50 protein-coding genes and 4 pseudogenes (1 of these 54 only partly in view) are annotated in these 56,340 nt (G+C 71.6%); 33 read left to right on the forward strand and 21 right to left on the reverse strand.

The window, feature by feature from the left end:
* The 4 genes and pseudogenes from ABZ656_RS19315 to ABZ656_RS19330 all read left to right on the forward strand — a co-directional run.
* A pseudogene (locus ABZ656_RS19315) lies at positions 1-1,157 on the forward strand (benzoate transporter); the annotation flags it as partial.
* A 358-nt stretch (positions 1,158-1,515) separates the two neighbouring features.
* A complete protein-coding gene (locus ABZ656_RS19320; RefSeq protein ID WP_360269416.1) occupies positions 1,516-2,223 on the forward strand; it encodes an RES domain-containing protein in 708 nt (235 codons plus the stop codon).
* Positions 2,224-2,622: 399 nt separating this feature from the next.
* Complete coding sequence (locus ABZ656_RS19325; RefSeq protein WP_101399331.1) at positions 2,623-3,042, forward strand: XRE family transcriptional regulator; 420 nt, start codon at positions 2,623-2,625, stop codon at positions 3,040-3,042.
* 55 nt (positions 3,043-3,097) lie between these two features.
* The gene (locus ABZ656_RS19330) at positions 3,098-3,493 is read left to right on the forward strand and encodes a helix-turn-helix transcriptional regulator (RefSeq protein ID WP_101399329.1); all 396 of its coding nucleotides are present in this window, start codon (positions 3,098-3,100) and stop codon (positions 3,491-3,493) included.
* A 28-nt stretch (positions 3,494-3,521) separates the two neighbouring features.
* On the opposite strand, the pseudogene ABZ656_RS19335 reads toward ABZ656_RS19330, so the two are convergent.
* Positions 3,522-3,941, reverse strand: a pseudogene (locus ABZ656_RS19335) (molybdopterin-dependent oxidoreductase); the annotation flags it as partial.
* A gap of 172 nt (positions 3,942-4,113) precedes the next feature.
* On the opposite strand from ABZ656_RS19335, the gene modA reads away from it, so the two are divergent.
* From modA to ABZ656_RS19350, 3 genes are read left to right on the forward strand one after another with little or no spacing between them, the layout of a single operon-like run.
* The gene (gene modA, locus ABZ656_RS19340; protein WP_360269419.1) at positions 4,114-4,953 is read left to right on the forward strand and encodes a molybdate ABC transporter substrate-binding protein; all 840 of its coding nucleotides are present in this window, start codon (positions 4,114-4,116) and stop codon (positions 4,951-4,953) included.
* On the forward strand, positions 4,950-5,816 hold the full coding sequence (modB, locus tag ABZ656_RS19345) for a molybdate ABC transporter permease subunit (protein WP_101399321.1): 867 nt from the start codon (positions 4,950-4,952) through the stop codon (positions 5,814-5,816). The genes modA and modB overlap by 4 nt, the downstream gene beginning before the upstream one ends.
* The gene (locus tag ABZ656_RS19350; protein WP_360269421.1) at positions 5,813-6,898 is read left to right on the forward strand and encodes an ABC transporter ATP-binding protein; all 1,086 of its coding nucleotides are present in this window, start codon (positions 5,813-5,815) and stop codon (positions 6,896-6,898) included. Before modB ends, ABZ656_RS19350 begins: the two co-directional genes overlap by 4 nt.
* 59 nt (positions 6,899-6,957) lie before the next feature.
* Here the strand turns inward: ABZ656_RS19350 and ABZ656_RS19355 are convergent, their stop codons facing one another.
* Entirely contained in the window at positions 6,958-7,968 is a 1,011-nt protein-coding gene (locus tag ABZ656_RS19355) for an FkbM family methyltransferase (protein ID WP_101403603.1), read from the reverse strand.
* A 69-nt stretch (positions 7,969-8,037) separates the two neighbouring features.
* Here ABZ656_RS19355 and ABZ656_RS19360 point away from each other — a divergent pair, with 69 nt between their 5' ends.
* The 3 genes from ABZ656_RS19360 to ABZ656_RS19370 all read left to right on the forward strand — a co-directional run bounded on the left by ABZ656_RS19360 (position 8,038) and on the right by ABZ656_RS19370 (position 10,123).
* On the forward strand, positions 8,038-8,499 hold the full coding sequence (locus tag ABZ656_RS19360; RefSeq protein WP_282190316.1) for a cupin domain-containing protein: 462 nt from the start codon (positions 8,038-8,040) through the stop codon (positions 8,497-8,499).
* A gap of 200 nt (positions 8,500-8,699) precedes the next feature.
* Positions 8,700-9,122, forward strand: a complete 423-nt coding sequence (locus tag ABZ656_RS19365) for an ATP-binding protein (protein ID WP_248296837.1) — start codon at positions 8,700-8,702, stop codon at positions 9,120-9,122.
* A 134-nt stretch (positions 9,123-9,256) separates the two neighbouring features.
* Positions 9,257-10,123, forward strand: a complete 867-nt coding sequence (locus tag ABZ656_RS19370; protein WP_360269424.1) for a hypothetical protein — start codon at positions 9,257-9,259, stop codon at positions 10,121-10,123.
* A 36-nt stretch (positions 10,124-10,159) separates the two neighbouring features.
* On the opposite strand, the gene ABZ656_RS19375 is transcribed toward ABZ656_RS19370, so the two are convergent.
* Both ABZ656_RS19375 and ABZ656_RS19380 read right to left on the reverse strand, forming a co-directional pair.
* Positions 10,160-10,438 carry an SCO5918 family protein gene (locus ABZ656_RS19375; protein WP_101399318.1) on the reverse strand — a complete coding sequence of 93 codons (279 nt, stop codon included), beginning with the start codon at positions 10,436-10,438 and terminating at the stop codon, positions 10,160-10,162.
* Between the two features lie 247 nt (positions 10,439-10,685).
* Positions 10,686-10,889, reverse strand: coding sequence for a cold-shock protein (locus tag ABZ656_RS19380; protein ID WP_010986199.1), 204 nt, complete (start codon positions 10,887-10,889; stop codon positions 10,686-10,688).
* Positions 10,890-11,322: 433 nt separating this feature from the next.
* Between ABZ656_RS19380 and ABZ656_RS19385 the strand changes: the two genes are divergently transcribed.
* Positions 11,323-12,285 (forward strand): hypothetical protein, encoded by a 963-nt coding sequence (locus ABZ656_RS19385; RefSeq protein WP_360269427.1) that lies wholly within the window; start codon positions 11,323-11,325, stop codon positions 12,283-12,285.
* A 39-nt stretch (positions 12,286-12,324) separates the two neighbouring features.
* On the opposite strand, the gene ABZ656_RS19390 is transcribed toward ABZ656_RS19385, so the two are convergent.
* Positions 12,325-13,104, reverse strand: coding sequence for a L,D-transpeptidase (locus tag ABZ656_RS19390; protein WP_360269429.1), 780 nt, complete (start codon positions 13,102-13,104; stop codon positions 12,325-12,327).
* A gap of 136 nt (positions 13,105-13,240) precedes the next feature.
* A pseudogene (locus ABZ656_RS19395) lies at positions 13,241-13,705 on the reverse strand (SigE family RNA polymerase sigma factor); the annotation flags it as partial.
* A gap of 134 nt (positions 13,706-13,839) precedes the next feature.
* On the opposite strand from ABZ656_RS19395, the gene ABZ656_RS19400 reads away from it, so the two are divergent.
* The 7 genes from ABZ656_RS19400 to ABZ656_RS19430 all read left to right on the forward strand — a co-directional run bounded on the left by ABZ656_RS19400 (position 13,840) and on the right by ABZ656_RS19430 (position 20,941).
* The gene (locus tag ABZ656_RS19400) at positions 13,840-14,778 is read left to right on the forward strand and encodes a L,D-transpeptidase (protein ID WP_101399317.1); all 939 of its coding nucleotides are present in this window, start codon (positions 13,840-13,842) and stop codon (positions 14,776-14,778) included.
* A gap of 88 nt (positions 14,779-14,866) precedes the next feature.
* A complete protein-coding gene (locus ABZ656_RS19405; protein WP_101399316.1) occupies positions 14,867-15,517 on the forward strand; it encodes a SigE family RNA polymerase sigma factor in 651 nt (216 codons plus the stop codon).
* Positions 15,514-16,215: a hypothetical protein gene (locus ABZ656_RS19410; protein WP_101399315.1), complete on the forward strand. Its 702-nt coding sequence runs from the start codon at positions 15,514-15,516 to the stop codon at positions 16,213-16,215. Before ABZ656_RS19405 ends, ABZ656_RS19410 begins: the two co-directional genes overlap by 4 nt.
* Before the next feature lie 20 nt (positions 16,216-16,235).
* Complete coding sequence (locus ABZ656_RS19415; protein ID WP_360269432.1) at positions 16,236-18,140, forward strand: transglycosylase domain-containing protein; 1,905 nt, start codon at positions 16,236-16,238, stop codon at positions 18,138-18,140.
* Positions 18,137-18,358: a hypothetical protein gene (locus ABZ656_RS19420; RefSeq protein WP_101399314.1), complete on the forward strand. Its 222-nt coding sequence runs from the start codon at positions 18,137-18,139 to the stop codon at positions 18,356-18,358. Before ABZ656_RS19415 ends, ABZ656_RS19420 begins: the two co-directional genes overlap by 4 nt.
* Positions 18,359-18,449: 91 nt before the next feature.
* The gene (locus ABZ656_RS19425) at positions 18,450-20,288 is read left to right on the forward strand and encodes an alkyl sulfatase dimerization domain-containing protein (protein ID WP_360269434.1); all 1,839 of its coding nucleotides are present in this window, start codon (positions 18,450-18,452) and stop codon (positions 20,286-20,288) included.
* A 128-nt stretch (positions 20,289-20,416) separates the two neighbouring features.
* Positions 20,417-20,941: a GNAT family N-acetyltransferase gene (locus ABZ656_RS19430; RefSeq protein WP_101403599.1), complete on the forward strand. Its 525-nt coding sequence runs from the start codon at positions 20,417-20,419 to the stop codon at positions 20,939-20,941.
* 365 nt (positions 20,942-21,306) lie between these two features.
* On the opposite strand, the gene ABZ656_RS19435 is transcribed toward ABZ656_RS19430, so the two are convergent.
* On the reverse strand, positions 21,307-22,650 hold the full coding sequence (locus ABZ656_RS19435; RefSeq protein WP_360269436.1) for a helix-turn-helix domain-containing protein: 1,344 nt from the start codon (positions 22,648-22,650) through the stop codon (positions 21,307-21,309).
* A 152-nt stretch (positions 22,651-22,802) separates the two neighbouring features.
* On the opposite strand from ABZ656_RS19435, the gene ABZ656_RS19440 reads away from it, so the two are divergent.
* Together ABZ656_RS19440 and ABZ656_RS19445 are read left to right on the forward strand one after the other, a co-directional pair.
* The gene (locus ABZ656_RS19440; protein ID WP_180361967.1) at positions 22,803-22,964 is read left to right on the forward strand and encodes a hypothetical protein; all 162 of its coding nucleotides are present in this window, start codon (positions 22,803-22,805) and stop codon (positions 22,962-22,964) included.
* A gap of 55 nt (positions 22,965-23,019) precedes the next feature.
* Positions 23,020-24,273: an amidohydrolase gene (locus tag ABZ656_RS19445; RefSeq protein WP_101403598.1), complete on the forward strand. Its 1,254-nt coding sequence runs from the start codon at positions 23,020-23,022 to the stop codon at positions 24,271-24,273.
* Here ABZ656_RS19445 and ABZ656_RS19450 read toward each other — a convergent pair.
* The 4 genes and pseudogenes from ABZ656_RS19450 to ABZ656_RS19465 form a co-directional block, all read right to left on the reverse strand.
* Complete coding sequence (locus tag ABZ656_RS19450; RefSeq protein WP_360269439.1) at positions 24,251-25,732, reverse strand: extracellular solute-binding protein; 1,482 nt, start codon at positions 25,730-25,732, stop codon at positions 24,251-24,253. The genes ABZ656_RS19445 and ABZ656_RS19450 overlap by 23 nt on opposite strands.
* The gene (locus ABZ656_RS19455) at positions 25,732-28,407 is read right to left on the reverse strand and encodes a caspase family protein (protein ID WP_101399307.1); all 2,676 of its coding nucleotides are present in this window, start codon (positions 28,405-28,407) and stop codon (positions 25,732-25,734) included. The genes ABZ656_RS19450 and ABZ656_RS19455 overlap by 1 nt, the downstream gene beginning before the upstream one ends.
* Before the next feature lie 4 nt (positions 28,408-28,411).
* Positions 28,412-28,777 (reverse strand): hypothetical protein, encoded by a 366-nt coding sequence (locus ABZ656_RS19460; RefSeq protein WP_211179035.1) that lies wholly within the window; start codon positions 28,775-28,777, stop codon positions 28,412-28,414.
* Between the two features lie 75 nt (positions 28,778-28,852).
* Positions 28,853-29,644, reverse strand: a pseudogene (locus ABZ656_RS19465) (transposase); the annotation flags it as partial.
* Between the two features lie 17 nt (positions 29,645-29,661).
* Between ABZ656_RS19465 and ABZ656_RS19470 the strand changes: the two are divergent.
* A complete protein-coding gene (locus tag ABZ656_RS19470) occupies positions 29,662-29,970 on the forward strand; it encodes a sensor histidine kinase (protein WP_360269441.1) in 309 nt (102 codons plus the stop codon).
* A 9-nt stretch (positions 29,971-29,979) separates the two neighbouring features.
* On the opposite strand, the gene ABZ656_RS19475 is transcribed toward ABZ656_RS19470, so the two are convergent.
* From ABZ656_RS19475 to ABZ656_RS19485, 3 genes are all read right to left on the reverse strand, one after another.
* A complete protein-coding gene (locus ABZ656_RS19475; protein ID WP_360269443.1) occupies positions 29,980-31,047 on the reverse strand; it encodes a hypothetical protein in 1,068 nt (355 codons plus the stop codon).
* An 87-nt stretch (positions 31,048-31,134) separates the two neighbouring features.
* Complete coding sequence (locus ABZ656_RS19480) at positions 31,135-32,289, reverse strand: PP2C family protein-serine/threonine phosphatase (protein WP_101403597.1); 1,155 nt, start codon at positions 32,287-32,289, stop codon at positions 31,135-31,137.
* Between the two features lie 113 nt (positions 32,290-32,402).
* Positions 32,403-33,143, reverse strand: a complete 741-nt coding sequence (locus tag ABZ656_RS19485) for an NAD(P)H-binding protein (RefSeq protein WP_129592045.1) — start codon at positions 33,141-33,143, stop codon at positions 32,403-32,405.
* On the opposite strand from ABZ656_RS19485, the gene ABZ656_RS19490 reads away from it, so the two are divergent.
* A complete protein-coding gene (locus ABZ656_RS19490; protein WP_360269445.1) occupies positions 33,142-33,651 on the forward strand; it encodes a hypothetical protein in 510 nt (169 codons plus the stop codon). The two genes, ABZ656_RS19485 and ABZ656_RS19490, sit on opposite strands and share 2 nt — an antisense overlap.
* 241 nt (positions 33,652-33,892) lie before the next feature.
* Positions 33,893-34,792 (forward strand): hypothetical protein, encoded by a 900-nt coding sequence (locus ABZ656_RS19495; protein WP_360269447.1) that lies wholly within the window; start codon positions 33,893-33,895, stop codon positions 34,790-34,792.
* On the opposite strand, the gene ABZ656_RS19500 is transcribed toward ABZ656_RS19495, so the two are convergent.
* Positions 34,707-36,047 (reverse strand): PLP-dependent aminotransferase family protein, encoded by a 1,341-nt coding sequence (locus tag ABZ656_RS19500; protein ID WP_360269469.1) that lies wholly within the window; start codon positions 36,045-36,047, stop codon positions 34,707-34,709. The genes ABZ656_RS19495 and ABZ656_RS19500 overlap by 86 nt on opposite strands.
* Before the next feature lie 354 nt (positions 36,048-36,401).
* Here ABZ656_RS19500 and ABZ656_RS19505 point away from each other — a divergent pair, with 354 nt between their 5' ends.
* From ABZ656_RS19505 to ABZ656_RS19515, 3 genes are all read left to right on the forward strand, one after another.
* The gene (locus tag ABZ656_RS19505) at positions 36,402-37,187 is read left to right on the forward strand and encodes an alpha/beta hydrolase (protein ID WP_360269449.1); all 786 of its coding nucleotides are present in this window, start codon (positions 36,402-36,404) and stop codon (positions 37,185-37,187) included.
* An 83-nt stretch (positions 37,188-37,270) separates the two neighbouring features.
* Positions 37,271-38,266 (forward strand): endonuclease/exonuclease/phosphatase family protein, encoded by a 996-nt coding sequence (locus ABZ656_RS19510; protein WP_360269451.1) that lies wholly within the window; start codon positions 37,271-37,273, stop codon positions 38,264-38,266.
* 38 nt (positions 38,267-38,304) lie between these two features.
* The gene (locus ABZ656_RS19515) at positions 38,305-40,248 is read left to right on the forward strand and encodes an FUSC family protein (protein WP_101399295.1); all 1,944 of its coding nucleotides are present in this window, start codon (positions 38,305-38,307) and stop codon (positions 40,246-40,248) included.
* 175 nt (positions 40,249-40,423) lie between these two features.
* Here ABZ656_RS19515 and ABZ656_RS19520 read toward each other — a convergent pair whose 3' ends face one another.
* Positions 40,424-42,517 (reverse strand): PhoX family protein, encoded by a 2,094-nt coding sequence (locus ABZ656_RS19520; protein WP_360269453.1) that lies wholly within the window; start codon positions 42,515-42,517, stop codon positions 40,424-40,426.
* Positions 42,518-42,759: 242 nt separating this feature from the next.
* Between ABZ656_RS19520 and ABZ656_RS19525 the strand changes: the two genes are divergently transcribed.
* From ABZ656_RS19525 to ABZ656_RS19535, 3 genes are all read left to right on the forward strand, one after another.
* On the forward strand, positions 42,760-44,565 hold the full coding sequence (locus ABZ656_RS19525; protein WP_360269455.1) for a VWA domain-containing protein: 1,806 nt from the start codon (positions 42,760-42,762) through the stop codon (positions 44,563-44,565).
* A 191-nt stretch (positions 44,566-44,756) separates the two neighbouring features.
* Positions 44,757-46,481 (forward strand): methionine--tRNA ligase, encoded by a 1,725-nt coding sequence (metG, locus tag ABZ656_RS19530; protein ID WP_360269457.1) that lies wholly within the window; start codon positions 44,757-44,759, stop codon positions 46,479-46,481.
* Positions 46,482-46,622: 141 nt separating this feature from the next.
* Complete coding sequence (locus ABZ656_RS19535; protein ID WP_168493721.1) at positions 46,623-47,099, forward strand: hypothetical protein; 477 nt, start codon at positions 46,623-46,625, stop codon at positions 47,097-47,099.
* A 65-nt stretch (positions 47,100-47,164) separates the two neighbouring features.
* Here the strand turns inward: ABZ656_RS19535 and ABZ656_RS19540 are convergent, their stop codons facing one another.
* The 3 genes from ABZ656_RS19540 to ABZ656_RS19550 all read right to left on the reverse strand — a co-directional run bounded on the left by ABZ656_RS19540 (position 47,165) and on the right by ABZ656_RS19550 (position 49,690).
* Entirely contained in the window at positions 47,165-48,511 is a 1,347-nt protein-coding gene (locus ABZ656_RS19540; RefSeq protein ID WP_360269459.1) for a pectate lyase, read from the reverse strand.
* 135 nt (positions 48,512-48,646) lie between these two features.
* Positions 48,647-48,835, reverse strand: coding sequence for a DUF397 domain-containing protein (locus ABZ656_RS19545; RefSeq protein ID WP_101399283.1), 189 nt, complete (start codon positions 48,833-48,835; stop codon positions 48,647-48,649).
* Positions 48,836-48,838: 3 nt separating this feature from the next.
* Positions 48,839-49,690, reverse strand: coding sequence for a Scr1 family TA system antitoxin-like transcriptional regulator (locus tag ABZ656_RS19550; RefSeq protein ID WP_101399281.1), 852 nt, complete (start codon positions 49,688-49,690; stop codon positions 48,839-48,841).
* Between the two features lie 205 nt (positions 49,691-49,895).
* Between ABZ656_RS19550 and ABZ656_RS19555 the strand changes: the two genes are divergently transcribed.
* The 3 genes from ABZ656_RS19555 to ABZ656_RS19565 all read left to right on the forward strand — a co-directional run bounded on the left by ABZ656_RS19555 (position 49,896) and on the right by ABZ656_RS19565 (position 52,241).
* The gene (locus ABZ656_RS19555) at positions 49,896-50,321 is read left to right on the forward strand and encodes an ATP-binding protein (protein WP_360269462.1); all 426 of its coding nucleotides are present in this window, start codon (positions 49,896-49,898) and stop codon (positions 50,319-50,321) included.
* A 157-nt stretch (positions 50,322-50,478) separates the two neighbouring features.
* Complete coding sequence (locus ABZ656_RS19560) at positions 50,479-50,745, forward strand: hypothetical protein (protein WP_360269464.1); 267 nt, start codon at positions 50,479-50,481, stop codon at positions 50,743-50,745.
* Positions 50,746-50,792: 47 nt separating this feature from the next.
* Positions 50,793-52,241: an ATP-binding protein gene (locus ABZ656_RS19565; RefSeq protein ID WP_101399276.1), complete on the forward strand. Its 1,449-nt coding sequence runs from the start codon at positions 50,793-50,795 to the stop codon at positions 52,239-52,241.
* A gap of 103 nt (positions 52,242-52,344) precedes the next feature.
* Here the strand turns inward: ABZ656_RS19565 and ABZ656_RS19570 are convergent, their stop codons facing one another.
* Both ABZ656_RS19570 and aspS read right to left on the reverse strand, forming a co-directional pair.
* Positions 52,345-53,301: an intradiol ring-cleavage dioxygenase gene (locus ABZ656_RS19570; protein ID WP_360269466.1), complete on the reverse strand. Its 957-nt coding sequence runs from the start codon at positions 53,299-53,301 to the stop codon at positions 52,345-52,347.
* Positions 53,302-53,444: 143 nt separating this feature from the next.
* Positions 53,445-55,208: an aspartate--tRNA ligase gene (gene aspS / locus ABZ656_RS19575; protein ID WP_054234171.1), complete on the reverse strand. Its 1,764-nt coding sequence runs from the start codon at positions 55,206-55,208 to the stop codon at positions 53,445-53,447.
* 173 nt (positions 55,209-55,381) lie between these two features.
* Between aspS and ABZ656_RS19580 the strand changes: the two genes are divergently transcribed.
* Positions 55,382-56,340, forward strand: the beginning of a protein-coding gene (locus ABZ656_RS19580; protein ID WP_101399270.1) for a SpoIIE family protein phosphatase. Its footprint extends 1,177 nt past the window's final position; 959 of the gene's 2,136 nt are visible here — the first part of the coding sequence; it begins with the start codon at positions 55,382-55,384; its stop codon lies beyond the right edge, outside the window.

Consider the following 56,340-nt stretch of genomic DNA (forward strand, 5'->3'; position numbering starts at 1 on the left):
CGTCCGGGGGCAGCGACCACACCCTGCGGGTCTGGGACGCGCGTACGGGCGCGGCGATCGGCGGCGCTCTGGAGGGGCACACCGCTCCTCCGGTGGCTCTGACCACGCTGCCGGGCACCCCGCAGGAGCTCCTCGTCTCGGCCGGCGCGGACCACACCCTGCGGCGCTGGAAGCCGGGCGGCCCGGGCGTCGGCGCCGGGCGCGCGGTCCGACGGCCCGTCACCGCGGCGGCGCTGTCCGGTCCGGGGTCCACCGCCGGGGCGCCGCTGATCGCGGTGGCCGACGAGTCCGGTACGGCGCTGTGGGACACCGGGACCGGCCGCTCGGCCGCCCTGCCGGCGGGCCACGCCACGGTGACCGCCTTCGCCTCGGCGCTCGTCCGGGGCGAGCCCCTGCTGGTGACCGCGCACAGCGACGCCGGGGTCCAGCTGTGGTCCCTGGACCGGGGAGCCCACGCCGCTCCCGCACGGCTGGCCGGACTCCTCGGCCACAGCCTGCCGGTACGGTCGATGGCCGCCTTCCCGCACGAAGGGCGGACCCTGCTGGTCACCGGGGGCGCCGACGGCACCGTACGTCTCTGGGACCTCGACCGGGCGTGTGTGCTGGCCTGCCGGGAGGACCATCTGCTCAGCGTCCGGGACGTCGCCGTGCTCGACACGGCACAGGGTCCGCGGATCGTCTCCGCGGGCACCGACGGGACCGTACGGCTCTGGGATCCGGCCACGCTGCGGCCCGCGGGGGCGCCGCTCCACTGCGAGCAGCGTGTCGTCAACGCCGTCGCCGCCGTGTCCGTCGACGACCCGGACCGTGCCGTCCTCGTCGCGTCCGGCGGGGAGGACGGCACGATCCGGCTCTGGGATCCCGGCACCGGGCGGCCGGTCGGGCGGCGGCTGGACATCGGCGACGGGCCGGTGGCCGCGCTGGCGTTCTTCCGGACCGCGACCGGCCGCCCCTGCCTCGCGGCGACGGGTCCCGGCGGAACCATCCACCTGTGGGACATCGACACCGGCTCGCACCTGCTGCGGATCGTGACGGGCAGCCCGCTCGGCATCCTCGACGCCCGGCAGCCGGGCGGCCCGCGCCCCGAGCACCCCGTCCTCCTCGCGGCGGGAGTCGCCGGCGTATGTGTGTTCGATGTTCGAGTGGAGGGGCGCTGATCCGGCGCCCGCAGGGCCGCCGAATGTGCGCGTGCGCCTCCCGTATGCCCCAGCGCCCCCCTCTCGCGCCCCCGCCACGGCGTGGAAGCGGGCATCCTGGGGCGCGCGCCACGGGAGAATGATCGCCCGCATGTTCCCGCGGAACATGCGGGCGAGGGGAACGTACGGCTACGGGAACGTACGGGCACGGAAACCTGCGGGACACAGGGATCACGCGCCTCGTGCGGACCGCGCGGCACCTTCCGCACGGCACGCGGGCCGCGCGGGCCACCCGAGCCCCGGGCCCCTCGGCGCGCCGGGCGGCGCCCCGGCAGTGCGGCAGCGGCCGCGGACCATCGGCTCAGCAGCGAGGACCAGGATGAACAACAGCCCTTCGGCGGTGACCACAGCCCACTTACCGTCCCTCGTCCTCGCTCCGGAACGCGGAGTGTGGCGGCTGGGCAAGAGGGACCACCCCAAGGAGTACAACCGGCTCGAACCCGAGACCAGCCAGGGCTCCAGCGCGGGCCGCTTCAGCCTCGCCACCTACGGAATGCTGTACTGCGCCAGCGATCCGGCCGGCTGTTACGCCGAGGCGCTCGCACCCTTCCGCGTCCATCCCAAGCTGCGCGGGCTCATCGGCCACGAGTGGGACGAGCGGCCCAGCCACATGAGGCTCGGCCACCTGGCCTCGGGCTGGCGCGAGGACCACATCCTGGTCCGGCTCGAACCCGCCAAGGACGCCCAGTTCCTCGACGTCGACGCCGAGGCCACCCGGGCCGTCCTCGCGCGCGAACTCCGGGGCGAGCTGACGGCGTGGGACATCGAGCCTCCGCTCACCGACCTGCACATCCACGGGCGCGACCGCAGGCTCGCCCGGCAGATCGCGGCCTGGACGGTCGCCCAGCGCAACGACGCCGGCCACCGGCTGGCCCAGGGCATCGCCTACCGCTCCGGATACGGCGGGCGCACCTGCTGGGCCATCTTCCACGACGTCGATCTCGTCGAGGCCGAGCGGCGCCCCATCCAGCCGGAGTCCCCCGAACTGCGCGCGGTCGCGGCGGAGTACGGCCTGCGTGTCTTCTGAACGGGGCTCGCGGATCTCCTGAACGGGGCTCGCGGATCTCCTGGACGGGCTCGCGGATCTCCTGAACGGGGCTCGCGGATCTCCTGGACGGGGCTTTCGGGTCCGCCGCACGGCGCCCGCCCCCGGGCGTTCGGCCGCACCCGCGTCGCCCGATCGAGCGGTGCTCCGTCCCGCACCCATCGACAGCACCGGAGAAAACCCCTGGTCAAACCCCTCACGCCATTTTCGAGGTGGGATTTCACAGGGGATTGAAGGGGGGAAAGTGGTGGAGTGAGAGACCCTCGGACGGGTAGACTTCCCTCAACACAACTGAGGAGACGCCATGTTGACACCCCGTCTGTCACCCCTCGCGCCATTCCGCGTCTTACCCGTTTCATGACCGCCACGAAGCGAGGAATCATGCAGCCACTGCGAGAGTCCGCGGCCAAGACGGTCACCACGAGCGTCACCGACACGGTCACCGAGACCACCGCGCACGCCAACACGGTCCAGAAGTCGATCGCCGACATAGCGCGCTTCCTCCAGGACAACTTCGGGCAGAAACTCACCGCGTTCATCGCCGGTATCGAGGACCCGAAGCAGGTCGGCAAGTGGTCCAGCGCCCAGAACAGCCCGAGAATCGACTCCGAGCTGCGCCTGCGGGCGGCCTACCAGGTCTTCCAGATCATCGAGCTCCAGGAGAACTGCCACACGGCACGCGCCTGGATGATCGGCATGAATCCGCAGCTGGAGGACGACTCACCGCTGCAGGCCATCGCAGAGGACCGGCACAAGGACGTCATGGCGGCGGCCCGTTCGTACGTCAAGGGCGATCTCTGACGCACCCCACGGGCTTGCTTGCATATGCAAGGATCTCGCGCCTATCTTGGCGCACATGCAGTCCTACACCATCGGTCAGGCGGCCCGGCTGCTCGGCGTGAGCCCGGACACCGCACGACGGTGGGCGGACGCCGGGCGGGTGGCGACGCACCGGGACGAGGGCGGGCGGCGGCTGATCGACGGGCGGGATCTGGCCGCGTTCTCCGTCGAGCTCGCCAAGGGCGGCAGCGGTGAGGAGGACGCCTCCTACACCTCTGTGCGCAACGCGTTCCCGGGCATCGTCACCGCCGTGAAGCTCGGCGATGTGGCCGCCCAGGTGGAGATCCAGGCCGGACCGCACCGGCTGGTCTCCCTGCTGACCCGGGAGGCCGTCGAGGAACTCGGCCTCGAGGTCGGCATGGAGGCCACCGCCCGCGTGAAGTCGACGAACGTGCACATCGACCGGGTCTAGTGCCGCAACAGGCAACGTTCGCCCCGTCGCGAGCGCCGCAGCGGTCCTGGGGCAGTACGAGCTGGGGGCCCGCCCGGTCCAGCGGGGTGTCGTCGATGCCGACCGCGAGGAGGACCGGGGCGTGTGCGAAGTCCGGGTCGATCTCGGCCCAGGTGAGGAGCGCGTGATGGCCGTCCGCCCCGGCCACCGCGATGAGGAAGCGCAACCGGTCCTTGCGGCGGGCGGGGTCGAATCCCGGTCCGGCGTCGTGCAGGACGTCGTGCAGCAGGGGCCCCTCGAAGCGGTGGTGCTGTACGCCGCTGGTGGCGCACTCGAAGCTGACCCGGGCCCGGTGCTGGGGCCAGGCCAGCAGCTCGGGCACGGTCAGCCGGACCGGGCGGGCGAGGTCTCCGGTCAGGGCGACCGACGCGAGCGAGTGAGCGGGCGGCTGAGTCAGGGACTGGCCCACTGGGCACCACCTCCCGAATGTCCGTACCCAGGAGACGGTCCCGTACAAACGCACATACCCAGACCCTGGCAACGATTGTGCGGCTCATGCGATGCGACAGGAGACTTCCGGCTTGCATCTGCGGAAGTATGATCGGCGTAGGCATGCCTGAGGCTTCTGAGGGAGTAGACCCGTGACGACCCGATCCGCGCGCCGGACCCGCACCCGCACTCTGCGCGTGGCGGGCGTCGGTGCCGCCGCGCTGCTGACCCTGAGCGCCTGCTCGTCCTCCGACTCCGACTCCTCCTCCAGCTCCTCCCCGAAGTCGGACACCTCGGCCTCCTCCTCGCCGAAGCTCTCCGGCACGGTGACCGTGTTCGCCGCCGCTTCGCTCAAGGAGAGCTTCACGGCCCTGGGCAAGGAGTTCGAGAAGGCCAACCCCGGCACGAAAATCACCTTCAACTTCGGCGGCAGCGACACGCTCGCCGCCAGCATCACCGGGGGCGCCCCGGCCGACGTGTTCGCCGCGGCCAGCCCCAAGACGATGGCGATCGTGACGGACAAGAAGGACGCCGCGACCACGCCCGCGACCTTCGTGCGCAACCAGCTGGAGATCGCGACCCTGCCCGGCAACCCCGACAAGGTCGCCTCCCTGAAGGACCTCACCAAGTCCGGCCTCAAGGTCGTGCTCTGCGACAAGACGGTGCCGTGCGGCGCCGCCGCGCAGAAGGCACTGGACGCGAGCAAGCTGAAGCTCACCCCGGCCTCCTACGAACAGGACGTCAAGAGCGCCCTGACGAAGGTGGAGCTGAAGGAGGCCGACGCCGCCGTCGTCTACAAGACCGATGTGAAGGCGGCGGGTGACAAGGTGGAGGGCGTGGCGTTCCCCGAGTCGGCCAAGGCCATCAACGACTATCCGATCGCGCTGCTCAAGGACGCGCCCAACACGGAGGCGGCGAAGGCGTTCATCGCGCTCGTGCAGTCCGCCGAGGGCCAGAAGGTGCTCACCGCCGCGGGATTCCTGCAGCCGTGATCGGGCTGGACGCCTCCGACGCCGCGGCCGACACCCTCACCGTTGGGCCGCGGCGCCGGCGCGTCCGGACGGGCGGCCGGGCGGCCGGGGTCCCGCTCCCCCTCCTCCTCCCCGCCCTGGTCGGCCTGGCCTTCCTCCTGCTCCCCCTGATCGCCCTGCTCGTGCGGGCCCCCTGGCGGGACCTCCCGAACCAGCTGACCAGTACGGCGGTCTGGCAGGCGCTCCAGCTGTCCCTGGTCTGCGCCACGGCGGCGACCGGGGTGAGCCTGGTGCTGGGCGTGCCACTGGCCTGGCTCCTCGCCCGTACGGACTTCCCCGGCCGGGGCTTCGTGCGGGCCCTGGTGACGCTGCCCCTCGTGCTGCCTCCGGTGGTGGGCGGTGTGGCGCTGCTGCTGGCGCTCGGGCGCAACGGCGTCGTCGGGCAGTGGCTGGACTCGTGGTTCGGGATCACGCTGCCGTTCACCACGGCGGGCGTCGTGGTCGCGGAGGCGTTCGTGGCGATGCCGTTCCTGGTCATCAGCGTGGAAGGCACGCTCCGGGCGGCCGATCCGCGCTACGAGGAGGCAGCCGCGACACTCGGCGCCTCCCGGTTCACCGCGTTCCGCCGGGTCACCCTGCCGTTGATCGCGCCCGGGATCGCCGCCGGTGCCGTACTGGCGTGGGCGCGCGCCCTGGGCGAGTTCGGGGCGACGATCACCTTCGCCGGCAACTTCCCCGGCCGCACCCAGACCATGCCGCTCGCCGTCTACCTGGCCCTCCAGAACGACCCTGCCGCCGCGATCGCCCTCAGCCTGGTCCTGCTGGCGGTGTCGATCGCGGTCCTGGCGGGCCTCAGGGACCGCTGGACGGCGGCGCCGTCATGACGGACCCGACGCTCCCCCCGGGCAAGCCCCCCGCCTCCGACAAGGGCCTCGACGCCCATCTGGTCGTCCACCGCGACGCCTTCCGTCTCGACATCGCCCTGACCGCCGCGCCCAGTGACGTCGTCGCGCTGCTCGGGCCGAACGGGGCGGGCAAGAGCACCGCGCTGCGGGCGCTGGCGGGGCTCACACCGTTGTCCGACGGCGGCCGGATCCGGCTGGACGGCGCGGACCTGGGGCGCACGCCGCCCGAGGCCCGCCCGGTCGGCGTCGTCTTCCAGGACTATCTGCTCTTCCCGCACCTGTCCGCCCTGGACAACGTGGCGTTCGGGCCGCGCTGCCAGGGTGTACCGAAAGCGGCGGCGCGGGAGCGGGCCGCCGAATGGCTGGACAGGATGGGGCTGGCCGGGCACGCGGCCGCCAAGCCGCGCCGGCTGTCCGGCGGACAGGCACAGCGCGTCGCGCTCGCCCGCGCGCTGGCCACCCACCCCCGGCTGCTCCTGCTGGACGAGCCGCTCGCCGCGCTCGACGCCCGCACCCGCCTCGACGTGCGCTCCCAACTCCGGCGCCACCTGAGCGACTTCGAGGCCGTCGCCGTACTCGTGACGCACGACCCGCTGGACGCGATGGTGCTCGCCGACCGGCTGGTGGTCGTCGAGCACGGCCGGGTGGTCCAGGAGGGGACGCCGTCGGACATCGCCCGCCATCCGCGCACGGACTACATCGCCCAGCTCGTCGGCCTCAACCTCTACCGGGGCGCGGCCGAGGGCCACACCGTACGACTGGACGAGGGTCCGGCGATCACCACGACCGAGAATCTGGCCGGTCCCGTCTTCGTGGCGTTCCCGCCCAGCGCCGTCACGCTGTACCGCGACCGTCCGACCGGTTCCAGCGCGCGCAACATGTGGCGGTGCGAGGTCGCGGGCCTGGAGACGCACGGCGACCAGATCCGCGCGGACCTCACCGGAGAGCTCGCGCTCGCCGCGGACCTGACGACGGTCGCCGCGGCCGAGCTCGACCTGCACACCGGGGCGCCGGTCTGGGCGACGGTGAAGGCCGCCCAGACCCACGCGTATCCGGCCTGACGAGGAGTGACCAGGAGGGATCACTCCTTCCGGCCACTCCTTCCGGTCAATCCTTCGGGTCACTCCGCCTCGGGTACCGCGTCCGCGCGGACCATCACGCAGTCGAACTCGACGACCCGGCCGGTGCTCTCCTCACGCGTCACCGGGTACATCCCCGAGATCTCGAACCCGCTGCCCTCGTACGTGGCGATCGACTCGCTCATCCGGGGGCTGCCCTCGTAGAGCCGCAGGGCCGCGACCTCCGACTGCATGCCCACGAAGTCCGCGATCCGCTCCCCGGCCCCCGCGAACACCTCCAGGTCGTAGCCCTGGGTGTCCATCTTCAGATACGGCCGGGGGTCGGCGATGCCGTCGAGCGCCTTCTCCAGCATCCCGTCGAGGCGCCGGATCTCGATCTCCTCGGTGTTGGTCTTCGCGAACCGGAGGTAGCGGTCCTTGCCGTAGTCGCTGGGCGGGAGAAGGGAGTTCATGGTGTTCCAGCCCACGTGGATGGACTGGGCGGAGTCCTCACGGCCGAGCCCGACGTTGTACACCCACCAGTCGTCGTCCTTCTTGGCGGCGCGCTCCAGCTTCTCGAAGGCGTCCTTGGTGGGTTCGAAGGAGACGATCCGGCCGGTGTAGCCGAGCTTGCGCAGCCGCCGCCCGTACTGGCCGGAGTTGGCGCCCACGTCGAAGACGCAGTTGACCTGGTACTTCTCCAGCAGGGCAGTAACGTGCTGGGTACACAGATACTCGGCGGCGGCAAGCTGGAAACGGCGTTCGTCGGCCGCCGAGGCCGTCTCGTCGACCAGCAGCCGCCCACCGGACTCACCGAAGGAGACACTGCCCCACACGTCACCCGGCGACGAAGGCTCACGGGCGACCACCCACATGTCCGCCTTCGCCTCCGCGCCCACCGGTGTGACCACGTACTGTCCGCTGCCGCGGGCGATCAGATCGGCGGCGCGTCCCAGGGGGACGCGAGTGCGTTCGCCGCGCCGGTAGACCACCGCCGCACCCGAACCGAGATCAAGAACCCGCACCCCGATCCGGGGCAGCAGACCGAGCATTCTTCTGTAAAGGGTCGGCATCTCCACACCCTTTCAGACTCCTGTGAGACACGGGAGTGGTCGGAGAACTTTCGAGCGGAAGGACGGCGAGTGAACACAAGCACCGATCCGGAGAAACCGGCGACGGCCGCCGCACTGGGCATGCGGAGGCATCCCGAGGGCGGCTGGTTCGTGGAGACATGGAGGGCGGCGCGGGACTTCCACCCCGACGGCTACCCGGGTCCCCGGGCCGCCGCCACCGCCATCTACTTCCTCCTGTCCCCCGGGGAGACCAGCGCCTGGCACACGGTCCGCTCCGACGAACTGTGGCTGTGGCACCGCGGCGGCCCCCTCGACCTCCTCCTCGGCGGCGACGGCGAAGCCCCGGACGGGGAGCCGACGGTCCTGCGTCTGGGCCCCGCCCTGGAAAGCGGCGAACGCCCGCAGGCCCTGGTCCCCGGCCACGTCTGGCAGTCCGCCCGCCCGGCCGGCGACCAAGAGGTCCTGGTCAGCTGCGTGGTGGCCCCCGGCTTCGACTACGCGGACTTCCGCCTCCTCGGCAACGGGCCGTGAACCGACGGCAGCCTTGCCGTGAACCACCAGCAACTCTGTACATCCTTGGCGGCTTTGTGACCTCCGCCCCTGGTTGCCGATCGCCGGGGGCGGGCATCACCCGAAGGCAGGACCGGCCGCGCACCGTTTGGCGCGGGTCCCGGCCGGCGGGGGTCCGGTCGCCGGGTACCGGTTGTCCTGGGAGGGGAAGTGAGGTTGTCATGCGTGCGCAGCAGCGCGCCGTCCGACTGACCGCCCGCGTGGAGTACACACTGCCGCGCGCGGCCGTTTCGGCAGGCAGGGCCCGCAGGTTGACCTCGGCGTTCCTGACCCGTCCACGTCCGCGGACGGCGGCGCCGACCGCCGACCAGGTCGACGACGCCACGCTCATCGCTTCGGAGCTCGTCGCCAACGCCGTCCGGCACGGCCGTACCGGCTGCCGGCTGCGGCTCCAGCTGGGACACGGCGGCGAGGTGACCGTCGAGGTCCATGACGACAGCCCCGGCCGCCCCCGGGTCGGCCTGGTGGACACCGACGCCGAAAGCGGCCGCGGCCTCGCGATGGTCCAGCAGCTCGCCCACCGCCTGGAAGTCGTCAACACGGGCGTCGGCGGCAAGACCGTGCGGGCGATCCTGGCGGTGTAGCCCCGCCCGCCTCACCCGGGAGGGTGACGCGGGGCGGACCGTCCAGCGGAGTCGACCGGTGGAGCGCCCGCCCACAGGTAGAGACAAGCATGCGCTTCTCTCCTGACGAGCCCCACGTGCCCAGTGGGCCCCACATGCCCCACGAGCCGCAACCGCCGCGCGAGCCGCGCACGCCGCGCACGCCGCGCAAGAAGATCTGGGTGACGGTGGTCGCGGCCACGACGGCGCTGGCGGGCGCCCTGACCGCCCTCCTGCTCCTGCTCTCCGGCAACGGAGACGCGTCCCCGCACCCGGTCTCGGCGGACGAGGCCCAGCGCATGGCACTGGCCCGGTTCCGCGCCTACGAGGCGAGTCCTTCGGAGGTGACGGTCCGGCTGCCCGCGGCGGAGACGGGGGACGGGACGATCACGGTGCGTGCGGTGGTCGACCACCATGTGCGCCGGGCCGTGGGCGCGTACGAGATCGTCGACGACACCCGGACCGTGCAGGGCCTGCTCGCCTGGGACCTGGAGGGTCTCGCCGTGGCCCGGCCGCCGGCTGCCGCGCGCGGCGCCGAGGCCGGCCGGACGACGGCCAGGACCCCCGCCCCGGACATCGTGACGACCGCCGCGCAGGCCGTCCGCAGGGCCGGCACCCTCAAGCGCGAGGAGTGGACCCGCCGCCCCTACTCCACGGCGCCCCTGGACCGAGCCCTGCGCCTGGTGCTGTCCGTGGCCGCGGACAGGCCCGACAACGCGGAACTCCTCGCCCGTTCAGGTCCGTTGTGGCTGCGCGACGAACGTCTGGACGGCCACGGTTACGGTGTCTTCTCCGGCCCGCGCCCTGGCCCGAGCGCCTCCGCGAGCCCCGTCGACGACTCCACCCTGACCTACTGGATCGACACCGACGGCAATCTCCGCCGCGTCACGGCCCGGATGTCGCCGGGCCACTACGCGACGGTGGACTTCGTGGCGACGAGGGTGCGGACGGACGTCCCCGGCGCCCCATGGCTGAAGGGCTGAGGAGAAAAAGCGGGGGATGCCGGGCCGGACGGGGTGTTACACGGTCTCGGCCCAGCTGGGAACGGCGGAGCGGGCCGGGGTGACGGCCGGGCGGCAGACGAAGCCCAGACGGGTGAGCGCGCGGGCGACCTCGACCTCGGTGAAGTCGCGGCGGTCCTGCTTGGTGATGACCTCCCCGACCTGCTTGACGGGGTAGGTGTGCGGGCCGATGACCACGGACGCGCTGGTGACGGGTTCGGGCTCGCGGCCCGCCATCGAGTGCTCGACCTCACTCTTGATGAGGTCGAAGGGGAAACGGGCGATCACACAACGCATGGTGTCTCCGCGGGATGAAGTTTCACGGCGCCGGAAGGTGGGCACGGCAGACCGGAAAGTGGGCACAGCGGCCAGAAAATTCGCCGGAAATTCAATCCGGAACAACCGGGAACGGCCGGTGGTGAACCGGCGACGGACCCGGACGGAAGAAAAAAAGCAGGTGGCCGGGGCCCGCACCTCATGGTGCAGGTCCCGGCCACCTGTAAGCGTCGGCCGACTCAGAAGTCAGGCGTCAGCAGGTCCCGGACTAGGCGGGGACGATGTTCTCCGCCTGCGGGCCCTTCTGGCCCTGCGTGACGTCGAAGGTCACCTTCTGGCCTTCCTGGAGCTCACGGAAGCCCTGGGTGGCGATGTTCGAGTAGTGGGCGAAGACGTCGGCGCCGCCGCCGTCCTGCTCGATGAAGCCGAAGCCCTTTTCCGCGTTGAACCACTTCACGGTGCCAGTAGCCATGTCAAATCTCCTTCGGGGCAAAGCTCGAGGACCCACACTGTGCGGGTCCGCGTCGCCGCAATGATTGCCCCATCCGGAAAAACTCCCGGATAATTCAGAAGCGACCGACCGGTACGGACCGGAAAGTACGCTCCAAGACTTTGGGAACCACAACTGCAACTGATATCGACACTAGCACGTGCAGCTCCCGAAGGGCGGCGCACTATCTCACCCCACCCCGGGGAATAAAAAAACCGCCCGGACGGCGGCTCATTTTCTACCACGGCCATGACAGATATGTGCCCGCAGGACCTCGCCGAGGCGGTCCCGCGGGCAGTGGCGGGGTGATCGGCCGGGCCGCTCACCCGGACGGCCCGGTACGGCTGGTGGGCCGCCGGGCCCGGTGGTGGCGTGGGAGGGACACTCGCGCGTCCGCCCCCAGGAGGCCTCCGCCATGCAGGTTCCGAACGGTCCTACCGGTCCGTACCGTCTCCTCGTCCGCGCCCTGACCGCGGGCCTCCTGGTGTCGGCGTCCGCGTGCTCGTTGCACGGCGTCCTGAGGCCCGCGGACGCGCCGTCCGTCGTACCGCCCGCCGGCTCCGCCACCCCCTCCCTCACCGACGCCCAGGCCTCGGCCGCGCTGATCACCCAGGGCGAGCTGGGCGGTCGCTGGTCCGCGACGCAGGGCGGGGCGACCTGGCGGGACGGTCTCCTCAAAACCAGGACGGACACACCGGACTGTCAGCGACTGCTCGACGGTCTGTACGCCGAGGATCTGCTGGGCGAGCCGACGGGGGCCCGGGCCGTCGTGGGCCTCGACGAGAGCGGCAACGCGGCGCAGCTGCGCTACCAGGTCGCCGCGTACGCCGCTCCATCGGAGGTGGACGCCAAGCTGGCCTGGCTGCGGACGCTGCCCGCGAAGTGCGCGCAGTTCACGTCCACGGACGTGCGGGGTGGACGGCTCAATGTGACGGTCGTGCCGACGGTGTTGCCCGGGGTGGGCGATGCGCGGGAGGGGCTGCGGCTGACGATGAGCGGTGCGTCGTCCGGCGACAGTGGTGACGGTTCCGGCGGGGCGTCGATGCTGACGCTGGACTTCGCCGCCGTGCGGGTCGGGGACCGGGCGGTCTCCCTCACCAACGGCGGGCTCGGCGGGGCGGCGCAGGACTCCACACAGCAGGCCGTCCAGGTCGGTACGCAGCGGCTCCAGGACGTCCTGGCGGGGCGCCCCCCGGCCACCGCGCCGGCCGTCCCCACCACCGCGCCGGCCGTCCCCACCACCCCGTCGGCCGGCCCCCTCACCGACACGCCCACCGAACCCCTCACCGAGAGCCCCGCCGACACCGAAAACACCACGGCCGACACCGCCGACACCGACAACACCGACAACACCGACAACACCGCCCAGGAGGGCTGACCCCCGAGGACCGGAAGGCCTCGCGGCGGCGAGTCACACCTAGGGAAGGACCGCCGTCACCGACGGCGCTGTGGGCAGTGACGGCACGGGCGTGGCGGCGGTCCGACCGGGATGGGCCGCGGCGCCGCCGGTGCCGCCCGGCAGGACCGTCCCCTCGGTCGCCGACGGCGACAGGTCCGCCGCCGGGGTCGGGGTGGTCGCGCGCCTGATCTCGACCACCGCGCCCGGCGCCAACTCCTTGTACAGCCACACCGCGTCCGCGCGGCGCAGGCCGATCCAGCCGGTCGTGACGTCGTAGTTCCCGGGAGCCTTCTCCTCGCCCGTGAGGGTTCCGACGAAGTTCGTCGTCCCGTCGGCGGCACGCAGACCGATCACCCAGGCCACTTTCTCCATGTACTTGCCCGCGAACAAGGACAGCGCCCTGACGCTGTCCTTGGTGACGACCGTCATCCGTCCCGTGGCCGTCGGGTAGCGGACGGAACCGGAGGAGATCGGCAGCTCGCGGCCCGCGACCGTCAGCATGCGCCGCGAGAGGTCGACGGTGGCGTCGGGCGCTGCCGGGGAGGGGGTGCTGGGCGGGGCGGTGGGGCTCGCGGCCGGGGAGGGGCGGTCCTCGCGGTCGCCGCCGGTCAGGTTCAGGGCCATGACCAGGGCCAGGCTCGCGGCGGCGCAGGCACCGGCGACGGTCACGGCGGTCCATCGAAAACGCCGGCGCCTGCGGCGTACGGCCCGCAGCCGGATCTCGGCGCCGGACACCGACGGGAGAGTTTCGGCGTCCTGGGCCAACTCGCGCAGGCCGGAGGCGAGTTCATCGGACACGGTCGTCCTCCCTCTTCCCCTCGTCCGTCGGATACAGCGAGCGCGCGGAGCGCGGCGAGTCCGCGGAACCCGCGGACGGCTTCCCCCTGTCCGCGCTCTTCTTGCCCCTGTCGGCGGTCTCCCACTCGTCCGCCGTCGCCAGCGTCTGCGCCAGCGCCGCCCGGCCGCGGGACAGCCGGGCCTTGACCGTGCCCACGGGGGCACCGGTTTCGGAGGCTACCTGCTCGACACTGAGGTCGCACAGATGGTGCAGGACCAGCGCCATCCGCTGTGCCTCGGGCAGTGTGCGCAACGCGGCGACCAGCGCGGTGCGCTCGGGATCGGGGCCCGGCGTGTGCTCGGGCGGCGGGGTGCGGCGGACGAGTTCCAGCCAGCGGCGCGCGCGGCGCCAGCGGCTCACCGCGAGCCGCATCGCCACGGTCCGTATCCACGCCTCCGGCGCCCCTTCGGCGAGGAAATCCCGCCGCCGGTCCCAGGCGCGGACGAACGCCTCCTGGACGACGTCCTGCGCCTCGCCGTGGTCCCCGGTGAACGCGTACAGCTGACCGGTCAGCCGGGGGAACGCGGCGGCGTAGAACGCGTCGAACTCTTCCTCGGTCATGCCCCCCGTCTCTTCCTCGGTCGTGCCCCCGCCGAAGACTTCGGAATTTCCCCTGCCCCGTGCAACCCGGCGGTCCGTGCCGTGCGTACAGGTCCCGTACGCCGCACATCGAAACACACCGCAGGGGGATCAGGATGACCAGGAGAGCCAGGAGCCGTCGTATCGCGGCCGGTTGGACGGCGGCCGCCGTGTGCGCGCTCGCGCTCGCGGGCTGCTCGAAGGGGGCGGTGACGGGGAGCGCGGGCACCGAGGTGGACACGGCGGCGAAGCCGAACACGGCGGCCGGTCAGAAGCCGACCACCCAGCCCGTCAAGGCCAAGCCCCTCGCGAAGCTGACCGGCGCGCACATCAACATCGCCGACGGTCAGACCGTGGGCGTCGGCATGCCGATATCCGTCACCTTCGACCACGCGATACCGACCGGTGAACGTGCGCAGGTGGAGCGGCAGTTGAAGGTCGACGCCGATGTCGAGGGCTCCTGGAGCTGGGTGAAGGACCGCGATCTGCTGGAAGGGCAGCGGGTGGACTTCCGGCCCCGCGCGTACTGGAGCCCGGGCACCGAGGTCACCGTCCGGGCGGGCTCGGGCATCACCCGGCACTTCACCGTGGGCCGTTCGCTCGTCGCCACGGTCGACGTGCGCACGCACATGATGAAGGTCGTCAAGGACGGGCAGACCCGGAATGTGCCCATCACCGCGGGCGCCCCGGGCATGGACACCTGGAACGGCACGATGGTCGTCTCCGACAAGGCGACCAAGGTCTTCATGAACTCGCAGACCGTCGGCTACGGCGACGCCTACGCGGACTATTACTACTACGCCGTCCACCTCACCACCTCCGGGACCTACCTCCACCAGAACCCGAAGGCCAATACGTACGCCGGGCACCAGAACGTCACCCACGGCTGCGTCGGACTCGCGACGGACGGCACCGCCAAGAAGTTCTACGACGAGGTCATCCCCGGCGACGTCGTCACCGTCGTCGGCTCCAAGGACACGGTGGCCGTGGGCAACGGCTACGGCGACTGGAACGCGGACTGGGCCCAGTGGCGGGCCGGCAGCGCGCTGAAGTGAGCGTGCGGGCGGGGGAGCCGGGTGTTCAGGTCCCGGCTACCCCGTCCGCCCCCACCCCCACGTACCCGACTCCGAGGGACCGCAGGCCGTGCCTCACACCTCCTCCCACACCTCCTCCGACGCCGCTTCCCGTGCCACCTCGCGTGCCGCCTCGCACGCCGCCTCCGAAACTCCCGGCGCGTCTGCCGGGAACGGCGAGTTCGCCCCGTACGCCACCGCGGCCTGGCCCCGTCTGGTCCGCACCGCGCATCTGCTCACCGGCGACCTCCACGAGGCCGAGGATCTCGTCCGGACCACGCTGGCCCGGGTCCGTGCCCGCTGGCGGCGCATCCCGCGCGACGACGTCGACTTCTACGTACGGCGCTCCCTGGTCAGAACCCACCTCGGCCGCACGCGGAGAGGACGCGCCGCCCGTCTGCTGACGCCGTTCCTGCCCGAGCGGGCGCGCCGGGCCGTACCGGTTCCCACGGAGGCCGTCGGCCGGCGGGACGCGCTCGGCCGGGCGCTGGCCGCGCTGCCCGCGCGGCGGCGGGCCGTGATGGTGCTGCGCCACTGGGAGGGACTGGGCGAGGCCGAGATCGCGCAGCTGCTCGGCTGCTCGGCCGGCACGGTCAAGGCGCACGCCCGGCGCGGTCTGGCGGCCCTGCGCGCCCATCCCTCCCTCGCCGCCCGCCTCGCCGCCCCTTCCGTCGCCCCGCCCCCCGCCCGCCGACACCCCGTCTCCGGAGCCCGCTCATGAAACGTCACCGCAAGTTCCCGCGCCCGTCGGCCGAGTCCGAGCCGCTGCGCGAGGTGTTCGCCGAAGCCGCCTACGACGTCACCCCCTCGGCCGTGCCGCTGGCCGCCATCGAGCGCGCGGGGCGGCAGCGCAGGCGGCGGCGTACGGCCGTGGCGGCGGGGTCCGCGTGCGCGCTGCTGGTGGTCCCGCTGGCCGTGGTCGCCCTGCGCGAGGCCGTGTCCCCGGAAACGGGCGACGGGCGGGTGACATCCCCCTCCGGTCTGCCCATGGCCACGGTGCGGGTCGTGACCGCCGGCGAACGGGTCGAGGTCGCGCACGGCATCAAGATCTGGCTCACCGAGGACGGCGCGCACTGGTCCTCGCCCGCCGACTCCGGGCCGCTGTTCAGCAGTGTGAAGGAGGGCGCCGACGAGCCCGGCGTCACCGTCCAGCAGGAGGGCGCGGGAGACTGGGGGTACTTCCTCTCCGGCGTCTACCGCGGCAAGCGCGAGGCGGCACGGGTCGAGATCGAGACCACCGAGGGCCAGGTCGCCGGCACGGCCCTCACCCTCGCGGGCGGCCCGCACTGGGGAGTCTGGTACGCGATGGTGAGCGCACCGAAGCCGGTCGCCCCCGGCAGGCCCGTCGATGTGACCAGGAGAGTCACGGTGTACGACTCGGCGGGCGGGGTGACAGCGAGCACGGGGGCCGGCCTGTGAACGGCGTGAACGTGGACGCCGTGAACGCCGTGAACGCCGTGAACGGCGTGAACGCCGTGGACGCCGTAAACGCCGTGGACGCCGTGGACGCCGTGGACACGGACGGCGGCACCGACGTCGCCGTGACCCCCGATGACCACGGCAGCGGCGGCAGCCCCGGCCGCGGGCGACACAGCGCCGGTGGGCGCGGCCGGCTCATGGCGGGCCTGCGCCGCAGGCTCGTCGAGCGGCGGATCCGTATCCGTCGCACCCGCGGGCGCCGGCTGCGCCGCGCGATCGTCGTGCTGCTCGCGCTCCTCGCGAACCTCGTCGGCGCGGCCGTGGTGGCGTACCACCTGACGAAGATCCCCGAGCCGCACCCGGAGACGGCCATGCAGAGCACGGTCTTCGTCGACGACCACGGCGACTACCTGGGCCGGCGCGGCCCCGTGGACCGGCAGGAGATCCCGCTCTCGCAGGTCCCCCGGTATGTGCAGGAGGCGGTGATCGCGGCGGAGAACCGGTCCTTCCGCACGGACACCGGGATCTCCCCGAAGGCGATCGCCCGGGCGGCCTGGTCGACGGTGAGCGGCGGCGGCCGGCAGGGCGGCTCCACGATCACCCAGCAGTACGTGAAGAACGCCCTGCTCAGCCCGCAGCAGTCGCTGTCCCGCAAGGCGCGCGAGGCCTTGATCTCGATCAAGCTGGACCGCACCCGTTCGAAGGACGAGATCCTGCAGGGCTACCTCAACACGGTGTACTTCGGCCGGGGCGCGGCCGGCATCCAGTCCGCCGCCCGGAACTACTTCGGCGTCGACGCCAAGGACCTCACGGTGAGCCAGGGCGCGGCGCTCGCGTCCGTCATCAACATTCCCTCGTACTACGAGAAGGCCGGCTCCGACCCGAAGGTGACGGCCAAGCTGGTGGACCGCTGGGAGTGGGTGCTGGACGCGATGGCGCACAGCGGCGCGATCACGTCCGCGCAGCGGGCCGCGGCCCGTTTCCCGGCCTTCCGTTTCTATCCGCCGGGCGACACGGACGGCCAGCGCCAGTACCTCATCGACGCGGCCGCCTCGGAGGCCGCCGACCGGCTCGGCATCACCGAGGACCAGCTCGCCCGCGGTGGCTACACGGTCCGTACGACCTTCGACCTGACGGCGCAGGACGCGACGGCGGAGCTGGCGGCCGACGGCGCCGACAAGAGGACCGGGGAGAAGACGGCCGAGGAGAAGGCAGGCGGGGGGAAGAGGACCGGGGTGAAACCGGCCGGGGACGTCCGGGTCCACACGGCCGTGGTCGCGCTGGTCCCCGGCGACGGCGCGGTCCGCGTGCTGTACGGCGGGGCGGACTACGCCAGTCAGCCCTTCAACGACGCGCGGGACGGAGCGGTGGAGGCGGGCACCGCGCTCCAGCCGTTCTCCGGCATGAGGCTGCTCGCCCCCCTCACGGACCTCATCCGCACCGCGGCCCCGACCCCGCTCCGGCTCGCCTCCGCGTACGCCACGGCGGCGGCGCACGGCGTCTACGCCACGCCGTACACGGTCGCGAAGATCACCCGCGCGGGCCGCACCCTCTACGAGGCCCACCCCCGCACCCGTACGGCCATGACACGCGCCGACGCGGGGATGATCACCAAGTTCCTGTACGGCCGGCCGGACGCGCTCCCGGCCACCCACACCGGCGCCGCGGGCCTGCGCACGCTCTGGCAGACGACCTACGACGAACACCTCACCCTCACCGTCGCTCTCTTCGCGGAACACCCGGCCAAGGGCAAGAAGGCGGCCCTGCCCGCACCCCTCCCGTACACGGCGGGGAACCGTTCGCTGTCCGTCTCCGCGGGCGTCTGGTCCAAGATCGTCGGCGCCACCGAAGGCCACGATCCGGCTGCGGAACCAAATCCGGGGCTTCCAACCGGCCAAACAAAGCCCATACTGGCTACACGATGACGAAACCCTCCGCGCCCCGGCGCCACCTGCCCACCAGCCCCTTCGCCGCCCCGGTCGTCCCCGTGGCCAAGGAATTCAGCCTCGGAGACCGGGTCTCCCACGACCAGTTCGGCCTGGGCACGATCATCGGCGTCGAAGAGGGCATCGCCATGCTCGTCGACTTCGGTTCCCGCCAGGCCCGCATCCTCAGCCCCTACACCCGGATGGACCGGCTCTGACGCACGTCACGAGCCCACACCTCGCGACCGCGCACGTCACGAACGGCCCACTCCACTAGCCGCTCACCGCTCGTCGGCAGAGGCTGGACGTATGACCGTCCCGGCGCGTGATGACCTTCCCTTCGACGATCTCACGGACTTCGAGAACGCCGATCGGGGGTTCATCGCGGCGTTGGACCCGCCCGTGATCACCGACAGCGAGGCACAGATCGTCTACGACGGGAACGCGTACGCGTTCCTGGACGAGGAGTGCCCCGACACCGCGCACCCCAGCCTGTGGCGGCAGTCACAGTTGTGCGCGCGCCACGGCCTGTACGAGGTCACCGAGGGTGTGTACCAGGTGCGCGGCCTCGATCTCTCGAACATGACCCTCGTCGAGGGCAAGCACGGTGTGATCGTGATCGACCCGCTGATCTCGGCGGAGTGCGCCGCGGCGGCCCTCGGGCTCTACCACGAGCACCGGGGTGCACGGCCGGTGACCGGGCTCGTCTACACCCATTCCCACGTCGACCACTTCGGCGGCGCCCGCGGAGTGGTGGCGCACGGCAGCGAGAGCGGGCTGCCCGTTCTCGCGCCCGAGGGATTCCTGGAACACGCGGTCAGCGAGAGCGTCTTCGCGGGCAACGCGATGCTGCGCCGGTCGGCGTTCATGTACGGCTCCCGGCTGCCGAGGGCGCCGCGCGGCCAGATCGGTACCGGGCTCGGCACCATCACCTCCACCGGCACCGTCACGCTCATCGCCCCGAACGTGGACATCACCCGGACGGGGCAGGAGGAGACCGTCGACGGCGTGCGGTTCGTCTTCCAGCTCACGCCCGGGACCGAGGCGCCCGCCGAGATGAACTTCCTGCTCCCCGAGCAGCGCGCCCTGTGCGTGGCCGAGAACGCCAGCCACACCCTGCACAACGTGCTCACCCTGCGCGGGGCCCCGGTCCGCGACGCGCACGTGTGGGCCCGCTATCTCGACGAGACGATCGACGTGTTCGGTGACACCTACGACGTGGCGTTCGCCTCCCACCACTGGCCGATCTGGGGCCGGGCGAACGTCGTCAGGTTCCTCGGCGAACAGCGGGACCTGTACGCCTACCTGCACGACCAGACCCTCCGCATGCTCAACCGGGGCCTGACCGGCACCGAGATCGCCGAGGAACTGCTGCTGCCGCCCGCCCTGGAGAGGGCCTGGCACGCCCGCGGCTACTACGGCTCGGTCAGCCACAACGTCAAGGCCGTCTACCAGCGGTACATGGGCTGGTACGACGGCAACCCCGCCCACCTCTGGGAGCATCCGCCGGTCGAACTCGGGCGGCGGTACGTGGAGTTGGCGGGCGGCCAGACGGAGACCCTGGTCAAGGCGCGGGCGTACATCGACGCCGGCGACCTGCGGTTCGCCGCCACCCTCCTCAACCACCTGGTGTTCGCCGACCCGTCGAACAACGCCGCGAAGGACACCCTCGCGGGCGTCTACGAACGGCTCGGGTACGGCGCGGAGAACGGGACCTGGCGCAACGCCTACCTCACGGCCGCCCTGGAACTGCGCGCGGGCACCGCCGACATCCCCGTCGACACCACGAGCCCCGAACTGACGTCCGCGCTCACCGTGAGCATGCTCCTCGACTCGCTCGCCGTGCGGATCGAGGGCCCCCGCGCCTGGAACGAACACCTCACCCTCGACCTCGTCGTCATCGACGAGCAGCGCCGCCATCGAGTCAACCTCCACAACGGCGCCCTCACGCACCGCGCCATGCCGGTCCACCACACCCCGAAGCCCCACGCGGACCTGACCCTGACCCTCACCCGCCCGGAACTGCTCGGGGTCGTGACGGGCCGGGGCCTCGCGGGCATCGAGTCGGACGGCGACACCACCGTGCTGGCCCGGCTGCTCTCGTACGTCTCCGAGCCGGACAAGGCGTTCCCGATCGTGACGCCGTAAAGGCCCCGGGAGGGCGTACGGGGAAAACCGTTCGACAGGTCCGGTTCCCCCCGGTGAGGATCCCCGCTGTGACAGACAACGCTGCAAGAGACAAGTCGGTGCGGTTCGTCGAGCTGTCGAGCACGGCCATGACAGCCCTGCTGGACTCCGACCTCGACCGGGCCGGTGCCGAGGTGGGGGCCGAACTCACCGAGTACTTCCTCAGCGACAGCGCGCGCTGGCTCTGGCGCTACCGGCTGAACCAGCTGGCCTCGCGCCCCGAGTGCGCGGGATGGCTGGCCAAGGTCGTGGTCGCCGAACCGGAGGGTACGGTCGTCGGCCACGCCGGGTTCCACGGGCCGCCGGACGAGGCGGGCATGGTGGAGATCGGTTACTCCGTGGACCCCGGCCACCGCCGCCGGGGCTACGCACGGGCGATCCTGGCCGCCTTGATGCGCCGGGCCGCCGCCGATGCCCGGGTCCGGACCATACGGGTGACGATCAGCCCGGACAACGCCGCGTCCCTGGCCACGATCGCCGGGTTCGGCTTCACGGAGGTCGGCGAGCAGTGGGACGAGGAGGACGGCCTCGAAACCATCTTCGAGATCCCCGCCTCCGAGATATCCGCCTCCGAGGCACCTGTCGGGGGGTCCGCGCACTACCGCCGCGCGTAGGGGTTCTCCGGCTTCCTCGCCCCCGCCGCCCCTACCCTCCCCCAAGCTCTCGGCTTCGCTCGAACAGGGGGGACCCTCATCATCCCAGGGGGCTGCGCCCCCAGACCCCCTGTCGGTCTGAACGGCCTCGTCCTCAAACGCCGGACGGGCTGAATGGCGCGGGCCGGGGTGGGTGGGGTGCGGCCTTCGGCCTTGTCCTCAAGCGCCGGACGGGGCGAGGCTTTTGGGGGCGTGAGGAACTGCGCGAGCAGCCCCCACCGGCCCGCGGCCGAGGAATCCCCCCGGGGGCGCGGGAAACTAACTGCGCGAGCGGGTCCATTACAGCGGGGGCTGGGCCGGGGGAACTAACTGCGCGAGCGGGTCCGTTACAGCGGGGGCTGGGCCGGGGCCGGGCCCAGGGTGGTGGTGCCGGGGGCCGTCCGGTGGCCAAGACCCGTGCGGTAGGCGTCGAGCGCCGCCTCGACCCGCCCCGTACGGCGCAACAGGTCCCCGAGGAGCCGGCACAGGTCGGCGAGATCCCCCGCCGCCCCCGCCCGCTCAAGAAGACTCAGCGCCCGCACGTAGTGCTCCTCGGCGGACTCCGTGTCCCGGGCGTCCTCGGCGATGATGCCGAGCAGTCGGTGCGCACCGGCCGAGTGCACGGCACCGCGCTCGGGACTGAGGTCACCGAGCACCTCGTGGAGGAGGACGGCGGCCTCGGCCGACTTCCCGCGCCGGTGCAGTACGTCCGCGAGCTCCACGTTGACCTGGCTCGTGTACAGGGCGGCGCGCTTCGCGGAGAGCATCGCCTGCGCCTCCCGCAACTCGCCCTCCGCCCGTTCCAGTTCCCCGTTCTGGACGTACAAGTAGCCACGCATCCAGTGACAGTTGGCGAGCTCGGTACGGATCTGGAGCTGCCGGTAGAGCTCGGAGGCCTTGGCGAGGGAGGCGTCGGCCTCGGCGACCCGGCCCTCGGCGATCATCGTGCGGGCGACGGAGCGGTGCATCCGGGCGACGAGGGCCGGATCAGCCACCTGGGGCGCCAGGGCGAGCGCGAACTCCGCGGCCTGGGCGGCCCGCGCATGGGCGCCCATGTCCATGTACGGGGCGATGACGCCCGTGTAGAGGAGCAGCAGTGCGTCCGGGTCGTGCATCCCGGTGCGGTTGAGCTCGTCGAGGGTGGACTCGAACAGATAGCAGGCGTAGCGGAGTTCACCGGCGAGGTAGTGGGACACGGCCCGGCCGCGCAGGGCGGGCACCCGGTTCGGGAGGGGCGCGTCGCCGAGGCGCTGTTCCGAGGCCTCGAAACGTTCCCGCGCGGTCTGGAGGTCCCCGGTCTCCAGGGCGCATTCGCCGAGCCCGAGCAGCGCCGCGGCCTGCTCGGCGACGAGCCCGTGCGCGTCCGACTCCGCGAGGAGCGCGGCGTACTGCTCCGCCGCGACCTCCGCCTCGCCGGTGGCGAGCGTGCGCTGGGCGTCGGTGAGCCGCAGCCGCAGGTCGGTTGCGAGGTGGGCGGGACGCCCGGTCGCGATCTCCTCGTACGCCACCCCGAGCCGCTCGGCGATGTGCCGCAGCGCGGGCTCGGAGGCCCGCACCCGCCCGGCCTCCAGGGTGGAGATGTACGCGGGCGTGTACGCCGGTTCCGCCAACTGCTTCTGCGTCAGCCCGCGTTCCGTACGCAACTGCTGAACCCTGCGCCCGATGACCTCCGGGCCGTCACGCTCCGCCATGGATTAAGCATGCCATTAACCCGACTTACACTCGGCCAACTTTTGACTATTGTCCAACTCCCCTTGCGCCCCTTGCCCTTTGATGCTTCGAACCCCTACGTTAAGCGGCGGATTAAGCCTGCTTAATACGCCGCTGTTGTTGCGAGGTCGCCATGCTCCGACGTATTTCCGCGCGCTACTTCAGAGGTTTCGGTGCCGCCGTCGTCGCCGTCGCCGCCCTGGTCCTGGCAGCGAACGCCGGCCCCGCCCGGGCGGCCGAAGCCACCACCCCGCACTCCCAGAACCACACCGGCCACGCGGTGGCCATGCGGTAAGACCGGCCGCCGACGGGAACTCCCCCGTCCCGTCGGCGGCCCTTACGCTGGCCCCGTGATCTCGCCTGCCGCACGCATCGCACTGGACCTCACCGCCGAGCTCCCGGTTCCCGGCCTGGAGGACTTCTACCGGGACCTGCACCGGCACCCGGAGCTGTCGATGCGGGAACACCGGACGGCCGCCGCGCTCGCCGACCGGCTGCGCACGTCCGGGTTCGAGACGGTCACCGGCGTCGGCGGCACCGGAGTCGTCGGTGTCCTGCGCAACGGGCCCGGGCCGACCGTGCTGCTGCGCGCCGACATGGACGCCCTGCCGGTGCGGGAGGAGACCGGACTGCCGTACGCCTCCCAGGCGCCCGGCGTGATGCACGCCTGCGGGCACGATCTGCACGTCACCTGGCTGGCGGGCGCGGCCCGGGCGCTCGCCGCCGGACGCGACACCTGGTCCGGCACGCTCCTCGTGCTCGGGCAGCCCGCCGAGGAGACCGGCGAGGGCGCGTCGGGGATGGTCGCGGACGGACTGTACGAGAGGTTCCCGCGGCCGGACGTCCTGCTCGCCCAGCACGCGGCCCCCGGACCCACCGGGCTGTACGCCCACTCGCCCGGACTGATCATGTCCGCCTCCACCGACGTGGACATCGTCGTGCACGGGCGGGGCGGGCACGGTTCGCGTCCGGAGTCGACCGTCGATCCGGTCGTCACCGCCGCGTACCTCGTGACGCGGCTCCAGACCGTCGTCAGCAGGGAGATCGCGGCGCGCGAGTCGGCCGTGCTGAGCGTGGGACGGATCGAGGCGGGCACCCGGCACAACATCATCCCCGCCGAGGCCCGGATCGCCCTCAACATCCGTACGCAGTCGGACGAGGTCCGTGAACGGATGATCGCGGCGATCCGGCGGATCGCGGCGGGCGAGTGCCTGGCCGCCGGCTGCCCGCGCGAGCCCGACGTCGTCGTCGGCAACAGCTTCCCGGTCACCGTCAACGACCCGGAGACCGACCGCCGGGTCGCGGCCGTGCACGGCGAGGTCTTCGGCGCCGGGACGATCCTCGACCCGGGCCCGGCGATGGGCAGCGAGGACTTCCCCCGGCTCGCGGACGGGAAGATCCCGTACTCCTACTGGTTCGTGACCAGCACCCCGGCCGAGGTGTGGGACGCGGCCCCGGGCGACGACCTCATGGAGAAGTTCGCGGCCGTGCCCAGCAATCACAGCCCGCACTTCGCGCCCGACCTGGCGACGGTCGCGCCGGGCGTGCGGACGCTGGTGTCGGGCGCGCTCGCGTATCTCGTCAGCCCGGAAGTGCCTTCCTGAGCTCCTTGTCCAGTTCGGCGGCCAACTCCGCGTCGCCCGGCGGGTCGTCGCTGAACAACCTGCCCAGCTCGGTGGCGAACGTCTGGGTGAACGCGCCGTACAGGGGGGTGCGGGGGCGCTGGACGGCACGCCGGAGCGCGGGGAGCAGGATCGTACGGGCGTACGCGGGGCGCCCGTGGTCGTCGCGCGGCATGCGGTCGGCGCTCTCGCCGGAGGGCGAGGCCGACGGGGAAGCGGCTCCTGGTGTCCTCGCCACGCCGCAGGTCACGTCGTCGGCCGTGTACGCCGACTCGCGGGTGGCCGCGAACCCCGCGTCGAGCAGACAGCGTTCGCTCTCCCTGTTGGTGAGGAACCGTATCAAATCCCGCGCTTTGCCCTCCTGTTGGGACGATCCGGCCAGCGCCAGATTCTGTCCGCCGAGCACCGCCCGGCCGGGCAGCGGAGCGACGCCGAGCTGCGCCTCGCTCAGGGACTGGTGCAGGGTGCGGTAGGCGTAGGGCCAGTGCCGCAGGAACGCCGTACGCCCGTCCGCGAAGTCGGTGAGCGACTCGCCCTCGTCCGAGCGGACCGCGTCCCCGAGCGTGTACGCGCCCTGGGTGCGGGCGCGCAGCTCCGCGAGGCCGTCCGTCAGCTGCTGGACGGTGGCGGTGTAACGGCCGTCCTCGTCGGTGAGGCCGGCGCCGTCCATGGCGGACAGGAACGCCTCGATCCCGTTGACGGTGCGGCCCTCGTACGGGCCGAGCTGGGTGGTCCAGCCCTTCTCGTAGCCCTTCGGCCGCGACCGGCCCGGCGCCTCGACGGCGTCGGTGAGGTCCCGCAGCTGCCGCCAGGCGATCCCCTTGCTCAGGTCGGTGTCCTGGACGTGTGCCTGCTTGAGGTAGTCCCGGCGGTAGTAGAGCAGCCCGACGTCGCTGTTGAAGGGGACGGCGTAGAGCTTGTCGCCCCAACGGGCCGTGCTCGCCACCGACTTGATGACGTCCGCGTCGACCAGGGCGTCCGGCAGCGGGCGGATGAGGTGCGCGGCGGCGAACTCCGGCACCCAGGTGACGTCCAGGTTGACGACGTCGTACTGGGCGCTGCCGGACTGGAGCGCGCCGAGCAGCTGGCTGCGCTGCTGGTCGGCGGAGCCCGGGAGTTCGACCAGGCGGGCGTGGACGTCGCTGTGTTCCCTGTCCTGCCGGGCGTTCCACGCGTCGATGAGCTGCTGGCGGATGCCACCCTTGCCGGTCACGTCCCGCCCGCTGGCCACGACGATGTCCCCGGAGGCGCCGGGGGAGACCGTGGCGCCGGGTCCGGACGGGCCGCCACCGGTGCAGGCGGTCAGCAGGAGAGCGAGGGCCAGCCCGTATCCGTAGACCCGCCCGTGGAGCCGCCCGTGGAGCCGCCCGTGGAGCCGCCCGTGGAGCCGTCCGTATACCCGTCCGTGGCCCCGCCCGTATGTCCGCCGCCGTCGCCGCATCACTCGTCCCCCGTTCCGGTGCGCGCGACCTCGTCCCGCAGGCCCGCCACGAGGTCGCCCTTGGTGTCCAGGCAGCGCCCGCCGCTCGCGTCGGAGATCCGCTGGTCGGGCCTGCCCTTGGCGCAGCCGCCACTGTCGAGGGCCGCCATGACCACCGGGACGCCCTTGGTCCGGGCCGAGGTGAGCAGTTCGTCCAAGTGGCCTTTCGCCGTGAGGTGGTTGTCGTCCTCGTCGTCCGTGAGGAAGACGATCAGCTCGGGGCGGTCGTCGTCCTTGCCCTTCTGGGCCATGGTGTCCAGCGCCGCCTTCAGCGCGCCGTACGGGTCGGCCTCCGCGTCCTTGACCGCGGCCCGGTCGAGGGCCCGCTCGGCGTCGCGGCGCTTGTGGGGTCCGAAGGACAGCAGTTCGGCGTACGGGCTGCGGCCCGGGGAGGCCACGGACCAGACGCCGTACTCGTCCTGTGCGCCGAGTCCCCCGAGGGACTGCTTGAGGATGCCGGGGGCACCGCCGGGCCCCTGCCACAGGCCGGCCATCGAGCCGGAGCTGTCCAGCAGGAAGAGCACCCGGCCGGGGCCCTTGGCGTTGCGGTACTGGTTCAGGGCCGTGTCCATCGCCTCGGCGCCCGCGGCCCCGGCGGGCCGGCCGGGGTCGGCGATCAGACCGTTGGCCGAGTCGTGGGCCGCGAGGAAGGCGCGGGCGCCGGAAGGGGCGCGGAAGCCGTCCTGCCCGAAGACCGTGAGACCGGTGCCCGTGAGCCAGTCGTGGAAGCGGCGTACCGCGTCGTCCCGGGCCGCCTCGTCGCTGTCGCCGCCCGTCCAGCGGACGCGGACGAAGGTGGGGGTGAGGCCCGGGACGTCGTCGGGGTACTCGGCCATCCGCGGGGTGCGCGTCGTCCGGTCGCAGCCGACCCCGCTCACCATCAGGAACTCCGGCACGAGGGCCGCGGTGCTCCGGTCGGTGTCCGCGTTGTCGGGCAGGGCGCACAGCAGGTCGGCGGCGGTGGGCGCGGGCGGTCCGGTCTGGGCCACGCTCTCCTCCGCCCGGCCCACGTCGGCCTTGCCCGGGCCGTAGAGGCCGACCGTGGCCAGCAGCGCGGAGTCGGTGTACTCCGGGTCCGGGCGCCGCATGGAGGCGGTCTTGTCGCGGCGCGCCAGCTTCGCCCGCAGGCCCGCGAGCGAGTCGCCGGTCCGGTCGCGCACCGAGTCCTCGGCGATGGCCTGCGGCAGCGACAGCACCATCGGGGAGTACGCGAACGGCGTCGCGTCCGGCTCCAGCGTCACGTAGGTCCGCGCCACCCCGGAGGCGCGCGCCCTGGCCGCGGTCGCGAGCGTGCCCGGGATCCAGATGTCCGGCTGGGGCCCGATGTCGCGCTGCGGGTCGGTGTCGTCGCTCACCGGCCGTTGCCAGGGGTCCGACTGGTCGCGCAGGCCTGCCACCACGGCCGCCGAGCCCGCGCCGTACACCGTGATCCCACTGCGCCGGCAGCCGACGCCCGTGGTGTTCGCCGCCGACGTGAGATAGGCGTCGGCCGCCTTGCGCACGGTGGATTCGAGATCGGGATCCGTGAGCAGCCGCAGCTCCACGGGCGGGCCGCAGGCGGACCGGTCGGAGGCCGCGTTGTCGACGACGAAGTAGCCGACGAGACCGAGGGCGGCGGTGAGGACGAGGAGGACGACCGTGACACGGCGGGCCGGGGGCCCGCCCCGGGGCCGGTTCGAGGCGGGAGCCGAGGGCCGGAGCGCGCCCGCGCCCACGGCCCCGGACCATGACCGCGCCGCCGCCGCACGCACCCGGGCCACGAAAGCGCGCTGCCGACGGCGACCGGGCGTGGGGCGGCTCACCGCCCCCGCTCCGACGGCCGCCGCCGTGGAACCGACGGGTCTCCCGGCCCCCGCCCGGACCCCCAGCACCACGTCCGCCGGAGGGTTCTCCGTGCGGCTCTGCGGTTCCCAGGGTTCTCCGCGTTCGGTCCGGTGGTGGGTGGACATGTAGGTCCTGAGCGCCTCCGCGAGGGCCAGGAAGTGAACCTCGTCGCCCTGCCCCTCGCCCTCCTGATTCTCGATCCCCGACGTCAGCAGTTCCACCAGCCGGGCGGTGAACGGGGTGGGGGTGTCGGCGTCGCCCGCGTCGATGCGGTTGTTGGCCTGCACGCTCATCAGCACCGAAACGCGCCGTCGGACGTCCGGGCGCTCCACGGCCTCCCACACCCGGGCGGCGTTGCCCGCGTTGCAGCAGTCGAGGACGACCACGATCCGCTCCGCGTGGCTGTTGGCGAGGATGCGCAGCACGTTGGTGAACCGGGCCGCGCCCTCGAACCCCGCCGTCTCGCCCCGGACGACCTCCGCGTCGCGCATCTGCAGCCACAGTTCGTCGCCCGCGCTGGGCACGGCGCCGTGTCCGGCGAAGTAGAGCAGGAGCAGCCCCTCGGCGGAGTCGGCGGCCGCGCGCAGGGCGTGGCGGAAGTCGGCCAGCCGCGGCGAGCGCGCGACGGTGATCTCCAGGGGCCGCAGGACTCCGCCCCGCTCCAGGGCCCGTACGAGCACGGCGAGGTTGTGGGCGACGGCGGGCAGCCGGCCCGGGACGCCGTCGCGGTGCTTCGGCCGCGTGAACTCGTACTCGGACACACCGACCAGCAGCGCCCGGTTCACCTTTCCCCGCGGGTCGAAGCGGTCCACCCGGCTACCTCTCGTCGGGGCCCAGGGGATCGACACGGGCCTCCGGCGGATCGCCGTTCTCCACGGAGCCGCGGTTGTCGCTCCAGGCCCGCACCGCGCTCTTGACCTGTGCGAGCAGCTCTTTGAAGAGCGTCTCCGCGCCCGCCCCGATCAGCACCAGCACGATGTCCATGCCGACACCCATGGGCGTGCCCTGCTCATCGGTCCCGGCGCGCTCCTCGATCCTGAGATCGCCCCGCTTGACCAGCTGCTCCAGCGGCCTCTCCCGCTCCAGCCACTTCTTCAGGGCGCCGACATCGCTGTCGCTCGCCGTCCCGTCCAGACGCACGCGGATGGCCCGGGCTGCCACACCCTCCCCCTCAGCAGTCATGACTCACCATCATGGCACCGGAGTTGACGCCGGGGGAGGCTCTCGACAGGGACGGAACGGCACGCCCACGCGTTTCTTCGGGCGGAAGTCCTCGACGGCGATGGTGTCATGATCGCGGACGACCTGCTTGGCCCATTTTCGGCCGGTGTCCTGGCGCGGCCGGGCGACCTTCTTGTGCAGCTTCGCCGTCAGCTTCTTCGCTGTCCGGTAGCCCTTGGAGGCGGCCTGCCCGGCCTTGGGCTTACGCCCGGCCGTCATCCGCTGATACCCGGTGAGTTTCGCGGCGGCCTTCCGCCCGTGCTCGACGTGAGGAAGGTCGTGGGTGTCGCTGGTGGTAATCGCGGTCTCCTTCCCCCCCCAGTCGATACCCAGCACGTTGCCGGTCTCCGGCAGCGGCTGGACTTCGGTTGCCACGACGAACGAGGCGTACCAGTGGCCGAGGCTGTCACGGTGGACACGCACGGACGACGGGTCGGCAGGAAGGTCTCGCGACCACACCACCGTCACGCCGATACCGCCCGCGAGGTGCAGGCGCCCGTCCTCGAGCCGGAAACCGTTGCGGTTGTAGTTCAGGCTCGGGTCGGCCAGGGACTTCTTCTTGTACTTCGGCATCCCCGCCCGCTGCCGCATCGGCAGCCGGGCCTTGATGTCCTTCAACGCCTTGGCGCGGGACTTGCCGAAGTCCCGGATGATCTGCTGCTGCTGAACACTGCTGCCCTCACACAGCCACGCATTGTGGGTGCGGGCCTCGGTCGGCATCTTGTCCAGCCGCGCCGGACCGCACTTCTCCTCGTCCCGGTGGGCCTTCTTGGACCGGGCGCAGCATTCGTTCCAGATCCACCGGCACCGGTCCCACTCGCCCAGCAGCGCCGTGAGCGCGGTGGATGCCGGCCAACGCCCGCACCCACACCCCGCCCGGCACCACCACCACGCTGGGGCTCGGCACGGAGGACGACCACCGGGTCATCGAGGTGACGGACGACGGGCCGGGGGTGCCGGACGCGCTGCGGGCCAGGATCTTCGACCGGTTCGTACGGGGCGAGGGCGCGAGCGCGGTCGGTGGCGGGAGTACGGGCAGCGGGCTCGGGCTCGGCATCGTCGCGGCGATCGCGGCGGCGCACGGCGGCACGGTGACGCTCGAACCCTCCGGCCGCGGCGCCTGGTTCAGGGTCAGACTGCCCGCCGGGCCCTGAACCCGAGGATCACACCTGCGCCTGGAGTCTGCTGAGGTGCCGCTGTACGTGGTCCAGGGCGCCCTGCCGGCGTCCGGGCACGCGCAGCCTCAACTCGGCGAGTGCCGAGCCCAGTTCGACGGCACGTGCGGAGTCGCCGATCTGCCCCCACTGGTGGTGGGCCCGGTCCACGGCCGACTCGACGGCCGGGGCGTCGGCGGGCTGGCCCGCGTCCAGCCGGTGCCCGGCGATCGCCAGCCAGGTGCGGCAGCTGCCGACCGGGTCGCCCGCGAGCATCGCCAGGTCCGCGCGGACCTCCGCCCAGTGCAGGGCCTGCTCGGAGGCGACGCCCCAGGTGCGGGCCGCCTCCTGCTCCCAGCGCGCGGCCAGTGCCGCGGCCTCGCCGTGCCGGCCCGCCCGTGCGGCGGCGGTGATCGCGGCGTGCGGGTCGGGGACCACGGGTATCCGCGCGGGAGCCGCCAGCACGATCCCCGACGGCCCGCTCTCGGCCTCGACCCGGGCCAGCGACTGCTGGTGCAGCAGCGGGAGTTCCGGCCGCCGGCCGCTGCGCAGGATCGTGGCGAGTGCCTTCATGTACGCCGGTGACGCCACCGTGCGCCGGGGCGGCGGCGGGGCGACGCGCCCGTACAGGCCGACCCCCCTGCCCGCGGTGAGGGGGCTCGTCGCGAGGTGCTCCCAGGTCTCCGCGTCGGCGTGCAGGTCGACCAGGAGCTCGGTGGTGCCCGGCGCGCGCAGCCGGAGCTCCTCGGCGATCCAGTGCCAGGGGAAGGCCGTGTAGCGGACCGTCGACGGAGTGGTGCGGGCCAGTGCGAGGTGCGGCAGGCGCTGGCGGCGGTCCAGCTGGAGCTGGCCCGTCACGAACATCGTCAGCGGGCCGGGAGCCGTGGCGGCCGCGCGCAGCCGGGTCAGCACGGCCTGCGGCTCCAACGGGTCGGCCAGTTCCACCACGTTCGCGGTGTCCGTGCCGGACAGCACGGCGGGGGACACCGCCGCGAGCACAGGGAGCACGGACGCCGCGTCCACCAGACACCCCTTGCCCACCGGTGAGGCCGCGAGGAGCAGCACGGTTCCGGGCATGGTTCCCTCCCTCCCCATCGATCACGTACGCCAGCACCGTAACCGCTGCGCCTGCGGAGGGGGGACGTCAGCCGGGCAAACGCCCGCCTATGGCTGGGTTGTGCCCCCGCCCGTGCCCTCCGGGACCACGTTCGGCGACACCACCGGATCGGGGTCCCCCCGTCGTCGTACCGCGAAGATCGTGGTGTCGTCGGCCAGATGCCCGCCGCAGTGCCGCAGTGTGCCGTCACGGACGAGTTCGACGAGGTGCTGCGGTTCGACGGTGCGCGGGTCCTTGGTCAGGGCGCGGGTCACCCGGTCGAGGAGCGGGAAGAACACGCCGTCGGCGTCGCGGGCCTCCGTCACCCCGTCCGTGACGAGGAGCAGGGTCTCGCCGGGGACCAGTACGGCGGTCAGGACGAGCGGCTGGTCGGAGGTCAGCTCGGCGAGGCCCAGCGGGAGTCCGTGGCCGGGCGGCAGGGTGCGTACACCGTCGGGCGCCACCACGAGGGGCGGCTCGTGGCCGAAGTTGACGAACTCGACGGTGTCCCGGGTGTCGTCGGGGAAGCCCACCAGGACGGCGGTGGCGAAGCGGTCGTGGTCGTCGCGGCCGACCGCCGTGCGGTAGCCGACGTGCCGGAGCATCCGCACCTCCAGACGGTCGGCGACGGTCCTCAGGAGGGGTTCGTGGTACGCCGCCTCGCGGAACGTGCCGAGCAGGGCGGCCGCCGACTCCACCGCGCCCAGCCCCTTGCCCTGCACGTCGCCGAGGAGCAGCCGGGTGCCGCGGGGGCCCGGCTGGATGTCGTAGAAGTCCCCGCCGACCCTCGCCTCGCTGTCGGCGGGGAGGTACACGGCCGCGTGGTCGAGGCCGCCCCAGCCCGGCGGCATCGGGCGCAGCACCGTGCGCCGGGTGGTCTCGGCGACGTCCATCATGTGCAGCATGCGCCGCTCGCCGCGGACCCGGACCGCACAGGCGATGACCGCGAGGACGCCGCCCACGCTGACGAGGATGAAGTCGGGAAGGCCGGTCTGGTACTGGTGCTGCCAGGACGCGTCGACCTCGACGTAGGTGACGACCGCCAGGCAGGCGAAGACCGCCGTGGTCCACACCCCGCAGATCGCCGCCGCGATGCCGGGGACGAGGACGATCCAGGAGATGATCCGGAACTCGCCGGAGGTGTTCCAGTCGGCCAGTCCGATGGCGATGAGCAGGAGCAGCGGCGGCACCCAGGCGACGCTGTGGCCGCGCAGCCGCAGCATCTTCTGCCGCTGGACGGAGTCGTCGCGCTGCTCCGGGGGCACCGGGCCGAGCAGCGGCGACAGGTCTCGGATGCGTCGCAGGGCGCCCACGTCGCCGTACCATCCGTTCCTCGTCAGTACGCCACCGACATCCGGGCGCGCGGGTGGGCGGGTGTCTCCAGCTCGTCGACGACGGCGATGGCGTAGTCCTCGGCGCTGATCCGGCTGTTTCCGTGGTCGTCGGTGAGCAGTCGGTCACCGCCGAGGCGGAAGACGCCGGTACGGGCGCCCGGGGCGATGTCGGCGGCGGGCGAGATGTACGTCCAGTCGAGGTCGTCGACCGTGCGGTAGAAGTCGAGGACGTCGCGGTGGGCGAGCGCCTCCGGCAGAACGGCCTCCGGGAAGCCGGGCTGGTCCGCGACCGCCTGTCCGGGCGCGACCTCCAGACTGCCCGCCCCGCCCACGACCACAAGCCGCCGCACCCCGGCCGCCCGGGCGGCCTCCACCAGCGCCGTGTTCAGCGCCAGAAACGGCCCCCGGGGATCCGTCCCGTCTCTCGGCGGTACGCAGGCCGAGACCACCACGTCCGCGCCCGCCACCAGCTCGGTCACCTTCGCCGTGTCCGAGGCGTCCGCGGCGGTCGCCGTGACCCCGGGGACCGGCGACTGTCCGGAGCGGCTCACCGCCAGGACCTGGTGCCCGCGCGCCGATGCCTCCGTTGCGATACGGCTGCCGATCATTCCGGTGGCGCCGAGAAGTACGACCTTCATGGAGTTCAGCGAAACACGAGGCCAAAACCCCCGCATCCCGACTTGCCAGCCACCCGCCCGGGGTGTGACCTGGAATGCGGGGCGAGGAGAGAGGAGTGCTCCCATGACTCACGCGGCACCGGTCTCGAAGGCGTCAGGGGCACGACACAGAGCGGTGACAGGCCGTACGGCGGGAACGGCGGGAATCGCGGGTTCGACATGGGCGGCGCGGACGCACCGCGCACCCGATGTCTTCGACGAGCGCACCCACGCCGTCGCGAAGTGGGCGGTTCCCGTCGTCGGCGGGCTGATCTACGGGTACTGGGCGGCGGCCAATGTGCGCGACGCCGGACCGATCACGGGCTGGAACGTCCTGTTCGGGTTCGTCTGCGCGATCGTGTTCGCGGCCGCCTACATCGGCGTGCGCATGCTGGCGCCGGTCCTGAGGCGTGAACTGCACGCGCTGGTGTGGACCGCGTTCGCGGGCATCGCGTTCGGGTTCCTCTACAGCCTGACCGGCGCTTCCGTGCTGCGCTCCACGTTCATGGCGCTGGGGGTCTCGGTGTTCGTGCTCGCGGGGAGCTTCTACCACTACTACACGCACGAGGACGCGGCGGGCCATCCGGTGAACTGACGCGGCGGCACGCTGACACAACGGCACGACATGGTGCACGAGGCCCCGGCAGACTGTCGGGGCCTCGTGCACCTCCCTCACTCACCTACCCCCTGGGACCAAGTCCCAGGAGTCCTGGGAAGAGCCGCTACAACCAGGTAACACCCGTTCGGGTGAGCTCTCCACCGGAGCGGCTTGTCGTTTGCACCCATATGGAGTCACACCGCTCGCGCCCGCCGCCCACGGGACCTTGCCTGGTGAGGTGTCCCCTCGTGTGCGCAGCACCCTGTCGGCCGTCCTGATCGCCCTCGCCTGCCTGTTCGCGCCGCTCGGCGCGCTGTCGACCTGGGCGGCGTACGGGATCGGCGACGACGAGCGCTACGCGGCCGCGATGGAGCCGCTCGCCGCCGACACGGACGTACGGGAGGCGATCGCCGCGGCCGTCACGACCGGAATCCTGCGCGAAGTCCATGTGCGGGCACCGCTCCAGGGGCCGGTGAACCACTTCGTACGGGACGCGGTGCGCTCGTTCACGCTGACACCGGCGTTCCACACGGCGTGGCAGGCGGCGAACCGGGCCGCGCACGAGGCGGTGATGCGGGCGCTGCGCAGTGACCGGGAGGAGGCCGTGACCATCGATCTCGCCCCGGTCGCCGAACAGGTCAGAAGTCAACTCGCCGGTGCTCACGTGCCGTTGGCGAACCGCATCCCCCTCGGGCACACCGAGATCACGGTGTTGCCCTCGGAGGATCTGGCCGAGCTCCGGAAGGGGTTCCACGTGCTTGAAGTCGCCGGATTCTGGCTGCCCGGCACGGCGGCCGTTCTCGCCGTGACGGGCATCCTCGTCGCGGTGTGCCGCAGACAGGCGGTGCTGGCCACCGGGCTCGGCACGGCGCTGGGCGCCGCGCTGCTCGGCGTCGCGGTGGCCGTCGGCCGCCGGCTCACCCTCGCCGACCTGCCGCCCGACGTGTCCCCCACGGCGGTGGGCGCGGTCTACGACGCCCTCACCGACACCTTGCGCCTGGTCTCCTGGGCGCTGCTCGCGCTCGGCCTCACGGTGGCGGGGACCGCCCTGCTCACGGCCGCGTACGCGCGACGTCGGCGAGTGTCCCGAGCGCCCGGGCCAGCTCCGACGGAGCCACCGACCCGAGTCCGAGCCTGACGGCGTCCGCCCCGGCCGCCGAGGCGGCCGGGGCGGCGGCGAAGGCGGAGCCCGGGGGGACCGCGATCCCGCGCGCCGCTGCCGCCGCCGTGAACGTGTCCGCCCGCCACGGCGCGGGCAGCTCCCACCAGACCTGGTACGCCCGCGGATCGGCCCGCACACGGAACCCGGCGAGGTGCTCGGCGACCAGCCCCTGCCGCAGCGCCGCGTCCGCCCGCTTGGCGGTGACCAGCCGGGAGACCGTGCCGTCGCCCAGCCAGCGCACCGCGGCCTCCAGCGCGAACCGTCCCGCGCTCCAGGCACCGGAGCGCAGCGCCGCCGCCACGTCCTCGACCCGGTCCTCGGGCACGACGAGAAAGCCGACGGTGAGGCCGGGCGCGACCCGCTTGGAGAGACTGTCGACGAGGTAGGTGCGCTCGGGTGCGTGGGCGGCGAGGGGGTCGTGGCCGGTGTGGAGGAAGGACCAGATGCGGTCCTCGACGAGCGGGAGGTCCAGGTCGCGTGCGGTGTCGGCCAGTTGCCGACGACGCGCGTCCCCCATCGTCGCGCCGGTCGGATTGTGCAGGGTGGGCTGGACGTACACGGCGGACAGCGGCGCCGAGCGGTGGGCCGCGGTGACCGCCTCGGGCCGCAGCCCTTCGTCGTCCATGGCCAGCGGTACGAGAGCGATGCCGAGCCGCGTGGCGATCTCCTTGACCAGCGGGTACGTCAGTGCCTCGACGCCGACGCGGCCGCCCGGCCGGACGAGGGAGGAGAACGCGGCGGCGATGGCCTGGCGGGCGTTGCCCGCGAAGGCCAGCCGGGACGGGGCCGGGCGCCAGTCCGGGGTGGCGAGGAGGGCGGCGGCGGCCTCGCGGGCGGCGGGCGTACCGGTGGCGGGAGCGGTGCGCAGGGACTCGGTGAGGACGTCGGGGCGCAGCAGCGGGGCGAGGGCGGGGGTGAGCAGCTCCGACTGGCCCGGTATGGAGGGGTAGTTGAGCTCCAGATTGACGAGCGGGGCCGGGGATTCGGGGGAGGGCTCGGTGAGGGCGCGTCCCGAGGGGACCTGGGCGGCCCGGACGAAGGTGCCGCGCCCGACCTCGCCGACCACCAGTCCGCGCCGCACCAGTTCGGCGTAGACGCGTCCGGCCGTCGAGCCGGCGATCCCGCGCCGTCGGGCGAACGCCCGCTGCGGGGGCAGTCGTTCGCCGGGTTTGAACCGCCCGGCGGCGATGTCGTCGGCGAGCCGGTCGGCGATGCGCCGGTAGTCGTCCACCACGTGAAGTTCCCCCTGTTCGCGTTCTGGGTCGCAGCATCGGCTCGCACTGCCCGGACTGCACTGCCCGCATCACATTGCCCGGACTGCACTGCCCGGATCGCACTGCCCGGACTGCACTGCCCGGATCGCACTGCCCGGACTGCACTGCCGCATCACACTGCCCGCATCGCACCGCCCGGACTGCACTGCCCGCATCGCACTGCCCGGACTGCACTGCCGCATCACACTGCCCAGACTGCACTGCCCGCATCACACTGCCCGGACTGCACTGCCCGCATCGCACTGCCCGGATTGCACCGAGGGCAAAGATCTTATTGCACCGAGCAGTTGACCGGACCTAGGGTCGTGACCATGGCACCCTTCCTCGCGTACGAGGACAAAGGGGGCATCGCCGAAGTCGCGGCGCTCCCTCTCGTCCTGATCCACGGACACCCTTTCGACCACACGATGTGGGCCCCCCAGATCGCCGCGTTCTCGTCGCGACGGCGCGTGATCGCTCCGGACCTGCGCGGCTACGGCGCGTCTCCGGTGGTCCCCGGCGTCACCCCCCTCGCCACCTTCGCCGAGGACATCGCGGCGCTGCTGGACGACCTCGGGGTGGACCGGTTCATCCTCGCCGGACTCTCCATGGGCGGCCAGATCGCGATGGAGTGCTACCGGCTGTTCCCGGAGCGGATCCGTGGGCTGGTGCTGGCCGACACGTTCCCGTCGGCCGAGACCCCGGAGGGCAGGAAGGCGCGCGCCGCGATGGCGGACCGGCTGCTGCGCGAGGGCATGGCCGGCTACGCCGACGAGGTGCTGTACAAGATGGTCGCGCCGTACGCGGACGCGCGGGTCGCGGCCCACGTGCGCCGCATGATGACCGCCACGCCGCCCGAGGGCGCGGCGGCGGCCCTGCGGGGACGGGCCGAGCGCCCCGACTACCGCGACCTGCTGACCCGCGTCACTGTCCCGGCCCTCGTCGTCGTGGGCGCCGACGACGAGTACACCCCGGTGCCGGACGCGGAGGCGATGCACGCGGCGCTGCCGCACTCGACGCTCAGCGTGATCGCCTCGGCGGCCCATCTGCCGAACCTGGAGCGACCGGAGGAGTTCAACGGGTCGCTGGCGGACTTCCTGGACGGGCTCGACGTCTGAGCAGACGCCCCGCCCGCCGGTGAGGGAGGATTCGGGCACCCCACGCGAGCGAGCGGAAGGCAGGCCCGGACTTGGAGACTGCGGTGACTGCCCCGGCGGGGTCCGAGGATCGGCCGACGCGGTCCGGGGGCCGACGGGCCGGGGCCTGGGCGGGCGGGCTGCTGCTGGCCGGGGTGAGCGTGGTGGTCGGGTGCCGGGTCGCGGACAGCGACGGCATCACCCCCGTGCCCCAGCTGCTCGCCTTTCTGCCGTGGCTCCTCGCGCCCACCGGCCTCGGACTCCTGCTCGCCCTGTTCGCCCGCCGACGGGTCGCGATGGTGTGGGGTGTACTGGTGCTGGGCGCGCTCGCCTGGTACATCGAGCCCTACGGCAGGACCGGTGAGCCGACCGGGAGTCCGGTCGCCGAGCTGCGGGTGATGACGTCGAACGTGCAGTTCGGACGAGGTGCCCGCGCGCTCGTCACCGCCGTCGAACGGCACCGGCCCGACCTCGTGTTCGTGGAGGAGTGCGAGTACACGTGCTCCGCCACGCTCAAGAAGGCCTTCCAGCGCCCAGGGGGCGGCTATCCGTACCGCGTGTCCGTCGAGGGCGCCGGGTCCGACGGGTCCGTGATCATCAGCCGGTTCCCGCTCGCGGTGGCGGACGGCGTACGCGGGACGATGGGGATGCCGGGGGCCGTGGCCGACGTACAGGGGCACGCCGTACGGCTCCAGCTCGCGCACCCCATGCCGCCACTGCCGGGGCAGGTCGGACTGTGGCGGCACGAGCTCGGCGGACTGCGCGACTACGCCGCCGGGGACAAGGACAGCTCCACCATCCTCGCCGGGGACTTCAACGCCTCCCAGGACCACGCCGCGTTCCGCCGCATCCTCGACACCGGACTGCGCGACAGCGCCCGCCTGGGCGGCTCCCCGCGCACCCCCAGCTGGCCCGCCCGCACCTCCCCCACCCTCGGCGCCCAGATCGACCACGTCCTCGTCTCCCGGGACTTCTCCGCGAACGCGGTCACCTTCCTCGGCATCGCCGGCAGCGACCATCGCGCGCTCCTTGTCGATATCACCCTTCACCAGCACAAATGAGTCCGGGACCGGTGGTGCGATGCGGTCATAATGAGGCCATGCCCCGCCAGTTGCCCAGTGTTCTCACCCCTCCCGACTGGCTGGTCAGGAACCTCCGGCCGCAGCAGGCCCCCATCCCCTGGGCCGCCGCCTCGCGCGCCGCGATCGCGCTGGCCCTGCCGCTGGCGATCGGCCTCGCGGCGGGCGAACCCGCCTACGGCGCCCTCGCCTCCATGGGCGCCCTGTCCGGCGTCATCGGCGACACCGCCGACGCCTACCGCATGCGCGTCCTCAACATCGCGGTCCCCCAGCTCTTCGGCGCGATCGGCGTCACCATCGGCTCGCTCGTCTTCGGGCACGGCTGGGTCGCCGTCGGCGCGGTCACCGGCGTCGCGCTCGTCTCCGGGATGATCTCGACGATCGGCGCCGTGGCCTCCGTGTCCAGCCTGCTGCTCCTCCTCAACTGCTCCATCGGCGCCGGGCTTCCGCTGCCGGGATCCTGGTGGCTCGCGCCCGTGCTGATGTCCGGCGGCGGCCTTCTCGTGCTGGCCCTCGCCCTGCTCGCCTGGCCGCTGCGCTCGGGCGTCCCCGAACGGGCCGCCGTCGCCCACACCTACCGGACCGTCGCCGACCTGCTCGCCGCGACCGGCACCGAGCGGTACGTCGACGTCCGCTTCGCCGTCACCCAGTCCCTCAACCAGTCCTACGACCTCGCCCTCGCCCGGCGCGCCTTCCACCACGGCCGCAGCCCCGAAGTCGTCCGGCTGCTCGCCCAGCTCAACGCCATCACGCCCGTCATCGAAGCCGCCCCGGCCGTCCACCAGTTCAACGAGCCGCTGGCCCCCGAGGTCCCGGACGCCCTGCGCCACCTCGCCCACGCCGTCGAGACCGGCTACACCGGCCCCATAGGGCTCGGCCTGCCGGCCCCCACCAACGAGACCGCGCGCGCCGTCGACCACGCCCTGCGGCACGCCGCCGACGTCGTCAGCGACCGGGACGCCGACAAGGCGTCCCTCCACAACGTCGACGACCGCCTCGGCAGGCCCGCCGCCCTGCGCGTGCGCGCCACCCGCGCCGCCCGCAACGTCCTGCTGTCCGCCGCCTCCTGGCGCTACGGCCTGCGCCTCGCCCTGTGCATCGGCCTCGCCCAGGCCCTGGTCTCCCTCGTCCCGGTGCCACGCTCGTACTGGGTCGCCCTCACCATCACCTTCGTCATGAAGCCCGACTTCGGCTCGGTCTTCTCCCGGGCGCTGCTGCGCGCGCTCGGCACGGTCGCCGGGCTCGTCGTCGCGGCCGTCGTCCTCGCCCTGGTGCCGCTCGGCTGGTGGGACGTGCCGGTCATGTTCGTCCTCGGCCCGCTCATCCCGGTCCTCGGCCCACGCGGCTACGGCTACCAGACCGCCGCCGTCACCCCGGTGATCCTCCTCCTCTCCGACGTCCTCAACCACCTGGGCACCGCCCTGCTCGTGCCACGCCTCGTCGACTCCCTCATCGGCTGCGCGATCGCCCTCGTCGCCGGCTATCTGCTGTGGCCGGAGAGCTGGCACACCCGGGTCGGCGACCGCCTCGCGGACACGGTCGCGGACACCGCCCGCTATGTGGAGTACGCCTTCGGGACGGACGTCGACCCCGCCGCCCGCGCCCGGATGCGGCGCCGCCTCTACCGCGACCTGTCCGCCATCCGTACGGAGTTCCAGCGCGCCCTGAGCGAACCGCCGCCGAACGGCCGGCGCGCCGCCGCCTGGTTGCCGCTCGTCGTCGCGACCGAGCGGATCGTGGACGCGACCACGGCCGCCGGGGTACGGCTCCGGCACGGAGCCCAGCGCCCCTCACCGGCCGAGATCTCCCACGTCGCGCTGCAACTGCGGGAGCTGTCGGACGGGCTGCGCGAGACCGACACCCTCATCGCGGTCCGCACGGATCTCACGGGGCCGGCCGACAGTGTGCTGGAGCCGCTGCGCCAGGAGGTCGCGGCGGCCCGCGCCATCGCGTCGCCGCGCTGACCGGTCCGGAAACAGGGGGTGCGGGCCGCCCGTGCAGGGAACGGCCCGCACCTGTGGGGGGTCGGCACAGCAGTCCCCGGCGTACCGCGAGTGGCTGGAACGCAGCGGCGTGGACAACCCCGTCCCAGCCCTCCCCTGAGCCCCGTACGCGACTCCCTCGACGACGCCCGCGACCTCAGACCCCGATGTCGCAGCCGTCCGTGCGCCACACCGAGACGACCGCCGGGCGCACGATCCTCCCGGGTCCGTCGGGCCAGTTGCTCGCCGGTTTCTCCACCGACGCGCCGTCGATCTCGCCCGGGTGCTGGACCGCGACGAGTACCCGCCGGTCCTGGATGATCGGCCCGCAGGTCTCCGCGCCGGTCGGCACCGTCAGGAACTGCTTCAGCTCACCGCGCCGCTCGCCCTTCGTCGCCACGCCCAGCAGGCCGTCGTGCGAGCCGAGCTGGTTGCCGTCCGTGGAGATCCACAGGTTGCCGTGCGGGTCGAAGGCCACGTTGTCCGGGCAGGAGATCGGGCTGACCTTGTCCTTCGGGAAGCCCGCGAAGTAGGTGGCGGGGTCGGCCGGGTCGCCCGCGACCAGGAACAGCGACCAGCCGAAGGCGGTCGCCTCGGCACGGCCTCGCCGCTCGGTGAGCTCCAGGATGTGCCCGTGCTTGTTGGCGTTGCGCGGATTGGCCTCGTCGGCGCCCGCGGACCCGGCCTTTCCACGGTTGGTGTTGTTGGTCAGAACGACATAGACCTTGCCGGTGTGCGGGGAGGGCTGGATGTCCTCGGGCCGGTCCATCTTGGTCGCGTCGACCTTGTCACCGGCGAGCCGCGTGAAGACGAGGACCTCCTCGGCCGTCATCCCGTCCACGTGCGAGACGGCCCCGCGGGCGGTCGCGGTGGCCAGCGGAATCCACTCACCACTGCCGTCGAACTCCCCGTCCGCCGGAAGCTTCCCGCTCCCGTCGATGTCGGCGGCGGGGGAGTCGCCGGTCAGCCGGGCCACGTAGAGCGTCCCCTCGTCGAGGAGGGAGAGGTTGTGCTCCCGCACGGAGCGCGAGGAACCGTGCCGCATCCGCTTGCTGCCGACGAACTTGTAGAAGTAGTCGAAACGCTCGTCGTCGCCGGTGTAGACGACGGGCCGCCCGTCGTCCGTCAGCCGCACGGTCGCGGCCTCGTGCTTGAAGCGGCCCAGCGCGGTGTGCTTGCGGGGCGTGGAGGCCGGGTCGTACGGGTCGAACTCGACGACGTATCCGAAGCGGTGCGACTCGTTGGGCTCCTGCGCCACGTCGAACCGCTTGTCGAACCGCTCCCACTTGCGCTCGGTCGCGCCCGTACCGAGCCCGTACCGCTTGTCGGTGTCACGGCTCGCGTTGGCGAAGTACTGGTTGAAGTTCTCCTCGCCGTGCAGCGTGGTGCCCCAGGGGGTGGTGCCGCCGGAGCAGTTGTTGAGCGTGCCGAGCACCTTGCGCCCGGTCGGGTCCGCGGAGGTCTTCAACAGTTCCGATCCGGCGGCGGGGCCGGTGAGCCGGAACTCGGTGGTGGCGGTGACGCGACGGTTGAGGACGTGCCGGGTGACGGCGGTGAGCCTGCCGGTCCTGCGGTCCTCCTCGACCACGACGGCGGACAGACCGTGGGCGGCCCACGCCACCTCGACCTGCTCACGGGTGGGGTTCGCGGGGTCGTACCCGCGGAACATCAGCACCTCGTCGGTGTACTCGTGGTTCGCCACGAGGAGCTGCCGCCCGCGCTCACCGGGCAGCGGGAGGAGGGCGAGGAAGTCGTTGTTGTAACCGAACTGGCCGGCCTGGGCCTTGGCGGTCTGGTGCTCCGGGTCGAAGGCGGGAGCACCGCGCAGGATGGGCTCACCCCAACGGATGATGACATTCTGGCCATATCCGCCGGGGACGGTGACGGCGTCGGCGGTGTTGGGGGCAACGGGGCTGAACCGCAGCCCGCGCGCGGCCTTTTCGCCGGTATGTCCGTCATGGTTCGCGACACCCCTTCCCGTGGCCTGAGTGGCCTCCGCGGCTTCCGCGACCTGGGCGCCGGTACCGACGACCGCCGCACCCGTCGCCGTGGCGACCGTGACGACGGCCGCGGCCCGCATCATCGAACGGCGGCCCATCGCGCCGGCGATGACATCACCGACGTACGCGTTGTCGCTGGTGTTGGGCACCTCGTGGAAGCAGGCGTCACCACAGCGGAACCGACAGGTCAGGGCGGATCGCCCGCCGGGATGCGAGCCGGGTGTTCCGATCAACGGCAGCAGTCTGCGCACTTTACTCTCCCCTTACGAACCCTTGGTGTGAGCGTGACGCTAGGGGGGTGCGGGTGCGAGCACCCTGCGGCCGGGTGAACGGAGTGTGAACCTCCCGCTCTCGCAGGGGTCTTGATAACGCTCTTGACACCGCTACCTGTCGGTACCCGACCCTGCCCAAGATCGCCGGAGACGGCCGCTAACCTTACGTGTCCGTCCTGGCCAGGGATTGACGGCTTCAACTCATGCGAAGGGTTGCGCACATGGGCATTCTCACTCTCCTGCGGAACGCGTTCGGCCGCTCACGCCAGGGGCGTGACGCCGACGCGGAGACCTCGCCGACGGAGGCTACGGCCCCCACGGTCCCGGCCCCGGCCCCGGCCACCGAGCAGGAGCCCACGCCGGCTCCTGCCCAGGAGGCCGAGCCGAAGATCCCCGCACCTTCGTCGGAGCCGGAGCCGGCGTCGACGCCGAAGCCGAAGCCGGAACCCAAGTCGTCCGTGGTGGACGAGCTGGTGTCGGCGGCCTTCGACAACGTCACGGTCCCCAAGCCGGCGGAGCCGGTACTGGAGGAGAAGACGACCGAGGAGACGAAGGCGACCGAGGAGGAGAAGGCCGAGCAGGAGCCGACTGCCGCTTCCGCCTCCGCCTTCGCTTCGATTCCGGCTCCGGCACCGGACCCCGAACCGGTGACCACGGCCGACGTCGAGACCGAGGTCGCGGTGGAGCCGGTGGCCGAGACCGAGCTCGGGGCCGAGGTTCCGGCCGAGCCTGAGGTCACGGCGGAGCCGGTGGCCGAGACCGAGGTCGACGAGGCAGAGGCTGAGGCCGTGGTGGAGGCGCCCGCGCCCGAGCCGGAACCCGTGGTCGAATCCGAGCCGGTCGCCGAGACCGCCGAGGTGTCCGCCCCGGAGCCCGAACCCGAGGCCGAAGAGGCTCCCGCGCCCGCCGCCGAAGAAACCCCGGAACCGACCACCGCGGAAGCCCCCGAGCCCGAGGACGAAGAAGCCCCCGCGCCCGCCGCCGAAGAAACCCCGGAACCGACCACCGCGGAAGCCCCCGAACCCGAAGACGAAGAAGCCCCCGCGCCCGCCGCCGAGGAGACCTCCGAGCCGGTCGCCGAGGAAATCCCCGCCCCGGTCACCGCTGAGGTCGTCCCGGCCGAACCGACCGCCGAACCGACCGCGGAACCGGTCACCGAACCGGTCACCGAACCGGTCGCGGCCTCGGCGGACGAGCCGACGGCCGATTCGGCGGACGACTCCGCGAACGAGCCCGTGGCCGCCGACGGCGATCAGCCCCAGGCAGGGCCGCCCGCACCCGCCGACGAGAGCGTCACGGGTGGTACGGGCGGGGAAGAAGACCCGGCCGAAGGCGAAGCCGAGGCCGAGGCCGGCACGACCGCCACCCCCGCCCCCCCCCACACCCACCTGAAGACCCACGCCCCCGACCTCGCCACCGCCTACCAAGAAGCGGGAACGGCCCTCGCGAAGAGGGACCTCACCGGTACCCGTGCCAAGGTCTACCTCGTCCTCGACCGCTCCGCGTCCATGCGCGCGTACTACAAGGACGGTTCCGCCCAGGCCCTCGGCGAACAGGCCCTCGCCCTCGCCGCCCACCTCGACCCCGAGGCCAAGGTCCAGGTCGTCTTCTTCTCCACGGAGCTGGACGGCACCGGCGAGCTCACCCTCCCCGAGCACGAGAACAAGATCGACGCCCTCCACGCCGGCCTCGGCCGCATGGGCCGTACGAGCTACCACATCGCGGTGGAAGAAGTCGTCACGCACCACCAGAAGTCCGGCACCACGGACCCGGCCCTGGTGATCTTCCAGACGGACGGCGCCCCGGACGCCAAGACCCCCGCCACCCAGTCCCTCACGGACGCGGCGAAGGACCACCCCACGGTGTTCTTCTCGTTCGTCGCGTTCGGTGAGCACGACAACAAGGCCTTCGACTACCTCCGCAAGCTGAAGACCGACAACACGGCCTTCTTCCACGCGGGCCCGACCCCGCGCGAGCTGACCGACGCGGAGGTCTACGAGGGCGTACTGGAGAACTGGCGCCCGTAGGGCCTCGCAGGACCCCGTAGGCCCAACAGGAACCACACGCGGCCGCCCGTTTCCCACCCCTTGAAAAGGGGAAGCGGGCGGCCCACCCATGTCGGCTACGATTTCAAGGTTCGCAAGACGACCGACGGTACGACCAGAACCGACGATCGTCACCCCACGTAACGACACGTAACGACTTGGGAGCAGCCGCGATGGCTCGACACCTCATCACCAGCGCCCTTCCGTACATCAACGGGATCAAGCACCTGGGCAACATGGTGGGGTCCATGCTCCCGGCGGACGTGTACTCCCGGTACCTCCGCCAGCGCGGCCACGACGTCCTCTACATCTGCGCTACGGACGAACACGGCACCCCGGCCGAGCTGGCGGCCAAGGAGCAGGGCCTCCCGGTCGACGAGTTCTGCGCACAGGCGCACGACGCGCAGAAGGCGGTGTACGACGGCTTCGAGCTGGCCTTCGACTACTTCGGCCGCAGCTCCAGCCCGCAGAACCGCGAGATCACCCAGCACTTCGCGCGCCGCCTGAACGAGAACGGCTTCATCGAGGAGCGCGCGATCCGCCAGGTGTACTCCCCGGCGGACGGCCGCTTCCTCCCGGACCGCTACGTGGAGGGCACCTGCCCGCACTGCGGCTACGACAAGGCCCGCGGCGACCAGTGCGAGAACTGCACCCGCGTCCTGGACCCGACCGACCTGATCAACCCGCGCAGCGCGATCTCCGGCTCGACGGACCTGGAGGTCCGCGAGACCAAGCACCTCTTCCTCCTCCAGTCGAAGCTCCAGAGCGAGGTCTCGGAGTGGGTGGCGCGCCACGAGCACGAGTGGCCGCAGCTCGCCTCCTCCATCGCCCGCAAGTGGCTGACGGAGGGCCTGCACGACCGGGCGATCACCCGTGACCTGGACTGGGGCGTCCCGGTCCCGGCCGACACCTGGCCGGAGCTGGCGGCGGAGGGCAAGGTCTTCTACGTCTGGTTCGACGCGCCGATCGAGTACATCGGGGCGACGAAGGAGTGGTCGGACCAGGACCCGGAGAACCGCGACTGGAAGTCCTGGTGGTACGAGGCGGACTCCGGCGAGAACCCGGTCCACTACACGGAGTTCATGGCCAAGGACAACGTCCCCTTCCACACCGTCATGTTCCCGGCCACCGAGCTGGGCGTGCGCGAGCCGTGGAAGAAGGTCGACTACGTCAAGGCCTTCAACTGGCTGACGTACTACGGCGGAAAGTTCTCCACGTCCCAGAAGCGCGGTGTCTTCACCGACCACGCGCTGGACATCCTGCCCGCGGACTACTGGCGCTACTTCCTGATCGCCAACGCCCCCGAGTCGGACGACTCGTCCTTCACCTGGGAGCACTTCACCGCCACGGTGAACAAGGACCTGGCCGACACCCTCGGCAACTTCGTCAACCGCGTGCTGTCCTTCTCCAAGAAGCGCTTCGGCGAGGAGGTCCCGGCGGGCGCCGAGGCGGGCGAGGCGGAGGCGAAGCTCGGCGAGGAGATCGCGGGCCTGCTGGCCGAGTACGAGACCCAGATGGAGGCCCTCCAGTTCCGCAAGGCCGCGGCGGCGCTGCGCGCCCTGTGGTCGGCGGGCAACTCCTACCTGGAGGAGAAGGCCCCCTGGCTGGAGATCAAGACCGACCCCGAGGGCGCGGCCCTGACCCTGCGCACGGCGATGAACCTGATCCACCTCTACTCGGTGGTCTCGGAGCCCTTCATCCCCGCGTCCTCCCGCGCGATGCGCTCGGCGTTCGCGCTGACGGACGACACGGCGGTGTGGGTCTCGGCGGACGAGGCGAGGTCTCTGTCGGCCGTCCCCGCGGGCACCCCCTTCACGGTTCCCCCGGTCCTCTTCGCCAAGATCACGGACGAGGACCTGGAGTCGTACAAGGAGCGCTTCGGCGGCGCACCGGAGTAGCGACGACACAGAGCGGGGCCCGGCACCGAGGAGGTGCCGGGCCCCGCTCCGTTCCTGTCGTCCGTACCCCCTCCGTCTCACCCCTCGGCCGGAAACCGACCCCGCTGGTGACATGCTCTTGACCACCCGTATGGTTTCGCCATGGCAGTCCCTCCGGTCATCCCGATCGCCTACGAGCCGAAGTCCCGCACCGAGAGCATCGGTCGCTACGCGGACGGCCAGTTCCTGGCGTCGATCACCTACGCCTTCCCCGAGGGCTACCGTCCCGACGATGGCTGGGAACAGCACAAACGCCTCTACACGGTGCTGCACACGTTCGACGCCGGGGGCCGCTACCGCGACTCGGAGATCTGGTGCGCGGGCACCTGGGCCGAACAGCAACTGGCCCCGGACGGACCGGACTCGGTGCTCTCCCGGGCCAGGGCCCATCTGGCGAAACTCCTGCGGAGCCTGCCCCGCCGCTCCTACACGGACATCGCGGTCCGCCCCTTCCAACGCACCGTCGACGGCGTGCTGTTCGGCCTGGTGATCAGGGAGGACGAGGAGGAGGCCTGGGCAGAGCTCTACCCGGACCGCCTCGCGTTCGCCGAGCCGTGGAACGGCCAGTACGACACCTGAGCCGCGCGGCGGCATCCGAGGACTGGGCACCCGGGGCTTTCCGCCCCCGGGCGCCCTGGCGTCCCCTACGAGGTCAGGACCGCACCGGTGGTAGTGGCCAGCTCCGTCGGCAGGTTCTTCGCGGAGGTCTGGAGACCGGCGTTCAGGGTCGGTGTCCAGTTCACCGTCGTCTTCAACGTCTTCGAGTTGGCGGCGTTGTACGCGGCGACGAGGTCGGTCGAGGTGCCGTTGACGAGGTTGCCGCCGCCGGCGACCGAACCGGTGCCGTCGCCGCTGAGCAGCTTGGAGATCTTCCCGCCCGTCGGGACCTTCCAGTAGTTGTCCTCGGCGACGACCTGGGCCTTGGCACGGGAGTTGATGCTGTAGAGGGGCGCGTACCCGTTGACGGTCGTGGTGTCGAAGTAGTTGTTGTAGATGTGCACCTGCCCGATCCGGGTCAGGGGAGCCCTCTGAACGATCCCCTTCCACACGTTGTGGTGGATGGAGACGCGCAGCTTGCCGACGCTGTCGGTGTCGCTGCTGCCGATCAGCATGGTCTTGTCGTGGTTGGTGAACTGGTTGCGCTCGACGGTCACCAGGTCCGAGCCCTTGGTGATGTCGAGGTCACCGTCGTGGATCTGGTACTCGCGGCCGTAGTACTTCGGGTTGGCGCTGTCGAAGTGCGACGCGTCGGTGAAGGTGTTGTGGTCGGCCCACACGTGCGTCGCGCCGCGCAGGGTGACGGCGTCGTACTGGGAGTTCCAGTTACCGCTGTCGCCGTCGGTCGGGTCCCACTGCGGGAAGCAGTCCTCGGTGGCGGAGAAGGTCAGATTGCGGATGATGACGTTGTCGACGCTCTGCACCTGCAGACTGCCACCGGTGATCCCGGCCTTGGTGCCCGGCACACCCACGATGGTGGTGTTGGCGGGCACCTTGAAGACGATGTTCTTCGCCTGCTTCTGCTGCGCGGCGTCGCGGGCCTTCTCCTGCGTGCCGGAGGGCAGCTTGGAGGTGCCGTACGTGGCCGGGTCGTAGGCCTTCAGATAGGCGGCCAGCGAGTACCCCGTACCGGCGGAGTAGTCGGCGCAGGTCAGCTTCTTGCCCGAGTCGTCGGTGTTTGCGTCGATGACACCCTTGACCTGAATGATCTTGGGCGTGGAGTTGTCGGCCTTGCCCAGCGCCTTCACGAGCTGGGCGCGGGTGCTGACGGTGTAGACGTGCGAGGAGTCGGCCTGCGAGCCGCCGGTCGTCCCGGACCCGGATGCCGCCCAGCCGTCCTTGGCGGGCAGCACCTGGTGCGCGAGGTCGACCGTACCCGCGTTCGCGTTCATCACGAACGCGACGGCGCCGAGGCCCGCGGCCGTGAAGGCGGCGGCAGAGACGATGACGGCGCGACGCTTACGGAGGGACCTGCGGTGCGAGGGGGATGCCACGGATGAGTCCTTACGTGGTTGTGGAGCACGTGTGGTGGTGCACGAAGCCCCGCTGAACGGTGCTTCTGACTCATCAGTGGCCGCGGAGATCCGAAAGGTTGCCGGCCTTTTCAACCCGCCCGGCGGAGGATGCCGTCACCCGTTCGAGGAGGCACCCGTGCGGATGCGTGAGAGCAGCGCGGCGAGAGTGCGGGGAGAGAGGGAGAGTATTCGGCCGGGGTCGTCGCTCTCGCGGAGGAGCAATGTGCTGTCGTGATGGGCGAGTTCGACGCACTCGTCCCCATCGCCGCCTCCGGAGTAGGAGGACTTCTGCCACTGGATCACGCGCTACAACTCCTTCGCCATACGGTGTATGAAGTCCCGCGACTTCGCTGGGTCGAGCGATACCGACTCCACCTTACGAAAGAGCGTTCGGAACCGGGCGAGCTGAGACTGTGCGTCCAGAAACGGTCCGCCATGCGGCGCGTCACGCTTCGCGGTGTCCAGTTGGGGCACGGGACCGCCCGCGTAGAACATCGAGGTGTTGGCACCGGCGAAGCCGTCCACGTCGAAGGGGATGACACGGACCGTGACGTTCGCACGCTCCGACTGCCTCAGGATTTCGTCGAGTTGGGCTCGCGCTGCCTGCCGATCGGCCACGCGCGTCCGCAGCACGGACTCGTGGACGACCGCCTCGTACGAAACCGCCTCGTCCCGCTCGACAACAATCCGCCTGCGCATGCGGTGAGCGACTCTTGGCTCCAACTCACTCGCCGGCAGCTCCGGAACCATGTAAGCGAATACTGAGCGGGCGTACTCCTCGGTCTGCAACACGCCCGGCACATGCGCAGTGGAGATCACGTTCAGGAAGCGCGCGTGATGCTCAAGCTCGGACAGATCCAGGAAACCGAGCGGAAGCACGCCCCGAAACTCCTCCCACCAGCCTCGCGTACGATCCGTCGCCATCGCGACCAGCGCGTCGATCAACTCCTCGTCCGCACAGGCGTACAGGGACGCGAGCCGCCGTACGCGCTCCTCGCTGACGCCGGAGAGCCCGGACTCGACCTGGCTCATCTGCGCCGAGGTCGATGACAGAAGCCCCGCCGCCTCACGCGCCGACATTCCTGCCGCGTCCCGCAGTTTGCGCAACTCGGCACCCAGCCGCACCTGACGCGCGCTGGGCTGACTCCTCGGCGCCATGCGACTCATCTCCTCAACGGGTCCTCGTTCGGGTGTCAGGCTACGCGAACGACTTGCAGCGGGAGAAATTTCTCCTCTACCTTCAGTGACGCGACGCACACTCTGCGAAACCCCGGGGCACCGGAAGCGCACCGCACCGTCATGCCACGACGGTCGCGACATGCCACCGCCGTCCCCACTCCCACCTCGCCCCCAGGAGTCCCGCATGCATGAACCCCAACCGGCCCCCGCACCCTGGGAGTACACCCTCTACATCCCCAACGACCCCCGGGCCGTCGCGATCTGTCGCCGTACCGTCCGCCTGATCCTCGCCGCCCACGACCTCCCCCACTTCACGGAAGCCGCCGAACTGCTGGCAACGGAGCTGGTCACCAACGCCGTTCAGCACACGAAGGGCCCCGCCGCGCTACGCCTCCGCGCGGAGAACGGCACGCTGCGCATCGGCGTCTGGGACGCGGACCCCACACCACCCCGCCCGACCCGACACCCCACCCAGGACGTCGAATCGGGCCGCGGCCTCGCGCTTGTCCACAGCTGTGCGGACACCTGGGGATGGGTCCGCCAACGGGACGTCAGGAACATCATCGGCACCGGCAAGTACATCTGGTGCGAACTGACCGCGGCGGCGTGAACGTTCCTTCCGTCCCGGAAGAGTGATCCCGTCCCTTCGACCGAACGCCCGGCTCGCGATCCCCCCAGGTTCCGAATCCAGCGCGCCGGCCGGGCACAGGCACGACACGGAACAGAATCGAGGCGAACAACAGGTGGTACTGAAAGTCGGAGGCATCGTGGGCAGCCACTTCCCCGGCCGTGGGACTCTCATCGAGGAGACATTCCTCCGCGGCGTCACCGCCGGCCGGATCGAGGAGCGGGCTTCACTGGTCCTGCGCCTGCTGGAGAAGCGGCACATCCCCACCCCGGCCTCCATCCGAGAACGCATCAGCTCCTGCCACGACCCCGTCACCCTGCTCCACTGGGTGGACGAGGCCCTCACCGTCTCGAGCGCCGAGGACCTGTTCGACCGGTTCCCCGAAGGGCTCAAATCAGAATCCTAGGTAGAATCAATCTACGTAGAATGAATCTACCTAGGCCGGGAGATCCCATGCCCACCCCCTTCGTCGGCCGCAAGGCCGAGCTGGCTCTCCTTCGCAAGCGTCTCGACCGCGTCACGACCGCCGGTGCCGGGGTCGCTGTGGCCATAAGGGGGCGCAGACAGGTTGGGAAGTCAAGGCTTGTCCAGGAGTTCTGCGACCTGGCCCGGCGGCCGTACGTCTTCTTCAGCGCGACCAAGGGCGCATCCTCGTTGGAAGCGATCACCGACCTCACGGCGGAGCTGCGGGAGTCCTCGCTGCCCGCTGACCCCGAACTGGTGCCGACGGAAGCCCCCACCAGCTGGCCCGACGCGTTCCGGGCGCTGGCCGCCGTGCTGCCCGACTCGCCGAGTATCGTCGTTCTCGACGAACTGCCGTGGCTCGCCGAGCAAGACCCCGTGTTCGACGGAGCGCTGCAGACCGCATGGGACCGGCTCCTCGCCACCCGGCCGGTACTCCTCCTGCTGCTCGGCAGCGACCTGCACATGATGGAGCGGCTCACGGCGTACGACCGCCCTTTCTACGGTCGGGCCGACAGCCTGGTCCTCGGCCCGCTCAACCCGGCCGAGACGGGGGACGCGCTGGGGCTGAACGCGGCGGACGCCATCGACGCGCACCTCGTTTCCGGTGGTCTGCCCGGTGTGCTGCGCGCCTGGCCGCACGCCACTCCCTCCCTCGACTTCATCAAGGCCGAGTGCGCCGACCCGGCCTCACCGCTTTTCGGTGTCCCCGAAGCGGCGCTCCTGGCCGAGTTCCCGGCCCCCGACCAGGCGCGCCGGGTCCTGGAGGCGGTGGGCAGCGGAGACCGTACGTACGCCAACATCGCCGCGACAGCCGGCAGCCGGAGCGGAGCCCTGCCGTCCGGAATACTGTCCCCCCTGCTGCGACGCCTCACCGACGAGAAGCGGGTGCTCGCCTCCGACTCGCCCCTGTCCACCGCCCCCGGCAAGCCCGCCCTCTACCGCGTGGCCGACAGCAACCTGCGTCTCTATCTGGCCGCGACGCGGTCCGCGCAAGAACTGTCCCGGCGCGGGCGCCCCGAAGCCGCGTACCGAATTGTGGAGCGGCGTTGGACGACATGGCGGGGACGAGCCGTCGAGCCCCTGATCCGTGAAGCGCTGGAACTGGCCGCGGCGGCCTGCGAAGGCTTCCCCCGGCCCGATACCGAAGTCGTCGGCGGCTGGTGGAACCGGCAGTTCTCACCAGAGATCGACTTGATCGGCGCGGATCGCGCGCCCGTAGCCGGGAGCGTGTACTTCGCCGGCTCCGTGAAGTGGCTGGCCTCCCCCTTCGACCGGCACGACCTGGCAACGCTTGCACAGGGCGCCGCACAGGTCCCGGGGTTCACGCCCGGCGTCACTGGTCTGGCCGTGGTGTCCCTGTCCGGTACGACGGCGCTCGAAGACGAGATCGAGCTGCTGTGGGGTCCAGAGGATGTCGTCTCGGCCTGGCGGCCCTGAGGCGTATCTCTGCGAGCCCCGGCACCCCTGCCCGGAAACGTCACTGGCGTAGGGCCCGGAACCAGTGGAGTTCCGGGCCCTTTGGGCCGAGCGAGCCGGTGGGTCAGCTCGCCGAGGGCGACGCCGACGTGCTCGGCTGCGTGTCCGTGCTGTCGTGCGTCTCGTCCGGGGCCACGCCCATCGTCAGGTGCGCGCGGACTCCCTTCGCGATGTTCTTCTTGTCGTACTTGAGGTAAAGGAGGCCGCCCGTGTGGCCGTTCTGGGGGTAGATCGTGTCCTCGGTGAGCGTGGTGCGCGTGGTGGTGTTGGTGGAGTACGGCGAGACCTCCGCCGACGCCAGCACCGACTTCTCGTCGAAGAAGAACTGGCCCGTGTGGCAGGTGTGCCCGCCCTCGTAGCCCGCGTCGGACCAGGTGCCGTCCACGTGCACCTTCGTGTGGATGTGCACGGCGCGGCCCTGGTACCAGCCCGGGAAGATCGTCTTGAAGGTCACATAACCGCGTTTGTCCGTCTTCCAGGTGCCCCGGAGGTAGCGCTCGTCGTCGGTCGGCTCCGAGTGGCCGCCACCCGTGCCGCCGGAGGGCGCGCCGGACGGGGGCTCACCCGTGGGCGTGCCCGAGGGGGCGTCGGTCGGGGCGCCTGAGGGCGGGGTGCCGCCGCCACCGCCGCTGCCCATCGCCTCGTAGCCGGAGTAGACGCCCAGCGCGGTGCAGTGCCAGATGTCGACCGCCGCGTTCTTCACGGGCTTACAGGTGTCAGCGTCGATCACCTTGAGTTCGAGGGTCATCGGAATGCCCTCCTTGCCCTCGGTGATGTCCTGCCGGATCTTGTCCGCGTCGATGTAGTAAGGACCCTCGGTGGTCTCCGAGGTCAGGGTGTAGCACGTCTGAGACGCCGTGGCGGAAGAGGAGGCAGAGGCCTCCGTCGTGGTCTCGCCCGCGAACGCGTTCACGGCGAGTCCGCCGCCCACACCCACGGCCGCGACAGCCGCGCCACCTGCGACGACGACTTTACGTCGGGTCATGTTCCGCTTGTGCGCCGGTTCTTGTTTCTCAGTCATGTGCAGGGACGCTAGGGACGCCGCCTGTCAGCAACATGGGTGCGGACTGTGGTTTTGCGTGGACACGCAAAAGTGGCTCGGAACCGGCGACGGTTCCGAGCCACTGAGGCAGGGAGGGGTACCTGGAAATGCCCCTGCGAGGACTACTTCGGCTGCGGCTTGCGCACCGAGAGGTGCAGCTCCCGCAGACGGGTCTCGTCCAGCTCCGTCGGCGCGCCCATCATCAGGTCCTGCGCGTTGCCGTTGAGCGGGAACGCGATCGTCTCGCGGATGTTCGGCTCGTCCGCGAGGAGCATGACGATGCGGTCGACGCCCGGGGCGATACCGCCGTGCGGCGGGGCGCCGAAGCGGAAGGCGCGCAGCATGCCGGCGAACTGCTCCTCGACGGTGTCACGGTCGTAGCCCGCGATCTCGAAGGCCTTGAGCATGATCTCGGGCTCGTGGTTGCGGATCGCGCCGGAGGACAGCTCGACGCCGTTGCAGACGATGTCGTACTGCCAGCCCAGGATGTCCAGCGGGTCCTGGGATTCCAGCGCCTCCAGGCCGCCCTGGGGCATCGAGAACGGGTTGTGCGAGAAGTCGATCTTCCCGGTGTCCTCGTCCTTCTCGTACATCGGGAAGTCGACGATCCAGCAGAACCGGAAGACGTTCTCCTCGAAGTTGCCCGAGCGCTTCGCGGCCTCGACCCGCACCGCGCCCATGATCTTCGAGACCTCGTCGAACTCGCCCGCGCCGAAGAACACCGCGTGGCCGGGGGCCAGGGAGAGGCGCTTGGTCAGCTCGGCGACGTTGTCCTCGGTGAGGAACTTGGCGATCGGGCCCGTCAGCGAGCCGTCCTCACCCACCCGGACCCAGGCCAGGCCCTTCGCGCCCTGCTCGACCGCGTAGTCGCCGAGGCCGTCGAAGAACTTCCGGGTCTGACCGGCGACGTCCGGCACCGGCAGGGCACGTACGTGCTTGCCGGCGAAGGCCTTGAACTCCGAGCCCTCGAAGATGTCGGTGATGTCGACCAGCTCCAGCTGGGCGCGCAGGTCCGGCTTGTCGGAGCCGTACTTCAGCATCGCCTCGCGGAACGGGATGCGCGGGAAGGGGGAGGTGACATGACGGCCACCGCCGAACTCCTCGAACAGCTCCGTCATCAGCTTCTCGATGGGCTGGAAGACGTCCTCCTGCTCGACGAAGGACATCTCCACGTCGAGCTGGTAGAACTCGCCCGGCGAGCGGTCCGCGCGCGCGTCCTCGTCGCGGAAGCAGGGCGCGATCTGGAAGTAGCGGTCGAAGCCGGAGATCATCAGCAGCTGCTTGAACTGCTGCGGGGCCTGCGGCAGGGCGTAGAACTTGCCCGGGTTCAGACGGGAGGGGACCACGAAGTCGCGCGCGCCCTCGGGAGAGGTGGCGCTGAGGATCGGGGTCGCCATCTCGTTGAAGCCCAGCGCCGTCATCTTGTGACGGATCGCGGAGATCACGGCCGTACGCAGCAGGATGTTGCGGTGCATGCGCTCGCGGCGCAGGTCGAGGAAGCGGTACTCCAGGCGCCGCTCCTCGTTGACGCCGTCCTCGGCGTTGATCGTGAACGGCAGCGGGGCGGCGGCGCCGAGCAGCTCGACCTCGCTCACCTCGACCTCGATCTCGCCGGTGGGCAGGTCCGGGTTGACGTTCTCCGCGCCACGCGAGACGACCTTGCCGTCGACGCGGACCGTCGACTCCTTGGAGACCTTGTCGAGGGCCTCGTAGGCGGGCGTGCCGGGGCGGGCGACGAGCTGCGTGATGCCGTAGTGATCGCGCAGATCGATGAAGAGGATGCCGCCCAGGTCTCGGCGATTGTGCAGCCAGCCGCTCAGCCGGACGTCGCTGCCGACGTCAGAGGCGCGGAGCTCGCCGCAGGTGTGGGACCTGTACCGATGCATCGTCGTTCATCCAGTCTTCGCAGATCGGGGTCTGTTTCACATGAGCTTGGGTCTGTTTCACGTGAAACTTCCGGGCCGACGCCCGGATCCCCCAAGGGTACCGGCCACCCAAAGATCACCACCCCGAATACTCTCGGTGGCACCTTCCGATCACCTCTTCATACAGTGGGTCAATGCGCACTGGTGAGCCCCTGCCCGCTGTGGGGGACGTACTGGCCGCCCTTGCGACCGGCGTGTGGCGCTGGGACAACGCACACGGGCAGGTCACCGTCGACGCCGAGGCCGCCCGGCTCCTCGGGTTGCCCGCGGAAAGGGCGACCGTCACCGAGGTGGCCATGCGCTCCCGGTTCCACCCGGCCGACTGGAACGAGGTCGTCAGCGTCGTACAGCTCGCCGTCGCCGAGGACACGCTCGCCGAGGTCCGGCTGCGGATCATGGACGAGCACGGGCGGGTGATCCGTACCGTGCGCAGCCGCTCCAAGCCGACCGTCGACCCCGAGAGCGGGGAGTTCCTGCTGTTCGGCACGCTCCAGGAGGTCACCGAGCCCTCGGGGGCCACCGCCGCGCGCACCCCGCTCACGGGCGACTGGCGCCGCTCGCGCGAGGCGTTCCTGCTGGACGCCGGGCGGGCGCTGGCCGAGGCACGGTCCACGGCCGAGGTACTGCGGGTCGCGGCGGGCCTGTCGATGCCGGGGTTCACACCGGACGGGCTGGCCGTCTTCGGCGTGGACGGGGACCGGCTCACCGTCATCGGCCACCACGGGCAGAAGCCGGGGGACGAGGGCCCTTTCACGCATATGTCCTTGTCCACCGACTACCCGGCCGCGGAGGTCGTCCGCACGGGCCGGGCCGTCTACCTTTCCTCTCCGGAGGACTACAAGGAGCGCTATCCCGTCTCCTGGCCGCTCGCCCAGCACTTCGGGCGGGAGTCCTGGGCCTTTCTGCCGCTGACCGTGGCCGGGCGCACGATGGGCGCGTGGATGGCGGCCTTCACCTACCCCGTCAGCTTCACGCCCGATGAGCGCTCGGTGCTGACGACCGTGGCCCGGATGCTCGCTCAGGCCCTCTCCCGGGCCGTGGCAGCCGAGACGGAGCGGGAGCTCACCGACGGCCTGCAGCGCTCGATGATGCC

Source organism: Streptomyces sp. NPDC007095 (assembly GCF_040634475.1).
In the GTDB taxonomy this organism is placed as follows: Bacteria; Actinomycetota; Actinomycetes; order Streptomycetales; family Streptomycetaceae; genus Streptomyces.

What these genes read in the sequence shown, in the direction of transcription:
- ABZ656_RS19475 (WP_360269443.1), bottom strand. Translation starts at nt 31,047, where the DNA reads ATGCCCGGAACCGTGCTGCTCCTCGCGGCCTCACCGGTGGGCAAGGGG.
- ABZ656_RS19410 (WP_101399315.1), top strand. Translation starts at nt 15,514, where the DNA reads ATGAAACGTCACCGCAAGTTCCCGCGCCCGTCGGCCGAGTCCGAGCCG.
- ABZ656_RS19490 (WP_360269445.1), top strand. Translation starts at nt 33,142, where the DNA reads ATGACTCACGCGGCACCGGTCTCGAAGGCGTCAGGGGCACGACACAGA.
- ABZ656_RS19450 (WP_360269439.1), bottom strand. Translation starts at nt 25,732, where the DNA reads ATGCGGCGACGGCGGCGGACATACGGGCGGGGCCACGGACGGGTATAC.
- ABZ656_RS19470 (WP_360269441.1), top strand. Translation starts at nt 29,662, where the DNA reads ATGCCGGCCAACGCCCGCACCCACACCCCGCCCGGCACCACCACCACG.
- ABZ656_RS19375 (WP_101399318.1), bottom strand. Translation starts at nt 10,438, where the DNA reads ATGCGTTGTGTGATCGCCCGTTTCCCCTTCGACCTCATCAAGAGTGAG.
- ABZ656_RS19420 (WP_101399314.1), top strand. Translation starts at nt 18,137, where the DNA reads ATGACGAAACCCTCCGCGCCCCGGCGCCACCTGCCCACCAGCCCCTTC.
- ABZ656_RS19550 (WP_101399281.1), bottom strand. Translation starts at nt 49,690, where the DNA reads ATGGCGCCGAGGAGTCAGCCCAGCGCGCGTCAGGTGCGGCTGGGTGCC.
- ABZ656_RS19355 (WP_101403603.1), bottom strand. Translation starts at nt 7,968, where the DNA reads ATGCCGACCCTTTACAGAAGAATGCTCGGTCTGCTGCCCCGGATCGGG.
- ABZ656_RS19535 (WP_168493721.1), top strand. Translation starts at nt 46,623, where the DNA reads ATGGCAGTCCCTCCGGTCATCCCGATCGCCTACGAGCCGAAGTCCCGC.
- ABZ656_RS19485 (WP_129592045.1), bottom strand. Translation starts at nt 33,143, where the DNA reads ATGGGAGCACTCCTCTCTCCTCGCCCCGCATTCCAGGTCACACCCCGG.
- ABZ656_RS19365 (WP_248296837.1), top strand. Translation starts at nt 8,700, where the DNA reads ATGCGTGCGCAGCAGCGCGCCGTCCGACTGACCGCCCGCGTGGAGTAC.
- aspS (WP_054234171.1), bottom strand. Translation starts at nt 55,208, where the DNA reads ATGCATCGGTACAGGTCCCACACCTGCGGCGAGCTCCGCGCCTCTGAC.
- ABZ656_RS19430 (WP_101403599.1), top strand. Translation starts at nt 20,417, where the DNA reads ATGACAGCCCTGCTGGACTCCGACCTCGACCGGGCCGGTGCCGAGGTG.
- ABZ656_RS19425 (WP_360269434.1), top strand. Translation starts at nt 18,450, where the DNA reads ATGACCGTCCCGGCGCGTGATGACCTTCCCTTCGACGATCTCACGGAC.
- ABZ656_RS19400 (WP_101399317.1), top strand. Translation starts at nt 13,840, where the DNA reads ATGACCAGGAGAGCCAGGAGCCGTCGTATCGCGGCCGGTTGGACGGCG.
- ABZ656_RS19385 (WP_360269427.1), top strand. Translation starts at nt 11,323, where the DNA reads ATGCAGGTTCCGAACGGTCCTACCGGTCCGTACCGTCTCCTCGTCCGC.
- metG (WP_360269457.1), top strand. Translation starts at nt 44,757, where the DNA reads ATGGCTCGACACCTCATCACCAGCGCCCTTCCGTACATCAACGGGATC.
- ABZ656_RS19350 (WP_360269421.1), top strand. Translation starts at nt 5,813, where the DNA reads ATGACGGACCCGACGCTCCCCCCGGGCAAGCCCCCCGCCTCCGACAAG.
- ABZ656_RS19330 (WP_101399329.1), top strand. Translation starts at nt 3,098, where the DNA reads ATGCAGTCCTACACCATCGGTCAGGCGGCCCGGCTGCTCGGCGTGAGC.
- ABZ656_RS19325 (WP_101399331.1), top strand. Translation starts at nt 2,623, where the DNA reads ATGCAGCCACTGCGAGAGTCCGCGGCCAAGACGGTCACCACGAGCGTC.
- ABZ656_RS19435 (WP_360269436.1), bottom strand. Translation starts at nt 22,650, where the DNA reads ATGGCGGAGCGTGACGGCCCGGAGGTCATCGGGCGCAGGGTTCAGCAG.
- ABZ656_RS19565 (WP_101399276.1), top strand. Translation starts at nt 50,793, where the DNA reads ATGCCCACCCCCTTCGTCGGCCGCAAGGCCGAGCTGGCTCTCCTTCGC.
- ABZ656_RS19440 (WP_180361967.1), top strand. Translation starts at nt 22,803, where the DNA reads ATGCTCCGACGTATTTCCGCGCGCTACTTCAGAGGTTTCGGTGCCGCC.
- ABZ656_RS19555 (WP_360269462.1), top strand. Translation starts at nt 49,896, where the DNA reads ATGCATGAACCCCAACCGGCCCCCGCACCCTGGGAGTACACCCTCTAC.
- ABZ656_RS19570 (WP_360269466.1), bottom strand. Translation starts at nt 53,301, where the DNA reads ATGACTGAGAAACAAGAACCGGCGCACAAGCGGAACATGACCCGACGT.
- ABZ656_RS19320 (WP_360269416.1), top strand. Translation starts at nt 1,516, where the DNA reads ATGAACAACAGCCCTTCGGCGGTGACCACAGCCCACTTACCGTCCCTC.
- ABZ656_RS19380 (WP_010986199.1), bottom strand. Translation starts at nt 10,889, where the DNA reads ATGGCTACTGGCACCGTGAAGTGGTTCAACGCGGAAAAGGGCTTCGGC.
- ABZ656_RS19505 (WP_360269449.1), top strand. Translation starts at nt 36,402, where the DNA reads ATGGCACCCTTCCTCGCGTACGAGGACAAAGGGGGCATCGCCGAAGTC.
- ABZ656_RS19460 (WP_211179035.1), bottom strand. Translation starts at nt 28,777, where the DNA reads ATGACTGCTGAGGGGGAGGGTGTGGCAGCCCGGGCCATCCGCGTGCGT.
- ABZ656_RS19480 (WP_101403597.1), bottom strand. Translation starts at nt 32,289, where the DNA reads ATGCTGCGGCTGCGCGGCCACAGCGTCGCCTGGGTGCCGCCGCTGCTC.
- ABZ656_RS19370 (WP_360269424.1), top strand. Translation starts at nt 9,257, where the DNA reads ATGCCCCACGAGCCGCAACCGCCGCGCGAGCCGCGCACGCCGCGCACG.
- ABZ656_RS19525 (WP_360269455.1), top strand. Translation starts at nt 42,760, where the DNA reads ATGGGCATTCTCACTCTCCTGCGGAACGCGTTCGGCCGCTCACGCCAG.
- ABZ656_RS19515 (WP_101399295.1), top strand. Translation starts at nt 38,305, where the DNA reads ATGCCCCGCCAGTTGCCCAGTGTTCTCACCCCTCCCGACTGGCTGGTC.